The sequence below is a fragment of the Neptunomonas sp. genome (assembly GCF_016744175.1).
GTDB lineage: Bacteria > Pseudomonadota > Gammaproteobacteria > Pseudomonadales > Balneatricaceae > Neptunomonas.
Genome location: NZ_JADGEV010000001.1, coordinates 108916 through 149872, shown reverse-complemented (window position 1 = coordinate 149872; position 40957 = coordinate 108916). Strand labels below are relative to the sequence as shown.

Below are 40957 nucleotides of genomic sequence, written 5' to 3'. Positions count from 1 at the left end.
ATCTTCATACTTCTGAACGGAATGACTACCCGCCAATGTTAGTGAGCTTCGCTTTCCTGTCAAAGTATAAGACAAGCTTAAAGCTTCGTTTACAAAAACCCCCTTTGTGATGTTAATAGTAGAATTAGACAATGGGACTGGATCGATAGGATTGCCAAAAAAATCTTCTGTTTGAAATGCTCGCTGCTGGCTAAGAAGCTCTGCAGAATCAGTTAATTCCCTTGAATAGCTAGCTGTTATTAAACTTCTACGGCTACGATGGCTAAAATCAAACGTGGGCACACTTCCAAAAAATCTATCGCCGTATCCAATATTTAGTGATGTTTTACTTGTCGGTGTCCAAATAGCAGCCATGCTCCAACGGGTACCGTCATTTTCTTCTCGACTTGACTCAAAATCATTTGATTCAATTCCTATTGAACTAGTTACTCGCCAGTCCTGGTTGAATCGATAGCCCAAACTAACATCAGTTGCAAGTAATTCACTGTCTGTTTCATCACTTCCTGAATCGCTATAGTTAAAAGCCGCTCCCCAGGTTAGACGAGTAAAATCGGTACCATTTTTAAGATTCAATACAAACTTCTGTGTATTGGTATCACCAACATCACTATCGCTATTTAATTGATAGTTATAAGTATACCGACCGACAACTTCTGCCAAGCCCTTAAAACGATGTGATAGATATGGGCTTATCTGATAGTTATAAGTGTTTGTTGTATTATTTGAATTACTTAAACTGTCTACACCACTTGGTGAAAATGCATCTATTGTATTTTGTGTAATATTTGCTGACGCATCAATAAAAAACAAATCTTCAAATATTTCAGCATCTGCCTTGGCTCCCAATCTAGGATTGAAAGCATCTCCATCGCTAGACGAATTCGCCTCTAAAGAAGCATTCAGAACCACATCAGCCTTAGCACCATCACCATTTAATGAAATACTCGGTGCTATTGTCGTAATAAATTCACTTGTTGTATTACTATGAGTTAATTCCTTATTATCCGTATAGATCTCACTAACAGTTAACGATGTATCACCTTTCCAATCCGCAGAGTGAACATAAGAAGCCGTGCTATATCCACTCAGCAAAACGCAAAACAAAAATATTTTTTTGAACTTACCCTGCTTTTGGATATTCATCATTTCACATTATCTTCTTTGGTTTCATGTCTACCGCCATAGCCATAGCCATAGCCATAGCCATAACCATAACTCCCTGAAGTCTGTCTCTGAGTCTTATTCAAAACCATACCGACAATACTGTCGCTACTTAAATGCTGCAAGGCTTCGACAACCGCTTCTTGCGAGGTTTGCTCTGCTGCCACAATAAAAACAATCTGCCCCATAAAGTTAGACAACACTCTTGCTTCAGTGGTTAGCAATAATGGTGGAGAGTCGAAAACGATTACTCGATCGGAATAACGTTCTGATATCTCTAGCATTAAAGTACGCATATTGTTACTTGCTAACAATTCAGTAGAACGCTGGTGTAAATTACCAGCCGGCAAAATTCTCAGATTAGGTATATTTGTTTTTACCACCACATCTTGAAAATGCATCCCTTTATTCTCAAGCAAATCTATTAGACCCGGAGCTTTATCAGGAACCCCTAACAATCCGCCAGCAGAAGCTTTTGACACATCTGCATCAACAAAAAGAACTGACTTATCCTGCTCCATTGCAATGCTCATTGCGAGATTTATTGCAGAGAATGTCTTTCCTTCACCTGACAACGCACTTGCAACCATGACAAGATTTGCATGATCTACTTTTGAAGCCCCGCCACCTTTTAAATTCTGTAGAAGAGGCCTTTTAATTGCACGGTACTCTTCTGCGATAGTACTTCGAGGCGCGCTTGGAGTCACCATTCCTAATGCACTCAATCTTGCCAAAGGAATGTGGATTAACTGAGCAGCAACATTTTCCACAACTTTAGAAGATGGTTTTTTCGTAACTGGCTGGCTTTCAACAGGAGCGACAACCTCATTAGGAGCTGCACTCTCTACAATTTTTTTATTCTCAGGCAGGCTTTTTGGGTCTAGCTTCTTTACAGCTCGCTCAATGATACTCATACGAGAACCTCCTGAAAGTATCCATCAACACCTGCAATCAAGAAGTCCATTCCATGAAATACAGATATCCCTACATACACCACTAGCAGCCCCCCTAATAGTGAAAAGAAAACTACATTAGCTCTCAATGCTTTCCTTTTAGCTACAGGTGACTGTATTTTCATTACCGTCCCAAGTACTGGCAACCCTGTAACTTGCGCTAAGGTAGCCCTATTACTAATCACAGGACGAAATAGAGATATTAACAACGCACTACCCAGCCCGCCAGCAAGCGCTAATAACATGACCGCAGCATTCATTAGAACCTTATTTGGTTCATTCGGCCTTTGTGGGACAAAAGGAGGATCAATGACACGAAACTTAACATCGTTTGCTTGCTGACCTACATTTTCTGATATCAAAGCCGATTCACGTCTGCTCAACAAAGTTTTGTGCTGTTGAGAAATCACACCATAATCACGATCAAGTTGCTGCAGTTCACTTTCTATCAAAGGAATATTATCTACTTTTGCTTCAAGCTCATTCACACGTTTCTGATATTCTTCAACACGTGTTTTTAACTCGGCCTCAGTAGCCTCAGTTTCAGCCAGCATAGTTCTCATTTGCTGATAAACAGGGCTATCCAACAAACCGGAAAATTGATCAGGCGCAGATGATTTAACTCGAGCCTCTTCACGACGTTTTTTCGCCTTTAAAGCAACAATCATATCGTTTGTCTGAACAACATCAGGGTGCTTTCTTGTGTACCGTAACAACAAAGAGTCCAAGGAACCTTCAAGTGAAGTAATGCGTGTTTCCAAAGCCTTTATCTCAGGAGAGTTTTCTATTTGGCTTGTTAAGAAAACAGGCTCTTCCCCTTCTATTTGGCGCACAAGCTCATCACGCCGAGTGCCGAGTTCCCGCAGTTGCAACTGAGCCAATTCCAACTTACTTTTCTCAGTTTCTAACCGCTGATAATAGCCTCCCGTTTCCCCAGGCAGCACACCAACGTTTCGCTGTTTAAAATCAGCAAGGCGTTTTTCTGCATCGACAAGACGTTGCTCGTAATCAGCTATCTGCTTATCTAGAAATTCCTGAGCACCAGAACTGTCTTTTCGCTTATCACCTAGTGCACTTTCCACAAAAATGGTAATAAGTGACTGAACCACTTTTTTAGCTGTATCACGATTTTCGTGCATAAAAGAAACTGAGTACAATGATGCATTTCGCCTATCACCAGCGAGCGTAATTGACGTCAAAATCTCATCCAAGAGTTTGTCTTTATCTGCATCGTTCTTTATATAAAGATCCATGTCGGCCATACGCATAAGCTTTTCCAGATTAGGACGACTTAACAACGTCCTACTCATCAAAGCTATCCGCTGATCAACATCTGGCTGAATAGCCAACCCCCTCAACAGAGGGCGAAGTATTGTATTCGTATCAACATGAACCCTTGCTGTTGCTAAATACTTCTCAGGCGTTAAGGAAACAAAAACCCACCCACCTAAAGCAATCAACCATATAATAAGCAAACCAATCCAACGATAACGCCAGACACCCCAAATATATTCAGATAACTGATTTAAAATATCACGCATAAGTTATATAACACGCCAAGTTATTATTAGTTCTAGAACCACGCTTCAGGGATAATGATTATATCACCGGGCTTCAGCGCCAAATTAGCGGTTATATCTCCGTCTTTCAAAAGGCTATCTAGACGCAAACTATATGTATTTTGCTCGCCATCAAAACTTCTAACAAGAACAGCATCATTACCTTCAGCAAACTCAGTCAACCCGCCCACTTGAATCATCAGATCAAGTAAGGTCATGTGTTTACTATATGGAATATTTAGAGGTTTCGCTCCCTCTCCAACAACTCGAATCTGCTGACTCGGAACAGAGACAAAATCATCAACAATAACAGTGACTACAGGGTTTTTAATATACTCAGAATAAATCTCCTCGATTTCTCGAGCCAACTCAGTAGACGTTTTACCGCTTGCCTCTAAGTCTTCAACTAAACGCGTTGTGATTTTTCCGTCTGGTCTTACAGGAACGGTTGTTGATAACTCACTATTCCCCCAAACAAAAATCTCAACGTCGTCACCCGCACCAATAACATAATTATAATCTGCCTGAACAAAGCGCTCTTCTTCAGCGACAGGAGGGTATGCGCTATTACTAGCACAACCAGAAACCATTGCTATGAATGATGCAGCCAGAAGCACCTTGATTTTTTCTAACATTTTCCCTTGTAAGACAAGCATTTACAGCCCCCTAACCCTTAATAGATACGCAGCTTTTATTTCACTACGCTTCGCTGCTATTAAATTTAGCATAAACTCTTAACATTATCTCACATAATATAATCTTCTTAGACCGCCCACACACCCACATATACCTAGCAAGCAGACCTAAAAAAATCTACTTGCATGGAAGAAACAAGCATAAAAGCCATGCATCCAATTTAATCACAACACATGAAAACCCAGAGATATAAACACACAGAACATTAATGCTTTATGAAAAACACTGAAAAAAGAGAATATGCCCAAGATGCCAGAACGGCATCCTAGAGACTATCTAATAAGTAAATTTATTAGACTAAAATACAAACCTAATCCTAGATATTCTTTACCGCTCCTTCAACCCTCTAAGCAACCCGCTCTTCTAGGACAGCAACAAATGGAATAGCTTTTCTATCTAGGCGCGCAACCGAAAGCAAGTGCGGCAATGACTCAAACCCTTCTTCAACAGGTAGCAACACATCATGCAAAACCTCGTACTTGCAGCCTAATTTCAGATGAAGCTTCTGAAACAGACGCGTACGCGCACTACCCGTAACATAGAATGAATACAAATACCCTTGACTCAAAGCAACTTCTATTAGTTTTTCACACAAGTGCAATACATCAACTCTATTCCTAAACTCGGGCTTTATAGCCAGCCTAGACCACTGACAATAACTGTCTGCTGCTAACAAAAAGTCTGAGCATTCATTTCTTAATAAAAATTCCGAACTTTCCACAGGCAATTGCCCGTAATCCCCTGGTGTATAACCACTAACTCGCACACCACCTAAACATACATCTCCTTCTCGGATAATCAGAATTTGACCTGGAACATCATGGTGATCTTCACTACCGTCAAATAACGACAACCCTAATTCAGCCCTAAAACAACTTTCTCGTATTCTATAATATTGCGCTAACAAAAAAGGATCATTACTTAATTCATAGACTATAGCCATATTCTAACCATCTCATAATGTTATTGACCTACATCGATGTAATTATTATTTTTCTTTCATCCTATGAAAAAAACGTGCCAAAAATCCCAACCCTTTGTATATCAACAGTATCAACTGCACCGACAACACTAACAAACCTCAACCTACGAATAAAGCAAATATACTGTCTCTGTTTGGATACAAGAAAGCAGACCTTTCAAGCAAAACATTTAATTTTCATACAGATAGCACACATAAAAAAAGCGACAGTACATAATTTGTTAATTAATTATTATTTTTCGCAAGGCTCTTTTGAATTATATAATTTGCAACAGAAGTATTATCCATTAACGCCAGTGCTTATATTTAAGCTTCAGACTTACTAGTTAATCAATAATTGATTAACTATCACTACTCCAAAAGCTTCAACAAACTATTTATAACTTTATCCGGGCAAGACTCCATAATATTTACCCCATGGTTATATCCATAAGAAACTGCAACAACGGGGCATTCAGCCGATCTTGCAGCCGAAACATCACTCATTGAGTCCCCTACCATCAATACCTGACTTGCAGAAAGGTTATATTCTTGAATCAACGTGTTTAAAGGTAATGGATCTGGCTTTTTAGCTGGGAGAGAATCACCTCCCAATACAGAAGCGAAGTACGAATCAACCCCTAACCCGCGTAATACTGGATGAGTAAAAGCAATAGGCTTATTTGTCACAACAGCCATCGGAATTTTCATTTCTTTTAAAAGCGTAAGTGTTTCCAGCACACCCGGATAAAGGCGACTACGACTCGCAAGACAGCACTCATATTCTTTAAGGAACAATAAATATGCCTGATCAAACACCTTCTCAGGCACTTCTAGTAAAACATGTCGTAATGCACGTTCAATTAGAACCTGCGCCCCATTGCCCACCCACAGCCGCACATTAGCCTCCCCTACCTCCGAAAGACCTAAAGCTAACAAAGCACGATCAACAGCCAAAGAGAGATCAGGAACGCTATCAACTAACGTCCCATCTAAGTCAAAAATAACTAGCCGAGGAAGATGACCATTAAACAGTGTTTTTATTAACACTTCATTCCACTTACCTTGGCAAGCTCGGCACGCATTTCTGTTATTGTTTGTTCGTAGTCATTCGTATTAAAAATTGCTGAACCAGCAACAAAGGTGTCTGCGCCAGCTAATGCTATTTCTGCAATATTAGCCACACCCACACCACCATCAACCTCTAAACGAATATCTTTTCCACTTGCATCAATGCGCTGCCTAACTTCTCTCAGCTTATCAAGCGTACCCGGAATAAATGACTGCCCTCCAAAGCCAGGGTTAACCGACATAAGCAATATCATGTCCACTTTATCCATCACGTAATCTAGATAATGCAATGGAGTTGCGGGGTTAAACACTAATCCAGACTTACAACCCCCATCACGAATCATCTGCAATGAACGATCGATATGCTCTGACGCCTCAGGATGAAATGTAACGTATGTTGCTCCAGCAGCCATAAAATCAGCAATCATTCGATCTACCGGTTTCACCATCAGATGCACATCAATAGGCGCCGTAACACCATGATTTCTTAAAGCCTTGCATACCATAGGGCCTATCGTTAAGTTTGGAACATAATGATTATCCATCACGTCAAAATGAACGATATCAGCACCAGCCTTCAAAACATTATCGACCTCCTCACCTAAGCGAGCAAAATCTGCAGATAAAATCGAAGGGGCTATTTTAAAATCGGACATAGCATTTACTTTCCATCACTGTTTTAAGAAAGTTCATTGTACCCAAGCAGGAGTCTATTTACAGCGCCAGACTTGCAGGATAGTTTTTTTTCCTGATAATCAACGAATGAATACTAAAACACGCAATTTCTACAATACTTTTTTTATAATCGTACTTTTAAACTTTGCTTGCAGTCATGCATCCTGGGCAGAAGACATTACCAAAACAACTCAAGACCAACCAACAACGCCTGCCACACAATCCGAGACCCAACAAAGTAAAATCAGAATTGAACCAAACCCACAGCAATCTCTTCTCATTGACTTATCAAGAATTCAGAACAATCAAAATGCAGAGGTAATTCAACTAAATACCGACAGTGATAAATTTGATGCTTTTTATAAAGAAAGTAGCGGCGCAATAACACATGGCGGCGTAATCATATTACCTGACGACAGAACACACCCAAAATGGCCTCTTATTACCAACCCCCTCAGAGTGGGCTTAACCGATTTTGGCTGGTCAACACTTGCTATCGCCTTACCCCCACCTGTCACACCAAACCACCCCATCAGAACGCTACCTTCATTAAAGGTCATCAAAAATAAGCCCCTACAAAGCGAAGGCGAGCCAGTAGAGCCGACGGCTCTTGATGAATCCATAGCCACTCCAGCAATAGCCAAAGAGAGCAAAACCACAGACTCCCCAATCCCACAGACTTATAATAATATTATGCAGCGCGGTACTGCAGCTATCCAAGCCTTACAACAAAAAGGAATCAATCGCATTGTGCTAATAGGCACAGGAACTGGGGCAACGTGGGCAGCAGCACTAGCCGCTAAATGGCAAGACCAAGCTAACTTTAAGTTAATTATTATCAATGCAGAACAATCGAGTGATATTAGTGCACCAGCACTACTCGAATTAATACCAGAATTAACACTAACGACATTAGATATGTATAGCGCCAACCCAAAGAGCGCTTCAACAACCCAGAAACAACAACCCCGCCAGCGCATCGAGACTGCACGTAGAAACCAGCTCAATAACTACCACCAAAGCAGGCTCCCAAAAATAACGAACAAACTACCAGGTCAAGAATGGCTAGTTCGTTACACTAGAGGCCTTCTGACTACTTATGTTATTAATGCAGAAGAAAAGGTGATAAATACCCCGCCAGCACCACCTCCCTCTACCAACCAGCAACCCGGGGCCCGCAAAAAGCAGACGCCCATCTAAAATCAGCCTTTGAGTGCCGTTTTTACACGATCATATGCAGCTTGAATTTCTTGCGTTTTTTCTTTGGCAAGCTGCATCATTTCCGGCGGCAAACCTTTTGCAACCAGTTTATCTGGGTGGTGCTGACTCATTAGCCGCCTATAGGCCTTTTTAATATCAGCCTCCGCATCACTATCCTCAACACCCAAAACACCATAAGCCTCTTTTAGCAAACTCTGCTCAGAGGCTTGCTGAAAATGCTGATGCTGCTGATAACTCTGCTGCTGAAAAGCCTGCTGAGCTTGCATTCTCGACATCAAAGCAGCCATTTCCGCACCTGACATACGCAGCAAAGTGCACACTTCTTGTACGACCGCCAGTTCAGCAGGACAAATCTGACCATCAGCCATCGCCGCTTGAAGCTGCATTTCAACAAACATGATTTTCACAGACGCCTGCGCCTGTATGACACGAGACAACGGCCTTAATACGTCTGCAATATCAAATGCTGCATCTTTCCCTTCAGAAAAGTACCCCATAGCCTCACGCTTACGCTCCTCAGACAAATTCATACGTGCCATAACATCACGTGCAAACTGAATTTCATCTTCTGTAACGCGCCCATCCGCTTTTGCTACCTTTCCCATAACAGCAAATGTCGCTTTAAAAAATGCAGCTTGGGGAGACGCCCCGCCCGTCAGCGCTTTAACAACCGCCTTACTAAGCAACCCACCAATCACTCCACCAAAAACTAACCCCCAAACTCCCCCGCTCAACATTCCGACCACAGCACCGATTATTATCCCATTGCGGTACTTTAAGATTGATGTTCCAAAGTTGCGCCCTACTTCCTGCGAGTCAAATGCCATTTCATGTATTCTCTTTTATATAATTTTCTGCTTGTTCTAAGCGCTCATGAGTACCCACATCAATCCAACTCCCATCATAAACTGCCCCACTTACCTCTCTTTTTACAATTGCACTTTTAAGCAACCGCCCCAATGGGAAAGCATTTTCAACACAGCCAGCAAACAGTTTTGGTGTTAATACACTGATACCAGAAAAAGTATACTTATCCCCTTGCATATCAACCAAACCATCAGGCATACAAGAAAAATCCCCCTCCGGGTTATGCTCAGGGTTATCTACCAGTATTAAATGGGCTACATCAGGTTCTAGCCCTCTAAGTGACGAGAAATCAAAGTCCGTTAAGATATCACCGTTAACAACAACAAATGCCTCCCCTGCATTTGAAAGCTTACTCAACACCCGATAGATTCCTCCACCCGTCTCTAATGGTTCACCTTCTGAAGAATAAATAATATTAACTCCCCACTTAGCCCCATCACCCAAGGCCACCTCTATTTGCTCACCCAACCAAGCATGATTAATCACAATATCTGTAAAGCCCGCCTTTGACAGGTTCTCTATATGATACTCAATCAATGCTTTACCATTGATCAACACAAGCGGCTTAGGTGTTTTCAGGGTCAAGGGGCGCAACCTAGTACCTAAACCTGCGGCTAAGATCATCGCTTTCATAGAGGAGCTTCATCGAAGCCGTTTACTGAACTCATTGCCGGCTCAACTCTAGACTCGATTAGTGCTTTAAAAGATTTAAGCTCAGGGTACTTATGACAAACAGCAGTAATATATTTTAATGTTCTCGGTATATCCTGCAAATAGTTATGCTTACCGTCACGCATACTTAAGCGCGAAAAAATCCCAATTGCTTTTAAATGCCTTTGCATTCCCATCAAATCAAACCAACGCTCAAATACAGCCTTGGAAACATCATGAGACAGCAATCCTTTTTCAACGAGAGCCTCCCGAAAATCATTAACCCATAAATATACGTCAGCATCAGGCCAGCTAATATAGCAATCTCGCAATAAAGAAACTAAATCGTAAGTGATGGGACCTTTCACTGCATCCTGAAAATCAATAACACCCGGCGCCTCAGTAGAGGTTATCATTAAGTTACGTGAGTGAAAGTCACGATGCACACACACCAACGGCTGAACCAAAGCAGCGCCTTCAAGAAAAGAAAAAACCGATTCCATCGCTTCAAGTTCGCTAGGGTTTAAATCAACATGAAGTTGTTTTTTTATAAACCACTCAGGAAACAGTGACATCTCTCGATTCAGCAAGCCTCTGTCATAACCTAGAAGGGGATCTGTATCGCACTGCTGTATTTTAAAGAGTTCATTGATTGCACATTGATATAAGTAATGAGCATCACCCTGCAACAGGGCAGGCAGATACAGGCGATCACCAAAATCACTCAGCAACATAAACCCTTGCTCTAAATCTGCACTAATAACTTCAGGGACATTTACACCCATTGCAGACCATGACTTAGCAATATCTACAAAAGCTTTACTATTCTCATGTTCAGGTGGAGCATCCACCGCAATCCACGATCGCCCTTTTGAAATAACTCTGAAATATCGCCTAAAACTCGCGTCACCAGAAACAGGCTGCAACTCCCACCCTTCTTCAACATCCACTTCACGAGAAGCCCTTAGCCCTTCAATCCAACCCAATAAAGTAGATAACCGTTGACCCATTATGCTGATTCCTCTGGTACATCATCGTTTGAATGTTTATTATTCCAGACTTTGCCAGTTACACAAATGAATATAGAGTCAATTACTACTTATGCTGGCTGCTTATCCGCTAATGGAACCTCTGGAATGCCTTTTCTTAGACAACAGTCATACACACTCACTATTGCTATTACAGCAGCGCTACTCGTTCAATATCAACCAGCATTTGCAAAGCAAAATGGTTGGAATTGCAAGAAGTCTGAAGAAACGTGGGACTGCTCAAGCACTATTGCCGCGCCTCAAGAAAAGGCTGCTCCTATAACAGAAGCAGAGCCAACTCATAACAATAGCATCAGAACAACCGGCAGCAGCAAGCAAACTTCTCTAAATAGCCCAGCTGAGCCAAAAATAATTAATAATTACAAAAAACAACCACCGCTTGTCAAAGCAGTGCCTTCTTTGGTAAAAACCACCAACTCTATAAAGAAGACAGAAACCAAAACAACAAACGCACCTAATGAAGAAACAAGCACACAATCAGTCAACATTGATTCGCAATCACTGCCCGATTCTCCTTATGCTCATTTAGGATGGCAACCTTACTTAGACAACGAGGGAGCACCCAACCATTGTAGTGGGCGCTACATTGAGCCACCTTTGCCCGAAGATGATGGCACACCCTTTCAACTTCTACCTATTCTTGTTGATGCCGCAGAAGCAAAGTCCGAACTTGGGCAAGGCACAACACTGTCGGGAAGTGTCAAAATTGTGCAAGGATCACGCAGCCTTTACAGTAACTCGGCAACCATAAATCAAGAAACGGGTGATATTAGCTTAGTGGGAGGAGCAACATATCGGGAGCCTGGTTTACTTTTTACTGGAAAAACAGCTGAATCAAATACAAACTCGCAAAAAACAATACTGAATGACGCTGAGTATGTTTTATATGAAAACAGTGTTCGGGGCTCTGTTTCTAGAATTTCTCGCAATGAAGACGCGACTATTACGATAAAAGAAGGTGATTACACTCAGTGTCCGCCCAATACGAACACATGGAAAGTTTCAGCTAAAGAGATACATTTAAACAAAGAAGAAGGCTTTGGGTGGGCCAAACATGCCACGTTACGTGTATCTGACGTACCTGTACTCTACGTTCCGTACTTCCACTTTCCAATAGATGACAGGCGTCATTCAGGCTTTTTATATCCATCTATTGGCTACTCCGACACCGAGGGCCTAGACCTTACCATCCCTTACTATTTTAATATTGCCGCTAACATCGACGACACGTTTTCACCTAGATTTCTTGAGAAACGAGGATTCATGCTAGAAAATGAATTCCGATATATGAATTCATATTCGCTTAACTCTTTAAGCACATCATATTTACCCGATGACAATATAACGGGAAAAAACAGATGGTTACTCGGCATTCAGCACAGTGGAACACCTAATGAGCGCTGGAGAAGCAAAATAGACTATCTTAGCATCAGTGATAACAACTATTTTGATGATCTTGGCACAAGGTTAGATATCACCCAAGAAAGCCACCTAAACCAAAGCGGCGCCCTTTCTTACTATGGCAATCAGTGGCAGGCTGAGTTCCTTTTACAAAGCTACCAAACTATTGATGTTGACAACATAACGCCTTACCGCCGTTTACCTCAATTTCAAATCTCTGGTAGTCCATCACTAGGTTCAGACTGGCTATCTGCTAACTATTTACTTCAATTAACACAGTTTGATAGAGACCTGACAGGACTAACAGGCAGCGACCGCATTACAGGAAGCCGTTTACATGCAGAGCCAGAACTTAGCGCAACATTTCGCAGTCTGAGTGGATACATCAAACCTAGCATTAAACTATGGCACTCGCAGTACTCACTTAACAACCAACTAGACGGCTTAAATGACTCACCCTCAGTTACTGCCCCGGTTATAAGTATTGACTCAGGTTTATTTTTCGATCGCGACTTTACATTGCTAGGAAACACATACCAACAAACTCTTGAGCCTCGCTTATACGCACTCTATGTATCCAACCAAAACCAATCAGACATACCTGACTTTGATACAACAGCATATAGCTTTGATTACGCATCTCTTTTTCGAAGCAACCGCTTTAGTGGATACGATAGAATAGGCGATACTCAACAGCTATCTCTTGGGGTGACTAGCCGACTGATCGATAAAAAAGGGCGAGAGGCGGTAACCGCAAGCATTGGGCAAGCTATCTACTTTGATGATCGCTTCGTAGACCTTGGTAACAGCACACCTGCGGATAGCACGTCCAACTACTCAGATATTGCTACTAGCGCTACTTGGCGGCCAAACAGACGAATGAACATCAACTTCAACGCCAACTTCAATCATGAAGATCTTCAAAATACCGAGAACAATTTATCTGTTCGTTATCAAGAAGATATTAATCGCATCATCAGTTTTAGTTATCGTTTTTCTGATGATGTGCGTGAACAAAGCACAGCATCTTTTATCTGGCCGATAAGCAAAAGCTGGTCAACCCTAGGTGTTTGGCAATATGATTGGCTTACTAATGATAATATAGACACAGCTTTAGGTTTTGAATACGAAAGCTGCTGCTGGAAAACTCGTATAATTACACGCCAGTGGCTAAAAGATAATGATGAAAAAGATACTGCTTTATACCTCCAGTTTGTTCTTAAAGGACTCGGTAGTTTTGGTAGTAGCGGCAGCACCGATTTCATCGAAAAAATAACCGGATTTGAACAACGTGAAGAGATAAATGATCAATTCTAATCTTATGAAAATACGTAACTTTAGCCTTGCAGCCCTAGGCACTTTGTTTCTTAGCAGTCACCTACATGCAGCGCCTATTAAGCTAGACAGTGTTGTTGCAATTGTAAATGATGATATTGTTTTAGAGTCAGAATTCAAGCAGAGAATTCAGATAATACGTGATCAGCTGACGACCAGAAAGCAACGCATACCACCGGACAACATCCTTCTTCCTCAAGTACTCGACAGACTAGTTCTCGACAACATTCTACTTCAGTTGGCAACTAGACAAGGAATACGAGTCACTGACCGTCAACTCAACGATGCTGTGAACAATATTGCCAGCCGAAATGGCATGACACTTGACCAATTCAGAGGCGCACTGATCGCTGAAGGTCAAGATTACACTGCTGCTCGAGAGCAAATTCGTCGTGAAATGCTTATCGCCCAAGTTCAACAAAGTAACGTAAGTCGACGTATTCGCGTGTCAGATCAAGAGATCAAAAATTTCCTAAAATCTGACGCAGCAACCATTAACCAAACAGAACTTTTAATCTCTGTGATATTAGTGGGCATACCTGAACAAGCATCTTCAACGCAAATTCAGGCAGCACAAGCAAAAGCGAATTCTATCCACCAAACCTTGATGGATAAAGCAGATTTTGCCGAAACAGCTATTGCAACGTCAAGTGCGCCCAACGCCTTAAACGGTGGAGATTTAGGCTGGAGAAAGAGCAATGAACTTCCTGAAGCATTGACCTCTATTGTTGGCGATATGCAACCGGGTGACATTAGCTCTCCTATGAAAGCACCTACTGGTTTTTATATTATCCAGCTAAGAGATAAGCGTGGTGGCAAACCTCAATTGGTAAACCAAACAAAAGTGCGTCATATTTTGCTTAAACCAAGCGAAATTCGTACACCTGCTCAGACTAAGAAGCTAATCGAGCGCCTTCACAAACGCCTACAACAAGGCGAGTCTTTTGCTGAGCTTGCAAAAGAACTAAGCGACGATCCCGCTAGTGGATCTGAAGGAGGCGACCTTAGCTGGACTTCTCCAGGACAGATGGTTCCAGAATTTGATCAGGTCGTGGCACGAACATCCATCAATGAGATAAGTTCACCTTTTGAATCCCGTTTCGGGTGGCATATTCTGGAAGTACAAGACAGACGCACGCAGGACATGGGTGATAAAATTCTTGAATCTCAAGCAAAAGCTACCATCAGTAAGCGCAAGTTCACCGAAGAACTAGGCAACTGGGTTCGCGAAATTCGTTCAGCTGCTTATGTTGAGATAAAACAATAATGTCAAACTGTAAACGACTCGCGATTACCGCCGGAGAGCCGGCGGGCATTGGCCCCGATTTAATTATTCAATTGGCACAAAACGCTCATTCCAACGAGCTCATTGCCATTTGCGATCCAGAGTTACTCTACGCTCGCGCACGCCAATTAGACTTGCCCATCGTTATAGAAAAATTTAACCCACAGGATGATCCATCCCCAACGCAAGCGAGAACTATAAAAGTACTGCCTGTTCAATTGAGCAGAACAGTCACCGCAGGGGAGCTAGACAGTGAAAATGCCAAGTATGTTCTTGAGACATTAACACTGGCTGCAAATGGCTGTATGAACGGCCAATTTGATGCAATGGTGACAGCTCCTGTACATAAGGGGATTATCAACGATGCAGGCATCAATTTCTCGGGCCATACTGAATTTCTAGAAGACCTCACTGATACTAAAAAAGTTGTTATGATGCTTGCAACCGAGGGCCTGCGAGTGGCCTTAGTAACCACTCACATCCCTCTCAGCCAAGTTTCAGCCGCCATTACAGAACCGTTGCTACACGATGTAATTGAAGTACTGCAACACGATCTCGTGCATATTTTTGGTATTGAAAAACCAAGAATAATCGTTTCTGGTCTTAACCCACATGCTGGTGAAAGTGGCCATATGGGAAGAGAAGAGATAGATACCATTGAGCCAGTGCTTGAAAAGCTACGTAGTAAAGGCTACCTGCTACAAGGCCCTCTTCCTGCCGACACTTTGTTTACATCAAAATATTTAGACCAATGCGATACCGTTTTGGCGATGTACCACGATCAGGGTCTACCTGTACTTAAATACAAAGGCTTCGGCAATGCCGTCAATATTACACTTGGCATGCCTATTATTCGAACCTCTGTCGATCATGGAACCGCCTTAGACCTTGCAGGAACAGGCAAAGCAGATATTGGCAGCTTAACGTTAGCTATTCATTATGCGGGCGAGATGTCACGCAACAAGTCAAAGAGTCTTCATGAGTCATAAACAACCCGCTATGCACAAAGCTCGTAAACGCTTTGGTCAAAACTTCCTACAAGACCAAGGAATTATTAGACAAATCATCCGATCTATAGCCCCCCACCCGAGTGACCATATGGTTGAAATCGGCCCTGGGCTTGGCGCATTAACAGAAGAAATTTTAGCAGAAGCGGGAGCGCTTGATGCTATTGAGCTTGATAGAGACCTACCTCCTATTCTGCGTACTAAGTTTTTCAGATACGAAGATAAATTTCGAATTTTTGAAGCTGACGCTATGAAGTTTGACTTCAAAAGCCTATGCGAAGATGACCGACCACTAAGAATTGTTGGCAACCTTCCCTACAATATTTCAACACAGCTGATCTTTCACTTGCTAAGCCACTCAGGCCAAATTTTAGACATGCATTTCATGCTACAAAAGGAAGTTGTTGACCGGCTTGCCGCCAAAACAGGTGAAAACAATTACGGCCGTCTTGGCATTATGGCGCAGTATTATTGCGATGTTGAGCCTCTGTTTGTTGTCCCACCCGAAGCCTTCAACCCAGTACCAAAAGTAGATTCAGCGATTGTGAGGCTAACTCCCCACAAAAAGCTTCCCTTTGTTGCTAAAGACCCTGCTGTGCTAAAACAGATTGTCAAAACCTCTTTCGCTCACCGCCGTAAAACACTACGCAATAACGTAAAAGAGCTCATCAGCACAGAACAGTTAGAAGCGCTTAATATTGACCCATCGCTACGTCCAGAACGTTTATCGTTAAAGGACTTTATTACCATTGCTGATTTTTTGACGCCACAATTGAGATAACTGAGCTTTCATGGATCAATTCGACCCCAGCACACAAATAAAAATAGATATTGAGACCCGTTTTCTTCCACAGCAATCGGATCCAGAATCACACCGTTTCGTATTCTCTTACAATATAACCATCACAAATGAGTACAACCAAGCAGTGCAGCTTCTAAGCCGACGCTGGGTTGTAACAGATGGCAATGAGCATGTACAAGAGATAGAGGGCGAAGGTGTTGTAGGCGAGCAACCACTGATCCAACCTAATGCTAGCTACCAGTACACCAGCGGTACTGTCTTAGCTACAAGAGTTGGTAGTATGTTTGGCCATTACACCATGGAAACTGCTGAAGGAGAGCGTTTTGACGCGCCCATTCCAGCATTTACTCTGGCTCAGCCCAACGCTTTACACTAACCGAGTAAGAAAAGGTAACGTATGGCAACGTATGCTATCGGCGATATTCAAGGTTGCTTCGATGAACTCGAGAACCTTCTAAGCGTTATTAATTTCAATCAAAATGACACACTTTGGCTATGTGGTGATTTAGTTAATCGCGGGCCTAAATCGTTAGATACGCTGCGCTTTATCAAACAACTCGGCCCGCGAGCGATTAGTGTTCTTGGCAATCATGACCTTCATCTTTTAGCGGTTCATAATGGCGCTAAAAAGAAAAAAAAGAGTGATACGCTTGATGCCATTTTAGACGCACCTGATCGTGAAGAACTAATGCATTGGTTACAACAACAGCCTTTATTACATACTGACGAAAAACTTAACTTTACCATGGTACATGCCGGCATACCCCCTTTATGGTCGATTACCAAAGCTCAACAATTAGCTCGGGAAGTAGAAAAAATACTTAGCTGTGCCCCACAAGCCAAGATTTTTTTTAAGCATATGTATGGAAACACACCAACCACGTGGGATGACCATCTTAAAGGCTGGGATAGAATTAGAATTATCACTAACTATTTCACGCGCATGCGCTTTTGTACTCTCCAAGGAGAACTAGAGTTTGCATCTAAAGGCGGATTAGAAACACAGCCAGGTGGCTATCTCCCATGGTATAAACACCCTAAGAGGAAAACAGCCGAGCAGAGCATTGTTTTTGGCCACTGGGCTGCATTACAAGGAAAAACAGATGCAGCTAAAGTTTTTGCTTTGGATACCGGCTGCATTTGGGGTGATAAACTAACGGCATTACGGTTAGATGATTTAACGTATTTCCAAGCACCTAGCCTACAAAAGACATCGTTTACTAACAGGTAATAATATGGATCAATATACGTGCATCAACTCAGAACAAGCCATTGAGTGGCTACAACAAGGCGCTGTAGTAGCAGACATAAGAGACACTCAAAGCTTTAATCAAGGACATATTCCTGGTGCATTTAACCTATCCAACGACAACTTACATGAATTTATGATGGCTGCAGATTTTGAAACACCTCTAATCGTCTGCTGCTACCACGGAATTAGCAGCCAATCAGCGGCCCAATACCTTGTACATCAAGGATTCGAGAAAGTAAGCAGTCTTGATGGCGGATTTGAATCCTGGACGGTATCTCACCCTGATAAAATAGAAGCATAGCAAACTTCATGAAGATATACCTCGTAGGTGGTGCCGTAAGGGATCAACTCTTAAACTACCCCGTTTATGATAAAGACTGGGTCGTTGTTGGCGGATCTCCACAAGAGATGCTAGAACAAAACTATAAACCCGTTGGTAGCGACTTCCCTGTTTTCATCCACCCAACTAGCGGAGAGGAATACGCCTTAGCACGTACCGAACGAAAAAACGGCAAAGGCTATACAGGATTCCAATATCACACCAGCCCCGATGTAACTTTACATGAAGATTTATCACGCCGCGATTTAACCATTAATGCCATGGCTCAATCTAGTGATGGTCAAATATTTGACCCATACGGCGGTCAAAAAGATTTAACCTCTAAAATTTTACGTCACGTATCACCCGCTTTTAGCGAAGACCCTCTTCGCGTTTTGCGAGTTGCCCGTTTTGCAGCACGATATGCACACTTAGGCTTTACTCTTGCCTCTGAAACACTGGAGTTAATGCAGGATATTTCAGCTACTGATGAGCTGGAACATTTAACTCGCGAGCGAGTCTGGCAAGAAATGGAACGCTCTTTAGGAGAAACGTCCCCTTTAGTGTTCTTCCAAGTACTGCATGATACTCACGCACTTAAAACACTCTTTCCACGCTTTTCTGTGCTCATCGGCTCACAAACGGCAACTGCACTACAAAAATCATTTTCCAAGAACACAAAACAAGATATACGCTTTGCCACACTATCTTCATTGTGCTTTATGGACAAAACCAATACCGAAAGTGAAGTACTCAACTTTTGCCAACAACTAAAAATACCAAACTACTATAGAGATTTAGCCATTCACGTTCACAAAACAATCAAGGTTATGCACCATTGGTCAGATAGCAGTGCAGAAGAGAAATTAACTCTCATCCAGACACTTGACCTACTTAGACGCCCAGAGCGACTGGGGCCAGTAATAGAGGCATGTCAGTTACTGAGCTTGGCATTATATCAAGGGAGTTTACCAACTGGAAAACTGGAAGCCCTCTTAAATAAGCTAAAAGATATTAACCCTCAAGAACTTATTAAGAAAGGCTATAAAGGAGCCGCTTTGGGGAGTGAATTAAAGCGCATACAATTAGAAATATGTCAGGATTGAAAAGTAGAGATCTGCCGACCTTTCCATTGAAAATCAACTGCCCATAACTTCTGTTGCTTTTTATCGTACTCATCCCAAAGTGTCTGATAGGACTTATCAGCAATAGGGTGAACATCAAGCGGAGCAACTTCTGACAATGGCCACAAGACAAATGCATTCGTAAGTATTTCGTCCCTAGGCAACTGAACCTTATCAATAATACCTACTTGAGTGTCAAACGTTAGAATATCAACATCTAATGTTCTTGGAGCAAATTTAGGCCCACCACGTACCCGCCCATTATCATCTTCGATCCCTTTCAGAATCTTCAACAGAGCACCCACACTCAATTTAGTATCAAATCCAACTACCAAGTTTAAAAAAGGATTTCCGTTAAATCCTACCGCTTCGCTTTCATAAACAGAAGAAATAATAAGAGGAGAAAAGAGTCCTTCAAGTTTGTTTAGGCCAGCTTCCACATGGTGATAACGTTTGATATTACTACCAATGCTTAAATACACACGAGAGATCAAAGAGGCGCACCTCTTTCGATGATAACGCCAACACTGGCCGCTTCAGGAATTGCCGTTGGCTTGCCTAAACCAAGCTTAACCCAAGGTACATTAAATTCTTTCATGACAATTTCCGCGATCTCCTCGGCCATCGTCTCAACCAAAAGAAATTCACTAGTACTTATAAATTCAATCAAACGATCACAAACACTTTTATAGTTTAGTGTATTTTCAATATCTTCAGTGAGTGCTGCTTGTCTAATATCAGTACCCATTTCCAAATCCAATATAACCGTCTGGCGAATTTCTCTCTCCCAGTCATAAATACCAATGACCGTTTCCACCTGTAAGGACCTGATATAAACAATATCCACGCAACCACCACCTAATTATCAAATGTTCAATTCTTATTAAACTAGCGACAAGATTCTAATAGATCCATTGCCCAACGTGGCTTAGCCTCAATCACCAAGTCACTTGACTGCCCCGCAAGCAAACGCTGACATCCTGCGTAGGCAATCATAGCGCCGTTATCAGTGCAAAACTCTTGACGTGCATAAAAGAGTTGAGATTTTTCCTTTTTAACCATTTTTTCAAGGCCGTCACGTAAGCGCTGGTTAGCACTAACACCACCGGCAATGATCAGCTGCTTTAGCCCTGTCTGCTGCAAAGCACGTCGACACTTAATAGCTAAAGTATCCACAGTGGCTTCTTCAAATGCAGCGGCGATATCAGCTTTATCTGTTTCAGATAGCAGCCCATCAACTTTATGATCGCGAATGGTGTTCATCGTAAAAGTTTTCAAGCCAGAAAAACTAAAATCTAATCCTGGCCTATCAGTCATCGGGCGAGGAAAGCGTAACCTAGTACGATCGCCCTTTTCAGCAAGCTTAGCAATTAATGGCCCACCCGGATAATCTAGTCCAAGCATTTTTGCGGCTTTATCAAAAGCTTCACCTGCGGCGTCATCTAATGACTCTCCAAGCAACTGGTACTGACCGATACCTTCAACTTTAACAAGCTGCGTATGACCTCCACTCACTAAGAGTGCTACAAACGGAAAGGCGGGAGGATTATCTTCCAACATAGGAGCAAGAAGATGTCCTTCCATATGGTGCACACCGATAGCCGGCACTCCCCAACCCATCGCCATTGACCTCCCGGTAGCAGCCCCCACCATTAAAGCACCAACGAGGCCAGGACCTGCCGTATAGGCAACAGCATCTACATCTGCTGCTTTTAAATTTGCTAATCTCAGTGTTTCAGTTACCAGTGGTAAAAGCTTACGAATATGATCTCGTGACGCCAACTCAGGAACAACACCGCCGTACTCAGAGTGCATTGCTACTTGGCTATAGAGAGTATCTGCCAGCAAGCCTTTTTCATTATCATAGAGAGCCACACCGGTCTCATCACAAGAGGTTTCAATCCCCAACACTATCATCTTTACAAATCACTCAATTAAATATCTAAGAACTACAGCATTATCACTTATATATCGCACAATTACACGAATATCACTTTGACAATTAATACACTTGGCCTTAAAATTTAGCGCCTCATTTAAGAAGACTCTCTTAAATGTGTTTTTATCAATAGATTTGGGTTTAATAAACATGCCTGCAGTAAAAGTAAAAGATAACGAGCCATTTGACGTTGCACTTCGTCGTTTTAAGCGTTCTTGCGAAAAAGCTGGTGTTCTAGCTGAAGTACGTAAGCGTGAATTCTACGAAAAACCAACATCTGTTCGTAAGCGTAAAGCAGCAGCAGCTGTTAAGCGTCATGCTAAGAAAGTATCTCGTGATATTTCACGTCGCGTACGCATGTACTAAGACGCAGCAACATCTTTTCGAGATTTAACCATTATTCAACACAGGCCAGGCCATAATGCCAGTACTCAAGAAACAGATTACTGAAGCGATGAAAGCAGCAATGCGTGCAAAAGAAAAAGCACTGCTGGGAACCATTCGTTTAATTTTGGCAGAAATCAAACGCATCGAGGTAGATGAGCGTATTGAGTTGGATGATGCAAGAATCATTGCCGTATTGGACAAAATGTCCAAACAACGACGTGATTCAATCTCACAATATGACAAAGCGAACCGCACTGACCTGGCGGATATCGAGCGACAAGAACTGGAGGTGATTAAAACCTACTTGCCGCAATCGCTAACTGATGAAGAAATAAGTACCGTCCTAGACGAAGCTATCGCCGCCACTGGTGCGAGCGGAGCTCAAGATATGGGCAAACTCATGGCTGAATTAAAGCCAAAATTGCAAGGCCGTGCCGACATGGGTATGGTTTCGAAACTCGTAAAAGAGCGTCTAGCACGTTAAGATTCTCTTCAATCCCCATGATTGAGTAGAAGATGGCCGGACGTATACCGCAAAATTTCATTGATGATCTTCTTGCTCGCGTCAACATTGTTGACCTGATTGACGGTCGTGTAAAACTTAAAAAATCCGGTAAAAACTACTCCGGACTCTGTCCTTTTCATCAAGAAAAATCTCCCTCTTTTTCTGTAAGCCCTGATAAGCAATTTTATTACTGTTTTGGCTGTGGAGCAGGCGGCAACGCTATCGGATTCCTTATGGAGTATGATCGCCTTGAATTCCCCCAAGCGGTAGAAGAAGTCGCCAAACTTGTCGGCGTTGATGTACCTAGAGACGAACATCAAGAGCAACAGCGCAACGAATATAAAGCGCAATATAACATTCTTGATGAAGCCGCCATTTTTTACCAAGACCAACTTAAGTCAAACGCCCATCGCGACCAAGCCGTCACCTACCTCAAATCCAGAGGGTTAACGGGGCAGATTGCGAAAACATTTGGTGTTGGCTATGCCCCTCCCGGCTGGGATAATCTTCTTAAAAAAATAGGTTGTACTCCTACCAATTTAGAACTGCTTGAGAAAAGCGGCATGCTCATTAGGCATGAAGAAAAAGACAGTCTTTATGATCGCTTTAGAGAAAGAATCATCTTTCCTATTCGCGATATGCGCGGCCGCGTGATCGCCTTTGGCGGACGAGTACTTGGCGACGATAAACCCAAATACTTAAACTCCCCGGAAACTGATACTTTTCACAAAAGCCGTGAGCTTTATGGCCTTTATGAAGCACGTAAGCTTTCGCAAAAATTAGAGCGCATTATTATTGTTGAAGGGTATATGGATGTTATTAGCCTTTCTCAATTTGGCATAACATACGCCGTTGCCACTTTGGGCACAGCCACAACAACTCAGCATCTTGAACGCCTATTCAAAACAGTACCTGAAATCATATTTTGTTTTGACGGCGATAACGCAGGAAGAAAAGCAGCAGAACGCGCACTGGAAACAACACTGCCCGTCATAAAAGACGGTCAAGAAGCACGTTTTCTATTTCTCCCTGAAGGCGAAGACCCAGACACATTAGTACGTACTGAATCTAAAGAAGGTTTCGAAAAACATCTAGACGAGGCACTACCTCTTTCTGAATTTTTCTTTCGCTCCTTAGCGGAAGATACAGATATGACTACCATGGATGGGCAAGCAAGATTTAGCAACAAAGCATTACCACTGATACACCGCATGCAAACAAGCCTACTCCAACAAATGATGCTGGATCGCATCTGCAAGGTCACAGGCTTAAGCCTTGAGCAAATAAACAGCACTATCAACTTGACACAAAGCATACCCGAACCAGAAGCGCCTTACGCAAAAAACACGAAGCAAACAGCACCAACAGGTTCTCAAAAGCGAGCTTTCACGCACCCTAAACAACAAACTGCGAGCCTATGCAGCCATATTATCTCATTATTATTACATCACCCTGAGCTAGCAGCTAAAGTGCATGAACCCAAACAACTAGCCGATCTAAAGGAACCACATATAGAGTTACTCTGCCTTTTACTAAGCTATCTAAAACAATCGCAAACAAACTCTCTAGGCCCATTACTAATAGATTGGCGTGACGATCAAAATCTTAACACTCATCTATTGCAGTTAAGTGAAATTTCTCATCTAGATCCTGTATTAAATGGAGATCCAAACCTACTTTTTGATGAAGCATGGACAAGGCTTTTATCACGACAACAAGAGTCAGAGCTGGAAGAATTACAGAAAAAGCCTCTATCCTCTCTCACAGAATTTGAAAAAGAACGGCTGCGCTCCCTAACATCAATAAAATAAGCAGTTGTTTTTTCTAAATTCACCCCAATATCCTAAAAATAGACTAAGGTTAAACCTGTTAAACACGTATCGTGGGTTTAAGCTGGCTTTGGCAAGAGCTCAACGTTATAATGTCGCGCTCACATTTTATGTAGTTCAAAATCGCATCATCGTAGGACATCTATGACTGGCATCTCTCAGCAGCAATCTCGTCTCAAAGAACTGATAGCTCGCGGTAAAGAACAAGGCTATCTCACATATACTGAGGTGAATGATCACCTGCCTGAAGATATCGCCGATCCTGATCAGGTTGAAGATATAATCCGTATGATCAATGACATGGGTATTCCTGTGTCTGAAGTAGCACCTGACGCCGAAACTCTACTGATGAAAGAAGGTGATTCAACAGTAGATACTGATGAGGAAGCAGTAGCTGCTCTGGTTGAATCTGACGCTGGACGCACAACGGACCCTGTCCGCATGTATATGCGCGAAATGGGTACTGTTGAACTTCTAACGCGCGAAGGTGAGATTGTCATCGCTAAGCGTATAGAGGAAGGCATTCGAGAAGTAATGTCGGCTTTGGCTTTTTTCCCAGGTTCTGTAGAGATCATTCTTGAAGCTTATAATTCAGTGCTTCAAGAAGAAGGCCGCTTAAGTGATATCTTCAGTGGTTATATTGATCCTGATAGCGTCATCGCAGCTCAAGCAGCAGAAGCTGCTGCTATTCAGGAAGAGCTAGGTGAAGACGCTGAAGCAGAAGAAGACGACAGCGACGATGACGAAGAAGAAGGCGAACGCGGCCCGGACCCAGAAGAAGCCCGCATTCGTTTTACACTAATTAAAGACAACTTACTTGCCGTCTACGAAGCCATCGAAAAAAATGGCAGAGAAAGCAAAGCTTTCAGTACAGCGATGGATGAACTTGCTGTTTCTTTTTCTCCAATTAAGCTATCTCCACGTTTTTACGAAACACTCGTTGTACGTGTGAGAGATTACATTGCTCGCACACGTCAGCAAGAACGCACCATTATGCGTATCTGTGTTCAACGCTGCAAAATGCCAAGAATTTTCTTTATCAAAGAATTTCCAGGCAACGAAACAGATACAACATGGCTTGAAAAGATGATTGCATCAGGTGCAGACTATTCAAGAGCAATGAAGATCAACTTGCCGGATCTCCAGCGCGCCCAACGTAAACTGGTCCAGCTCGAAGAAGAAGCACAGATATCTTTATCAGACATAAAAGATGTTAACCGCCGCTTATCTATCGGTGAAGCGCATGCTCGACGCGCTAAAAAAGAGATGGTAGAAGCAAACTTGCGCTTAGTTATCTCAATTGCAAAAAAATATACAAATCGTGGCTTACAATTCCTCGACCTGATTCAGGAAGGCAACATCGGCCTGATGAAAGCAGTTGATAAGTTCGAATACCGCAGGGGCTATAAGTTCTCTACTTATGCTACGTGGTGGATTCGACAGGCTATAACGCGCTCTATTGCAGATCAGGCGCGAACTATTCGTATTCCAGTTCATATGATCGAAACGATCAATAAGCTGAACCGTATCTCTCGTCAAATGCTACAGGAAATGGGCCGCGAGCCGTTACCGGAAGAACTAGCAGAACGCATGGAGATGCCAGAAGATAAAATTAGAAAGGTTCTTAAAATCGCAAAAGAGCCAATATCGATGGAAACACCTATCGGTGATGATGAAGATTCCAGCCTAGGTGATTTCATCGAAGACGGTAATCACACATCCCCTGTTGATTCTGCGACTGGCGAAGGCCTTCGCGAGGCGACGCGAGAAGTTTTAGCCGGCCTTACCGCTCGCGAAGCCAAAGTACTTCGTATGCGATTTGGTATCGACATGAATACTGATCATACGCTTGAAGAAGTGGGCAAACAGTTTGATGTGACACGTGAACGTATCCGCCAGATTGAAGCTAAAGCGTTGAGAAAATTGCGTCATCCGAGTCGCTCAGATCACTTACGCAGCTTCTTGGACGAATAATTTTTTCTTTGCATATCAAGCTATTGCGCCAATGATACAGAATCTGTATTATTGGCGTCTCTTTGGGGGCCTATAGCTCAGTTGGTTAGAGCGCTCGACTCATAATCGATCGGTCGCAGGTTCGAGTCCTGCTAGGCCCACCACCCCCTTTGCAATAAAAACAATACGTTATGAGCTTTATATAGTTTCTCGTTGTTTTCAAAGCTCAATTGAAACATCTTACTTCTAGTGCAATTTAAGATCCTAGATATCTCAATAAGCCATTATAATTATCAATCCTACCTCTTTTTAATATTTCTCCTTAATCACTAAACTGCTCCTTTTTTATAACAACGAGAGACACCAAAGGCGTTGTTAACGTCACAGAAAAAACACGCGACCCTAGCCAAAATTAACAGAAATAAGTCCATTAAAGAGCGCACTTTTTTCTTGCTATCTTACGACTTAAATAAACACTCAGACTAATACCCGATGAATAGCTAACTTGACAACCCATTTTCAAAACTACACGGTACTTTCTCTCGCTCAGTCAGATAAATATGTATCGCTAACACCAACAGCAGTAGCGCATCGGCCGTTATAACCCAATAAGCACCTTCCAAACTCCCGCTAATATCCTGAACAACACCAGCCATAAGGTTACCAAACGCTCCACCTAATCCGAATGCCACCATACCTATACCGTTAATCTGCATTGTCACGGTTGAGGAGTAATATTTATGAACCCAGCCAGCAATAATCCCCCACATAGGAAAGTACATCAAACCATATCCAACTCCTGCGAACACTGCAAAATCTGCAGGATTGTAAACAAATGCAAACATACCTAAAAAGAAGCCCCCAAACACTAGTAGCAAAGCCATTCCATGACCCTTGCTGTCAGCGAGCTGTCCCGATAAGAACCCAGCAATCATCCCCACAACGCCTGCCACCATCCATGTATATCCACCCAATGCAGGAGGAAGCATTAGCTCTGCCAAATATGTATTCAACCAAGTAGAAAATGGCATCGCTGCAAAGCCAACAAGAAAGCAAATCAAACAAGCAAAGAACGCCGCCCGTTCATACATAATAGTAGTAATAAGCTGCCGCACCGATAACGCACCCGTGTTAGGCGCTGTTTTAGTGAGCGAACGCTGATTAAGGTTTTTCAACAGCAAGCACGTCAAAACAACCGTCATAGCACCCAAGCAGCCAGCTAAGACCCAGCTACTTCGCCAACCAAGCAACGGCACCACCAATAAAATAATCAATCCGTTCAGGCCGTAGCCCCAAGCAGTACCACTAGAAGCGCTTGATAAACACGTTGAGCAATATTCAGGACGTGCATACCTACTTATCAACTCAACGATAGCCCCCCAACTAATTGCGGCACTGGCCGCCATACAAGTAAGTACCAGCAGCACTAACTTAGCATCATCTAACACCGCCATAACAAAGAGCAATGCACTTGTCACCGAACCGCTTATCAATACCAACAGACCAGAATTAACCTTATGCCCAAGCACTCCGAGCAACATAGCCCCCCCAAGGTAAGATAGTTGTGTTAATGCCCCTATCGCTGCCAAATCCCAGTGACTGATAACTATGGACTCCCGCATCATAGGGACCACTGCAGCAAATAGGAATACACCGAAACCATGGCTGATAATTTGATTAATTCCAAAAGTTGTGGTCATTCGCACCAACACTCTCCCTACTTTAAGACGGCTACCCAGAAATTGTTTAACGGTGCAAACACCCTGACTAGGCATCATAATAGCTTGTCACAGTTCAATAAATTGATATATATTGAAAGTTATGATCAAAATTTATGAATTCTAAAATATGAAAGATTTACCAATTACCTTACTACGAACCTTTATGGTCGTTGCAGAGACATTAAATCTCACTGCAGCCGCAACACGATTACACAAAGCTCCCTCAACAATAAGCATGCAATTAAGTCGCTTAGAAGAACTTGTTGCAAACCCTCTTATGGAGCGCGGCCAGCACGGCGTAAGGTTAACGGCTACTGGGATGCAATTGAAATCTCATGCACAACAGCTTCTTAATCTACACGACCAAATTGTTGGATCATTTCAAAATATTGATGTCATTGGCCCAGTGCGTCTAGGGACTCACGACCAGTATGCAAGCCGAACTCTGACACCACTGCTTAAGGCATTTATCCTTAGTTATCCAGAGGCACAATTAGAAGTGTTCTGTGATCACAGACCCAACTATCTAACCGATATGCTTGAACAAGGGAAAATTGATATCGCATTAGTAGAAATGCCAGCAAATTCCGGTGGCGGAACACGCCTAAGGAGAGATAAATTAGTGTGGGTCAGAGCTAAAGAGCACCCTATTCATAACCAGCATATTTTACCACTCGCTGTATTTGATGAGGGTTGTTATCACAGAAACTATGCTATTAACACATTAGAGGCTACAGGAAGGCCGTATCGCATTGCCTTTACCAGCCAGAGTCGCTCCGGCGTACTCGCTGCTGTACGAGCAGGTATTGGCATTGCGGTTATCCCGAAGCATACCTTGGATAATGATCTACTAATAATTGAAGATGAGCTGCCTACCCTCCCAGAGACAGAGGTAACAGTATTTACAGCGGTTAAAATCAATGAAGCGACTCAGCGGCTAGTACAAACCATTAAAGAAAGTCCTTTATTTACGACATGCCAAGATCTTGAATAAAAGAGTTTAAAGAGAATGACTCTTTTGTCTCTCCACCCATAATAAATCAAAAATCCCTGCTTGAGGGTTAAATGCTAAAGGCGCACTCAACAATAGCGCTCTAATTTGTTCTTGGTCATAAGCCTCACAGGCCAGATTCAAGTCCTTTAAAAAATCTGACATCTCATTCCACGACAGCGATACTTCTTTCGCTGTACGAATTCTGGGATGTAATGTTGGCTGCTCATTTTCACCAATTAAAAGCTCTTCATAAAGCTTTTCACCAGGACGTAATCCTGTCACCCGTATCTCGATATCACCCTGTGGATTCTGTGCATCTTTAACTTCATAACCCATTAAACGAATCATTTTACGAGCGAGGTCAATTATAAAAACAGGCTCTCCCATATCGAGTACAAAGACATCCCCCCCCTTCCCCAAAGAGCCTGCTTGAATTACCAGCTGCGCAGCTTCAGGTATTGTCATAAAATAACGCTTTATTTCTTCATGCGTTAAGGTAATGGGACCTCCAGACTTTATTTGCTTCTTGAATAACGGTACTACTGAGCCTGATGACCCGAGGACATTTCCAAAACGAACCATGCAAAAACGAGTACCGGATTGTCGTTGAGCTAAACCCTGCAATACCAATTCAGCCAAGCGCTTGCTCGCCCCCATAATATTGGTTGGTCTCACGGCTTTATCGGTCGAAATTAAAACGAAAGTTTCTACACCTGTATTTACTGCTGCTTCAGCAGCACGCCATGTCCCAAAAATATTATTTCGAACACCTTCAACAACATTATATTCAACCAGCGGGACGTGTTTACAGGCGGCAGCATGATATACAGTCTCGACACCGTAGGCGCTCATTGCAGCTTCTAAACGATTTTGCCGCTGTACAGAACCCAATAAAGGCACGATCCGCACACCTAAATTTGCACTAAGAGACAGACCCGATAATTCCTGATCAATTTGATATAAAGAAAACTCAGACAACTCAAACAAAACGAGTGCTTTAGGTTGTTGATTTAATATCTGCCTACAAAGCTCGGACCCTATCGATCCACCAGCGCCAGTAACCATAACCACTTTATTTTGAACATTTGCAGCTATTAATTCAGGAAAAGGCTCAACAGAATCGCGTCCTAGCAAATCATCAATACTTACTTCTTGTAACTCACTCACCGTAGCAGTACCGCTAACGAGGTCTGCCATACCAGGAATGGTAAGAATTTCTAAAGGCAATCCCTCTAAGCCTTCAATAATTTCACGCCGGCGTTGCCGTGAAAGACTTGGCAGAGCCAACAATAATTTTTCTGCACCAAAACGCTCAACTAGCCAAGAAAGCCCCGTCGGTGAGTAAACGGTCAACCCTTGCAAGATACTTCTGTGCAGCACATGATTATCATCTACAAACGCAACCGCTCTGTATTCGTTACCATGCAGTAATGACGTGTTTAGCTGCCTACCTGAAGAGCCTGCTCCATAAATAATCACGGGAGTTTTTTGGCGTTTAGTCGTTTGGTTATATAAAGCCCTGACTAAAATACGAGCACCACCACACAATATCAGTACAAAAGCACCATAAAATACGGGTACTGAACGTGGCAGAAAAGCATGAAAGTAGTGCGCAGAAACGACCACTACAACGACAGACACACCAATACTGATTAAGATCGCACTAATAGCATGATGACTCAAATAACGTAATACTGCTCGGTATAAACCCAAACGAATAAAACAAAATAAGGTGATTGCCATTGTTATGAACAACACCCCCCAATGCTTTGCAGATGCTAGCAATTCAAAACTTTCTAACCTAAGGACATAGGCACCCCAGAAAGCTAGCGTAATGAAAACCACATCGAAAGTAAGACTAATAACACGCTTAACACTGCGTGGCTGCCTAAAAAGCCAGTCCATCACTTTTAACATCTAATTTCCCAAAAATTAACAGGGTGATATAGCGATAATAGAAAAACTGCCTATCCCTATCAAACACTATAAATAAAGCATGGAGAGCTATTGTATATTATTTTTTCGCCGACTCGACTCGATCACCTGCGCCCTTGCCTGTAATCGTTTTAAAAATGTACGTGAAATAGTTCATCAATGACATACTTAGGATCATTTGCGCATCAGTTTTTGCAAGCAACTGAGGTGTCGACATGTCTATCTCATTAATTTGTGCCAAGCCAGTAATACCAGGCCTAACATCATAAACACCCACTTCCTCACGTGCTTCAATTAATTCTTTTTGATTAAACAAATTTGGTCGCGGCCCAACAAGGCTCATGTCACCTTTTACAACATTCCACAACTGAGGCAACTCATCTAACTTGGTTTTTCGTAAAAATACACCCAAGTTCGTAATAGAAGAAGAGGATGCCAAGTGGCTCGCAACTGATACCGTTTCAATTTTCATCGTACGGAATTTTACTAATGTAAAAGCTGTTTTATTAATACCAACGCGCTCTTGAAAAAATAAAGGTGAACCTGTATCGAAATAACCCATTACATATATGATCAGTAATAATGGCGAACCTGCCAAAAGACCCAGCAACGCAAAAAAAATATCTATTATACGTAACATATTATTATGCCATCCCATAAAAACAATCACTTACCTCACGAAAGGTAGCTACCTTTCATAATAGATTCTTATACGCGAGATCAATCACTTACAGGGTAGTCGGCTACCTTAAAAACAATTTTAATGCCCTACTACAAACTGCAAAATTGTTGCTCTTACTCGTGGTATAGCAAGGAAAGCAAGCTAGATATAAATAAGCATCAACTGCACCGACAGCCCCCCCCCTTGCTCGGGAAGTACACCACTCTCTGTAAACCCAACACTATGCGCTAGTTCCCATCGACTAATACCTAGCGCATAACAAGAAATAACATCTCCTGACATTACTTCCTTGAATCTTTAATATACCAACTCATTGCAGTCGAGATGCCCTCATTTATTTTAAATGTTGGACTATACCCTAATGCTGATTCTGCTTTGCTTATTGAAGCTTGCGAGTGCCTTACATCACCCGCTCGAAAACTACGATATACCGGCTCTTTTTGCCTAATGGTAAATCCTTCTGTTTGCAGAGCCCCCTGAATCATATGAAATAATTCATTTAATGTGGTTCTATCTCCTACTGCCACATTAAGCACCCCAATCTCACTGGCCTGCTCCGCTGTAGCAGCTAAAATATTCATCTGCACAGTATTATCGATATAGCAGAAATCTCTACTCGTTTCGCCATCACCGTTTATAAAAACCTCTTCGCCAGAAATCATGGCTGCGGTCCACTTTGGTATGACTGCAGCATAAGCACCTTCTGGATCCTGCCTAGCCCCGAAAACATTAAAATAGCGTAAGCCAATGGCGCTAAAACCGTACGTACGTCCAAAAACGTCAGCATAAAGCTCATTTACATATTTAGTAACCGCATATGGCGAAAGTGGGTTGCCAATATTTTCTTCAACTTTAGGCAACGCAGGGTGATCACCATACGTCGAACTGCTTGCGGCATAAGTAAAACTTTTTACTTTTTCATCACGTGCAGCAACCAACATATTTAGAAAGCCACTGATATTCGTCTCATTGGTCGTTATCGGATCATTAATAGATCGCGGAACCGAGCCAAGCGCAGCTTGATGTAAAACATAATCAACACCAACACAAGCTGTCTGACAATCTTTAATCTGTCGAATGTCCCCTTCTATAAAGTTAAACCCTTCCCACTGGCTGGCAGACACTAAAGACTGTACCTCGTCTAAGTTTCGCTGATGCCCTGTAGCAAAGTTATCCAACCCTACGACTTTCTGATTCAACTTGAGCAAAGTTTCAAGTAAATTTGACCCAATAAAACCAGCGACGCCAGTCACTAACCACGTTTTAGGGCTTGCCAACAATTCTGTTTTAACTTGTTCGTAACGAGTCATATTTCTTCCTTAAAGGCGAAGGTCAGCAGCATCAGCTGGTAGGATATATTTAAGATCATAAAGCACATGCTCAGGCTTACCAAATGCACGAATACCTTCAGCGCCCATCTCTTTAAACTGTTTATGAGCTACCGCGACAATGACTGCATCATAAACACCCTGATCAGGTGCTGATACGGGTGTAATGTTATATTCATGCTCTGCATCTGCAGCACTGATCCATGGGTCGTAGCAATCAACACTAATACCGTAATCTGAAAGCTCGCCCACAATATCAACTACTTTTGTATTTCTCAGATCTGGGCAATCTTCTTTAAAAGTAAGGCCTAACACCAGCACACGAGCACCATCAACCTGAATTCTTTTCTTCAACATTGATTTAACTAATTGGCTGACTACATAAGCTCCCATACCATCATTTAAACGCCTACCAGCCAGAATGATTTCCGGGTGATAACCGACAGATTGCGCCTTATGAGTCAGGTAGTAAGGATCAACACCGATGCAATGACCACCCACCAAACCCGGCCGAAAAGGCAAGAAGTTCCATTTAGTTCCAGCTGCTTTCAGTACTTCTTCAGTGTCAATGTCTAGTTTATTAAAAATGACGGCTAACTCATTTATTAAACCAATATTGACATCACGTTGCGTGTTCTCAATAACCTTCGCCGCTTCAGCAACCTTAATAGAACTTGCTTTGTAAGTCCCTGCGGTAATAATTGAGCGGTATAGATTATCTACAAAATCAGCCACTTCCGGAGTTGAGCCCGAAGTAACCTTCAAAATACTGGTAACACGATGCTCTTTATCACCTGGGTTAATTCGCTCAGGACTATATCCACAATAGAAGTCCTTATTAAAAACAAGACCAGATTCGCGCTCTAGAACAGGAACGCACTCTTCTTCTGTAGCTCCCGGGTATACAGTAGATTCATAAATGACAACATCCCCTTGCTTTAGCGCCTTACCAATAACCGCACTCGCTTTTAGCAGAGGTGTAAGGTCGGGCTGCTTATGCTCGTTAATGGGAGTTGGCACCGTCACAATAAAAACATTACAGCTTTTTAACGCATCAATTTCAGCGCTATATGTTAACAATGATGCTTGCGCTAGCTCTTCATTACTGACTTCCAAAGTGCTATCAAACCCGCCCTGCAACTCTTCTAATCGAGCTTTATTAATATCAAAACCCAACGTCGCCACATGCTTGCCAAATTCGGCAGCCAACGGAAGCCCTACATAGCCTAAACCAAGAATTGCTATACGAGTATCATGAGTAGTAAAGTTCATTGAGACGCCTTTCAAAAAAGCTCGAAAACAGAGCAAAATATCATTAATTACGATTAGTGTTATTCAGGTACATTCAGAGAGTTAAAACATCTCTTATCCTGAGGTAAAGCACTTAAAATATAAACCAGCCATCCAATCGGATGACCTTCGCAAAACCACATAAAATATTTCTTTGGCATTAATCAGATAACTGGTAATTTTAGCACAGCAGTTGTAGCGGTACTACGACACCCTACGCTCTTCAATTACTATCGAATTATATTCAAACCATGTTCCCATATATTCGATCCTCATTACATCTTGCCTTACAATATATGTTTACATTTATGAGTAAATTTTCATGAAGCAGTGCCATGCTGAGCTTATCTGGTCTGAAGGAGCCCCCCTTTCTAAGTCTTTTGGTGATTTTTATTGCAGCCTGGCAGATGGTCTTGCGGAAAGCCGCTATGTGTTTATCGAAGGTAATAAACTAATAGAGCGTTACACAAACGAGCTTGCTTCTAGCTTAACCATTGCAGAAACTGGATTCGGTACTGGTTCAAACTTACTCTGCACCTTAGATGCTTTCAGCCAATTGTCTACTTATCCACTTTATGGCGTGCACTTTCTATCAACAGAACTCTATCCACTCACCTACTTTGATTTAAAAAAAGCTCTATCAGACCATCCTAAATTTCATCATTATTCAAAACAACTACTAGCGCAGTACCCACCTTATGTTCAGGGTATGCATCGCTTCATTTTTGATGGAGGCCGTTTTTACTTAACCCTATGCATAGGAGATGCTCTTACAAGCTTACGACAAGTTGATTCAGCCATTGATGCCTGGTATCTCGATGGTTTCTCTCCTGCTAAAAATCCTGCCATGTGGAGCCCCGAATTATTCTCTCAAGTTTCTAGACTAACCAAAGAAAACGGTACATTAGCGACGTATGCTGCCGCTAGTTTTGTGAGAAAAGGGCTCAGCAATGAGGGCTTCACTATGAATAAAAAGCCGGGGTATGGAAAAAAACGAGAGATGCTGTCAGGGACTTTTCTACAACGTAAAACCGCTATACCATCAGAAAAGTATCCATGGTTTACTCTCCCTGATACCAAGAAGCCAAGCACCGCCATAATTATCGGCGCAGGGCTGGCCGGATGCACGACTGCAGAAGCGCTTGCTCGTCGAGGAATTAACGTTCAATTAATAGATCGATGTAATGATATTTGCCAAGAGGCATCAGGCAATCGCCAAGGAGCGCTCTATGCAAAACTTCCCACCAAGCCAACACGTGGAGGTGAGTTGCATTTATGTGGTTTAGAATACACTCTGCGGCTGCTTAACATCTATCAATGTCTAGATAACCAAATAGCATCACAGTGCGGCGTACTTCAACTCGCCATGTCAGAAAAGGAATCAATCAAACAAAATGCTATCGTAAATAGCGGTGACTACTCTAGTGATGTTGTTTCCATCAAATCTCCCGAGCAAGCATCTCAGATAGCAAGTACTCCTATAACACACCAAGCTTTATATTTTCCGCGTGCAGGGTGGGTTCAACCCAGAGCTTTTTGCAGAAAAATTATTGAACATTCAAACATAAAGTTAACACTTTCCACGTCTATTACATCATTAGCTCAAGAGAGTGATAGTCGCTGGACAGTAATCGACCATAACGATCAGCGACACACTGCCGATATTGTCATCGTTGCATCCGCAGCACACGCTAATGAGTTCGAGCAACTTAAACACTTACCTATAAAAAAAATTAGAGGGCAGGTTTCTGTCACACAAAAACACGTCATGCAAAATGATTTAAAAACCGTAATTTGTGGCGAAGGTTACATATCTCCTCCGTTAGATGGACTGTATACATTTGGTGCTACATTTGATTTGCATGACCAATCCCCAGAGTTAAGAGAAGAGGATCACAAGAGCAATCTGTCAATGATACGTAATGCGGCAGGCTCTTTTGCAGAGAACCTTCCAGCCCTTACTCAATGGGATGGAAAAGTTGGCTATCGCTGCTCTACACCTGACTACCTGCCCATTGCAGGCCCAGCACCTGTTTATTCAGCTTATCTAGATCAATATTCTAAATTACAAGACGACAAGAACTGGGCGTTTAAAAATGCCCCAGCAGAATCACACCCAGGCCTTTATGTAAATGTAGGCCATGGCTCAAAAGGGCTAATTACAGCCCCACTCATTGCAGAGTATCTAGCATCAAGCATATGCTCTGAGCCTTTGCCTATTCCACGCGAGATCTGCCACGCTCTTCACCCAGCTCGTTTTATTATAAAATCATTGATTAAAGGAAAGAACAAGCACGTACCAACTATCAAGGAGTAGCCGTTGCAGCCGATAGTTATGCAATAAGCTAAAATAATAGTAGTAGGCAACCGCAACCTTTGGGAAATACTTATGTCGTTAATTGTAATTGACCACGGCAATCGCATTGAAACACCAGTAAAGTCAATCTTCCCGACGCACGGGGTTGAAAGCACCGCCCCCTCTAAAGGACTTCACGACAGCGCTGGCGTTGAGAAAAAAGTACACGCTGATGGCGAGAATTTTACTCAGTACCTCAACAGTGAAGGTGGCAAAAAACCTCAAGAACAAACGCAAAACACTTATAGCGCACTTAACCCCGAAAAAAAGAAGCAACAAGCAACCAAACTAAAAGCAGCTCAAGTAATGAGCCACCCTGTTCACACAATTGCGCGTGAAGTCACCTTCAAAGCAGCCTGGGCAAGAATGCAAGAGTTACATGTTAGCCACTTAATGGTAACTGATGCAGATAATGAGCCCGTTGGTATCATCTCGCATATTGATATTATCGAACACGGGAAGGAATCCCCTGTCAGTATTGCTAATTTTTATACTCGACAGTTAATTGCAGCATCACCTGAAACTGACATTTCAGTTATTTCCTCTAGTTTCATCGAATATGAAATCAATGCTATGCCCGTTTTTAATGCAAACAACCAGCTCCTTGGTATAGTTTGCCGATCAGATCTTTTACGCTTATTAATCAGCGGTTCACACATTGAAAGCTGGGCATAAACTATAAAATAAATACAAGAAACAAAAGCAATGAATTTTATCTATAAATATTCGAAGATGCCCTAGCACTTAACCTTTTAGACGCTCACTTAGCACCAAGTTAACTTCATCTGTTGCTTCATTAAATAACACTACAATTTCTTTATTTTTCAGCTTTTTCTTAACTTGCTCTACACGCAAAGCAAGAGGTGTTTCATCATAGCCATAATCTGTACCATCGCGTGTCACAAATTCTTCAATCATGCCTTCAAGAGCTTCAGCAGAGATAGACTCTATTGGCACGATCATGATGCAGCAACCCCATAAGAAACCAATAAGCTCACAAAGGCATTTTCGTCTAACACCAAGATCCCTAAAGATTCAGCTTTAGCCAGCTTACTACCCGCGCCAGGGCCCGCAACAACACAGTCCGTTTTCTTTGAAACACTTCCAGATACTTTAGCCCCTAACTGCTGTAATTTTCCTTTTGCATCGTCTCTACTCATTAACTCAAGCGTACCGGTAAGAACGTACACTTTATTAAGCAAAGGTTGATTCTCTAGATTATTTGACTCTAGCTTTGGCCAATGAACACCTGCTTCTTGTAAGGCCGTAACAACGTCAAGATTGTGCACTTGTACAAAAAAAGTTTTTATATAGTGCGCAACTACCTCACCAACATCAGGCACTGCTAATAATTGCTCCTCACTGGCCTCAACTACCGCACTAAGATCACCAAACACATTGGCTAAATTACGCGCTGTAGCCTCTCCGACTTCACGAATGCCTAACGAATAGATAAAACGAGCTAAAGTGGTGGATTTTGAATTTTCAATAGCCGCTATTAAATTATCCGCAGACTTATCGCCCATACGATCCAGCCCTGCAATGTCCTTATGCTGTAATAAGTAAATATCAGCAACGGATTTCAATAATTCCTTATCCACCAGCGCATCAATCAGTTTCTCACCAAGCCCATCAATATTCATAGCTTTACGAGATGCATAATGACGCAAAGCCTCTTTACGTTGTGCCGAACAACTCAAACCACCACTACAACGAGCAATTGCTTCACCTGCAATTTTTTCGATGTCCGAATCGCAAACAGGGCAACTCTGCGGAAAACAAACGTCCTCAGCATCAACAGGACGCTTATCAACAACCACTCTTACTACTTTAGGAATAACTTCACCCGCACGGTGAATAATAACCCAGTCTTTTACGCGCAAACCCAAGCGCGAGATTTCGTCCATATTATGTAACGTCGCATTGCTGACAGTAACTCCACCAACAAAGACAGGTTTTAAACGAGCTACCGGTGTAATAGCGCCTGTGCGCCCTACCTGAAATTCCACACTTTCAACTTGAGTCATCTCTTCTTGTGCCGGAAACTTATGTGCGATGGCCCAACGAGGGTACCTTGAAACAAATCCAAGTTGTTTTTGTAGCTGGTATTCATCTACTTTAAATACCAAACCATCAATCTCATAAGGAAGGGTATTTCTTAGCTCAGCCATACGTTGATAGTAACTAAAGCAACCTTGTGCACCCTCCACCAACTCTAAGTAGCGACTTATTTTGAAACCCCAGCGGTTTAATTGCTGCATTGAATCCACATGGGTATCCGGCATCTCACCGCCGGAGAAAACACCAATACCGTAACAGCACATTTCTAATGGGCGCGTCGCTGTTATACGAGCGTCAAGCTGACGCAAGCTCCCTGCTGCTGCATTACGAGGATTAACAAATGCTTTCTCGCCTTTAGCTAGTGCGCGCTCATTCAACGCATTGAAGCCCGCTTTAGGCATATAAATTTCGCCACGTACCTCAAGACGATTAGGGATACCTTCACCCATAAGTCTTAACGGAATAGAAGGAATCGTTCTGACGTTATGTGTAATATTCTCACCTGTTGAACCATCACCACGCGTTGCGCCTCTGATTAACTCACCATTTTCATACATCAAACTGACAGCTATACCATCTAGCTTAGGCTCACAAGCATAGGGTACTTCTAACAAACCATCTAAGCGCTCTCGCACACGCCGATCAAAATCACGCAGGTCTTCTTCAGAGAAAGCATTATCAAGTGATAGCATCGACATTTCATGCTGTACTTCTTCAAAACCGCTTATAGGCGCACTACCCACACGCTGAGTAGGAGAGTCATCTGATATATACTCTGGATGATCCTTCTCTAATGCCTGTAATTTCTGAAAAAGTCGATCATATTCAGCATCGGGAATACTGGGTTCATCCTGTATATGGTAGCGATAATTATGCTGATCAATCTCAGCGCGAAGCTGCTTAATTTCTGTTATTACGTCAACCATACCAGCATCACCCTAAAACAATGTTTTATCATCAAACATGGAATATTATTAAATTAAACGAGCGCACTAATACCTTTTGAGGCTTTGTCTGTATCCATACAAAAACCATCAAAGGAATAGTAACTAAAAACTAAGAATATATTAAGAAAGGTTACGCTTATGGAGTTTATGCATTTCGAATTCACGAATACGCTCACGATAATGCGCTTTTGTTTGTGGCCGCATAACTGAGCGGTTTTCATCTAATAGATCACCACCCAAATGGGTTGAAACTGTTTCGGCAGTCGCTAACATGCACTCAAACGCATTTTTTGCATCTTCAGGCTCGCTCATTGACATAAAGAAGCTTACACCTGGCGTTGTCATTTCAGACATATTTTCTAAATCAAAGGTCCCAGGATTAACAGCATTAGCCATACTAAACTGCACAGCCCCTTTATCAATACCCTCCTCAAATCGATGAAACAAACTCATGTCACCAAAACGCATACCACAAGCTAACACAACCTGAAGTAAGGTTTGTCCATCTAAAGGCTGTTGTTTGCCTACGACTGTTATGACAAGCACTTCTTCAGGTTCTGGAGCTTGCTCTCGAGCTTTACGATCACTTCTAGCACTTTCTAAGCGATCATTTTCAAACAAAGAGTCCTGCTCTGGCTCAACTAGATCATCTTGTTCGATCGAAATAGACTCTGGAATAACATCATTAGTTCCTTGCGGAGTATCATCAGAAACTTCATGCTGCAGAAAAGATTGATCTGAAATTGGTTCTTTTTCAGTAACAACTTGTTCTACTGAACTGATACCTTCGTATTTCTCTTGAGGCTCGCTTGCAGTTTCTAGAGAAGGCTCTTCCACATTTTCAACTGATTCTTGTGCATCCGGGTAAAAAAACATCTCCTCCTGTGCTTGAGAAGTTTCAGATTTGCTTATATTTTCAGAGGCTTGACGCATCAAGACCGTTATTGGCTGTTCAAGATCTAAATATTCAGTCGGGGCAGAACTCGAATGAGCATTACTAACGACTTCTTGTTTTCTAACAGGTGACAGGATTTCTGGTATTTCATCAAAAAGAGGATCTAGTTCTTCCTGCTGGTTGGACGTGTTAATAGACGTTTGAGATATCTGTTGATGCTTATACTCTGACGATGCGTTTGGCACTTGTTCGTAGCGAGTGTTCTCATGATGTTCTTTCGGACTTAAATCTAAGTCCTGATCAGAAGATAAATATTCCTGTTTGCTATCGACTACTTGAGCAGAATCAACTTCAGTTCCACCCGTGGCATAAGCGCTAGGTTCAACATAATCATTTAAATGCTCAAAACCTGGGTCGATGCGCTCTGAAGAATGAGACGCAACACTCGCTTCATGACCGTAAGACTGTTCACGTCCCTCTTCTGGTAAAGCACGAGCCCCGCCATTTGGCAGCTCAGGATTGTGAGCTCCTGATGCAACATCTGTCTCTACAGAATCAACGAAGCCTCTGTCTATGTCTATTTTTAGAGTGTTTCGCTGGCCCTTCATCCGACGCCATCCGTCGAAAATAATTAGGCCAATAACTAGAAGTCCCCCAATTATTAGCCACTCTCTTAAGCCGATATCCATGTTTAACCACTTGCCTCAGAAAACATTAACTCAATCATACGCTTACTATAAACCGAA

Annotated in this window: 38 protein-coding genes and 1 tRNA gene; 17 read left to right on the top strand and 22 right to left on the bottom strand. The window is 42.4% G+C overall.

Annotated features, from left to right (window positions below; translation table 11 throughout):
- The 7 genes from QZZ55_RS00710 to rpe form a co-directional block, all read right to left on the bottom strand.
- Positions 1–1146, bottom strand: a 1146-nt coding sequence (locus tag QZZ55_RS00710) for a TIGR03016 family PEP-CTERM system-associated outer membrane protein (RefSeq protein WP_293264251.1), incomplete at its 3' end; no start/stop codon positions are given.
- Positions 1143–2075: an XrtA-associated tyrosine autokinase gene (locus QZZ55_RS00705; RefSeq protein WP_293264249.1), complete on the bottom strand. Its 933-nt coding sequence runs from the start codon at positions 2073–2075 to the stop codon at positions 1143–1145. The genes QZZ55_RS00710 and QZZ55_RS00705, both read right to left, overlap by 4 nt.
- Positions 2072–3655, bottom strand: coding sequence for an XrtA system polysaccharide chain length determinant (locus tag QZZ55_RS00700; RefSeq protein WP_293264247.1), 1584 nt, complete (start codon positions 3653–3655; stop codon positions 2072–2074). Before QZZ55_RS00700 ends, QZZ55_RS00705 begins: the two co-directional genes overlap by 4 nt.
- Positions 3656–3687: 32 nt before the next feature.
- Positions 3688–4329 carry an XrtA/PEP-CTERM system exopolysaccharide export protein gene (locus QZZ55_RS00695; RefSeq protein ID WP_293264245.1) on the bottom strand — a complete coding sequence of 214 codons (642 nt, stop codon included), beginning with the start codon at positions 4327–4329 and terminating at the stop codon, positions 3688–3690.
- A 386-nt stretch (positions 4330–4715) separates the two neighbouring features.
- On the bottom strand, positions 4716–5312 hold the full coding sequence (locus QZZ55_RS00690) for a hypothetical protein (protein WP_293264243.1): 597 nt from the start codon (positions 5310–5312) through the stop codon (positions 4716–4718).
- 390 nt (positions 5313–5702) lie between these two features.
- Positions 5703–6380, bottom strand: a complete 678-nt coding sequence (locus QZZ55_RS00685) for a phosphoglycolate phosphatase (protein ID WP_293264241.1) — start codon at positions 6378–6380, stop codon at positions 5703–5705.
- Complete coding sequence (rpe, locus tag QZZ55_RS00680) at positions 6374–7057, bottom strand: ribulose-phosphate 3-epimerase (protein ID WP_293264239.1); 684 nt, start codon at positions 7055–7057, stop codon at positions 6374–6376. The genes QZZ55_RS00685 and rpe overlap by 7 nt, the downstream gene beginning before the upstream one ends.
- Before the next feature lie 106 nt (positions 7058–7163).
- On the opposite strand from rpe, the gene QZZ55_RS00675 reads away from it, so the two are divergent.
- A complete protein-coding gene (locus tag QZZ55_RS00675; protein ID WP_293264237.1) occupies positions 7164–8276 on the top strand; it encodes a DUF3530 family protein in 1113 nt (370 codons plus the stop codon).
- Positions 8277–8278: 2 nt separating this feature from the next.
- Here QZZ55_RS00675 and djlA read toward each other — a convergent pair whose 3' ends face one another.
- Genes djlA through QZZ55_RS00660 form a run of 3 tightly spaced genes read right to left on the bottom strand, consistent with a single transcriptional unit; the run spans position 8279 to position 10825 of the window.
- Positions 8279–9124 carry a co-chaperone DjlA gene (gene djlA / locus QZZ55_RS00670; RefSeq protein WP_293264235.1) on the bottom strand — a complete coding sequence of 282 codons (846 nt, stop codon included), beginning with the start codon at positions 9122–9124 and terminating at the stop codon, positions 8279–8281.
- Position 9125: 1 nt separating this feature from the next.
- Positions 9126–9797, bottom strand: a complete 672-nt coding sequence (gene murU, locus QZZ55_RS00665; protein WP_293264233.1) for an N-acetylmuramate alpha-1-phosphate uridylyltransferase MurU — start codon at positions 9795–9797, stop codon at positions 9126–9128.
- A complete protein-coding gene (locus tag QZZ55_RS00660; protein WP_293264231.1) occupies positions 9794–10825 on the bottom strand; it encodes a phosphotransferase in 1032 nt (343 codons plus the stop codon). Before QZZ55_RS00660 ends, murU begins: the two co-directional genes overlap by 4 nt.
- Before the next feature lie 66 nt (positions 10826–10891).
- On the opposite strand from QZZ55_RS00660, the gene QZZ55_RS00655 reads away from it, so the two are divergent.
- Genes QZZ55_RS00655 through QZZ55_RS00620 form a run of 8 tightly spaced genes read left to right on the top strand, consistent with a single transcriptional unit; the run spans position 10892 to position 19371 of the window.
- Positions 10892–13582, top strand: coding sequence for an LPS-assembly protein LptD (locus QZZ55_RS00655; RefSeq protein ID WP_293264229.1), 2691 nt, complete (start codon positions 10892–10894; stop codon positions 13580–13582).
- On the top strand, positions 13569–14867 hold the full coding sequence (locus tag QZZ55_RS00650) for a peptidylprolyl isomerase (protein WP_293264227.1): 1299 nt from the start codon (positions 13569–13571) through the stop codon (positions 14865–14867). Before QZZ55_RS00655 ends, QZZ55_RS00650 begins: the two co-directional genes overlap by 14 nt.
- Entirely contained in the window at positions 14867–15874 is a 1008-nt protein-coding gene (pdxA, locus tag QZZ55_RS00645) for a 4-hydroxythreonine-4-phosphate dehydrogenase PdxA (RefSeq protein WP_293264225.1), read from the top strand. Before QZZ55_RS00650 ends, pdxA begins: the two co-directional genes overlap by 1 nt.
- On the top strand, positions 15864–16673 hold the full coding sequence (gene rsmA / locus QZZ55_RS00640) for a 16S rRNA (adenine(1518)-N(6)/adenine(1519)-N(6))-dimethyltransferase RsmA (RefSeq protein ID WP_293264222.1): 810 nt from the start codon (positions 15864–15866) through the stop codon (positions 16671–16673). Before pdxA ends, rsmA begins: the two co-directional genes overlap by 11 nt.
- Before the next feature lie 10 nt (positions 16674–16683).
- Positions 16684–17070 (top strand): Co2+/Mg2+ efflux protein ApaG, encoded by a 387-nt coding sequence (gene apaG / locus QZZ55_RS00635; RefSeq protein ID WP_293264220.1) that lies wholly within the window; start codon positions 16684–16686, stop codon positions 17068–17070.
- 21 nt (positions 17071–17091) lie between these two features.
- Positions 17092–17925, top strand: coding sequence for a symmetrical bis(5'-nucleosyl)-tetraphosphatase (locus QZZ55_RS00630; RefSeq protein ID WP_293264218.1), 834 nt, complete (start codon positions 17092–17094; stop codon positions 17923–17925).
- 4 nt (positions 17926–17929) lie between these two features.
- Positions 17930–18247 carry a thiosulfate sulfurtransferase GlpE gene (gene glpE / locus QZZ55_RS00625; RefSeq protein ID WP_293264216.1) on the top strand — a complete coding sequence of 106 codons (318 nt, stop codon included), beginning with the start codon at positions 17930–17932 and terminating at the stop codon, positions 18245–18247.
- 8 nt (positions 18248–18255) lie between these two features.
- The gene (locus QZZ55_RS00620; protein WP_293264214.1) at positions 18256–19371 is read left to right on the top strand and encodes a hypothetical protein; all 1116 of its coding nucleotides are present in this window, start codon (positions 18256–18258) and stop codon (positions 19369–19371) included.
- On the opposite strand, the gene folK is transcribed toward QZZ55_RS00620, so the two are convergent.
- The 3 genes from folK to tsaD are packed head-to-tail and all read right to left on the bottom strand — an operon-like array spanning position 19362 to position 21306.
- Positions 19362–19883, bottom strand: a complete 522-nt coding sequence (gene folK, locus QZZ55_RS00615) for a 2-amino-4-hydroxy-6-hydroxymethyldihydropteridine diphosphokinase (RefSeq protein WP_366512292.1) — start codon at positions 19881–19883, stop codon at positions 19362–19364. The genes QZZ55_RS00620 and folK overlap by 10 nt on opposite strands.
- A complete protein-coding gene (gene folB / locus QZZ55_RS00610; RefSeq protein WP_293264212.1) occupies positions 19880–20236 on the bottom strand; it encodes a dihydroneopterin aldolase in 357 nt (118 codons plus the stop codon). Before folB ends, folK begins: the two co-directional genes overlap by 4 nt.
- Before the next feature lie 41 nt (positions 20237–20277).
- Positions 20278–21306: a tRNA (adenosine(37)-N6)-threonylcarbamoyltransferase complex transferase subunit TsaD gene (tsaD, locus tag QZZ55_RS00605; RefSeq protein ID WP_293264210.1), complete on the bottom strand. Its 1029-nt coding sequence runs from the start codon at positions 21304–21306 to the stop codon at positions 20278–20280.
- A 172-nt stretch (positions 21307–21478) separates the two neighbouring features.
- Here tsaD and rpsU point away from each other — a divergent pair, with 172 nt between their 5' ends.
- From rpsU to QZZ55_RS00580, 5 genes are all read left to right on the top strand, one after another.
- Complete coding sequence (gene rpsU, locus QZZ55_RS00600; protein WP_028471240.1) at positions 21479–21694, top strand: 30S ribosomal protein S21; 216 nt, start codon at positions 21479–21481, stop codon at positions 21692–21694.
- A 55-nt stretch (positions 21695–21749) separates the two neighbouring features.
- Complete coding sequence (locus QZZ55_RS00595) at positions 21750–22199, top strand: GatB/YqeY domain-containing protein (protein ID WP_293264204.1); 450 nt, start codon at positions 21750–21752, stop codon at positions 22197–22199.
- 32 nt (positions 22200–22231) lie between these two features.
- Positions 22232–24031: a DNA primase gene (gene dnaG, locus QZZ55_RS00590; protein WP_293264202.1), complete on the top strand. Its 1800-nt coding sequence runs from the start codon at positions 22232–22234 to the stop codon at positions 24029–24031.
- 123 nt (positions 24032–24154) lie between these two features.
- Positions 24155–26023: an RNA polymerase sigma factor RpoD gene (gene rpoD / locus QZZ55_RS00585; RefSeq protein ID WP_293264390.1), complete on the top strand. Its 1869-nt coding sequence runs from the start codon at positions 24155–24157 to the stop codon at positions 26021–26023.
- Positions 26024–26089: 66 nt separating this feature from the next.
- Positions 26090–26166: transfer RNA gene (locus QZZ55_RS00580), tRNA-Ile, on the top strand.
- A 336-nt stretch (positions 26167–26502) separates the two neighbouring features.
- Here QZZ55_RS00580 and QZZ55_RS00575 read toward each other — a convergent pair.
- Positions 26503–27702, bottom strand: a complete 1200-nt coding sequence (locus QZZ55_RS00575) for an MFS transporter (protein WP_293264200.1) — start codon at positions 27700–27702, stop codon at positions 26503–26505.
- A gap of 148 nt (positions 27703–27850) precedes the next feature.
- Here QZZ55_RS00575 and QZZ55_RS00570 point away from each other — a divergent pair, with 148 nt between their 5' ends.
- Positions 27851–28717 (top strand): LysR substrate-binding domain-containing protein, encoded by an 867-nt coding sequence (locus tag QZZ55_RS00570; RefSeq protein WP_293264198.1) that lies wholly within the window; start codon positions 27851–27853, stop codon positions 28715–28717.
- Positions 28718–28723: 6 nt separating this feature from the next.
- Here the strand turns inward: QZZ55_RS00570 and QZZ55_RS00565 are convergent, their stop codons facing one another.
- From QZZ55_RS00565 to tviB, 5 genes are all read right to left on the bottom strand, one after another.
- Positions 28724–30634: a nucleoside-diphosphate sugar epimerase/dehydratase gene (locus QZZ55_RS00565; RefSeq protein ID WP_293264196.1), complete on the bottom strand. Its 1911-nt coding sequence runs from the start codon at positions 30632–30634 to the stop codon at positions 28724–28726.
- Positions 30635–30731: 97 nt separating this feature from the next.
- On the bottom strand, positions 30732–31292 hold the full coding sequence (locus QZZ55_RS00560) for a sugar transferase (protein WP_293264195.1): 561 nt from the start codon (positions 31290–31292) through the stop codon (positions 30732–30734).
- A 183-nt stretch (positions 31293–31475) separates the two neighbouring features.
- Complete coding sequence (locus QZZ55_RS00555) at positions 31476–31616, bottom strand: hypothetical protein (RefSeq protein ID WP_293264194.1); 141 nt, start codon at positions 31614–31616, stop codon at positions 31476–31478.
- Entirely contained in the window at positions 31616–32644 is a 1029-nt protein-coding gene (locus QZZ55_RS00550; protein ID WP_293264193.1) for an NAD-dependent epimerase/dehydratase family protein, read from the bottom strand. Before QZZ55_RS00550 ends, QZZ55_RS00555 begins: the two co-directional genes overlap by 1 nt.
- A 9-nt stretch (positions 32645–32653) precedes the next feature.
- Positions 32654–33934: a Vi polysaccharide biosynthesis UDP-N-acetylglucosamine C-6 dehydrogenase TviB gene (gene tviB, locus QZZ55_RS00545; protein ID WP_293264191.1), complete on the bottom strand. Its 1281-nt coding sequence runs from the start codon at positions 33932–33934 to the stop codon at positions 32654–32656.
- 340 nt (positions 33935–34274) lie between these two features.
- Between tviB and mnmC the strand changes: the two genes are divergently transcribed.
- Positions 34275–36269, top strand: a complete 1995-nt coding sequence (gene mnmC / locus QZZ55_RS00540) for a bifunctional tRNA (5-methylaminomethyl-2-thiouridine)(34)-methyltransferase MnmD/FAD-dependent 5-carboxymethylaminomethyl-2-thiouridine(34) oxidoreductase MnmC (protein ID WP_293264189.1) — start codon at positions 34275–34277, stop codon at positions 36267–36269.
- A gap of 72 nt (positions 36270–36341) precedes the next feature.
- Positions 36342–36983 (top strand): CBS domain-containing protein, encoded by a 642-nt coding sequence (locus tag QZZ55_RS00535; RefSeq protein WP_293264187.1) that lies wholly within the window; start codon positions 36342–36344, stop codon positions 36981–36983.
- 69 nt (positions 36984–37052) lie between these two features.
- Here the strand turns inward: QZZ55_RS00535 and QZZ55_RS00530 are convergent, their stop codons facing one another.
- The 3 genes from QZZ55_RS00530 to zipA all read right to left on the bottom strand — a co-directional run bounded on the left by QZZ55_RS00530 (position 37053) and on the right by zipA (position 40900).
- Entirely contained in the window at positions 37053–37271 is a 219-nt protein-coding gene (locus QZZ55_RS00530) for a YheU family protein (protein ID WP_293264185.1), read from the bottom strand.
- Complete coding sequence (gene ligA / locus QZZ55_RS00525) at positions 37268–39295, bottom strand: NAD-dependent DNA ligase LigA (protein WP_293264183.1); 2028 nt, start codon at positions 39293–39295, stop codon at positions 37268–37270. Before ligA ends, QZZ55_RS00530 begins: the two co-directional genes overlap by 4 nt.
- A 141-nt stretch (positions 39296–39436) precedes the next feature.
- On the bottom strand, positions 39437–40900 hold the full coding sequence (gene zipA / locus QZZ55_RS00520; protein WP_293264181.1) for a cell division protein ZipA: 1464 nt from the start codon (positions 40898–40900) through the stop codon (positions 39437–39439).
- Positions 40901–40957: the final 57 nt, after the last annotated feature.

Excerpts from the sequence above, each read along its gene's own strand:
- ligA (WP_293264183.1), bottom strand. The coding sequence starts at position 39,295 with ATGGTTGACGTAATAACAGAAATTAAGCAGCTTCGCGCTGAGATTGAT.
- QZZ55_RS00700 (WP_293264247.1), bottom strand. The coding sequence starts at position 3,655 with ATGCGTGATATTTTAAATCAGTTATCTGAATATATTTGGGGTGTCTGG.
- QZZ55_RS00660 (WP_293264231.1), bottom strand. The coding sequence starts at position 10,825 with ATGGGTCAACGGTTATCTACTTTATTGGGTTGGATTGAAGGGCTAAGG.
- QZZ55_RS00535 (WP_293264187.1), top strand. The coding sequence starts at position 36,342 with ATGTCGTTAATTGTAATTGACCACGGCAATCGCATTGAAACACCAGTA.
- rpsU (WP_028471240.1), top strand. The coding sequence starts at position 21,479 with ATGCCTGCAGTAAAAGTAAAAGATAACGAGCCATTTGACGTTGCACTT.
- mnmC (WP_293264189.1), top strand. The coding sequence starts at position 34,275 with ATGAAGCAGTGCCATGCTGAGCTTATCTGGTCTGAAGGAGCCCCCCTT.
- zipA (WP_293264181.1), bottom strand. The coding sequence starts at position 40,900 with ATGGATATCGGCTTAAGAGAGTGGCTAATAATTGGGGGACTTCTAGTT.
- QZZ55_RS00690 (WP_293264243.1), bottom strand. The coding sequence starts at position 5,312 with ATGGCTATAGTCTATGAATTAAGTAATGATCCTTTTTTGTTAGCGCAA.
- QZZ55_RS00630 (WP_293264218.1), top strand. The coding sequence starts at position 17,092 with ATGGCAACGTATGCTATCGGCGATATTCAAGGTTGCTTCGATGAACTC.
- QZZ55_RS00565 (WP_293264196.1), bottom strand. The coding sequence starts at position 30,634 with ATGTTAAAAGTGATGGACTGGCTTTTTAGGCAGCCACGCAGTGTTAAG.
- QZZ55_RS00705 (WP_293264249.1), bottom strand. The coding sequence starts at position 2,075 with ATGAGTATCATTGAGCGAGCTGTAAAGAAGCTAGACCCAAAAAGCCTG.
- dnaG (WP_293264202.1), top strand. The coding sequence starts at position 22,232 with ATGGCCGGACGTATACCGCAAAATTTCATTGATGATCTTCTTGCTCGC.
- QZZ55_RS00650 (WP_293264227.1), top strand. The coding sequence starts at position 13,569 with ATGATCAATTCTAATCTTATGAAAATACGTAACTTTAGCCTTGCAGCC.
- QZZ55_RS00655 (WP_293264229.1), top strand. The coding sequence starts at position 10,892 with ATGAATATAGAGTCAATTACTACTTATGCTGGCTGCTTATCCGCTAAT.
- glpE (WP_293264216.1), top strand. The coding sequence starts at position 17,930 with ATGGATCAATATACGTGCATCAACTCAGAACAAGCCATTGAGTGGCTA.
- QZZ55_RS00550 (WP_293264193.1), bottom strand. The coding sequence starts at position 32,644 with ATGACTCGTTACGAACAAGTTAAAACAGAATTGTTGGCAAGCCCTAAA.
- rpe (WP_293264239.1), bottom strand. The coding sequence starts at position 7,057 with ATGTCCGATTTTAAAATAGCCCCTTCGATTTTATCTGCAGATTTTGCT.
- QZZ55_RS00530 (WP_293264185.1), bottom strand. The coding sequence starts at position 37,271 with ATGATCGTGCCAATAGAGTCTATCTCTGCTGAAGCTCTTGAAGGCATG.
- QZZ55_RS00620 (WP_293264214.1), top strand. The coding sequence starts at position 18,256 with ATGAAGATATACCTCGTAGGTGGTGCCGTAAGGGATCAACTCTTAAAC.
- QZZ55_RS00695 (WP_293264245.1), bottom strand. The coding sequence starts at position 4,329 with ATGCTTGTCTTACAAGGGAAAATGTTAGAAAAAATCAAGGTGCTTCTG.
- rsmA (WP_293264222.1), top strand. The coding sequence starts at position 15,864 with ATGAGTCATAAACAACCCGCTATGCACAAAGCTCGTAAACGCTTTGGT.
- QZZ55_RS00555 (WP_293264194.1), bottom strand. The coding sequence starts at position 31,616 with ATGTCAGGAGATGTTATTTCTTGTTATGCGCTAGGTATTAGTCGATGG.
- djlA (WP_293264235.1), bottom strand. The coding sequence starts at position 9,124 with ATGGCATTTGACTCGCAGGAAGTAGGGCGCAACTTTGGAACATCAATC.
- tsaD (WP_293264210.1), bottom strand. The coding sequence starts at position 21,306 with ATGATAGTGTTGGGGATTGAAACCTCTTGTGATGAGACCGGTGTGGCT.
- tviB (WP_293264191.1), bottom strand. The coding sequence starts at position 33,934 with ATGAACTTTACTACTCATGATACTCGTATAGCAATTCTTGGTTTAGGC.
- pdxA (WP_293264225.1), top strand. The coding sequence starts at position 14,867 with ATGTCAAACTGTAAACGACTCGCGATTACCGCCGGAGAGCCGGCGGGC.
- QZZ55_RS00560 (WP_293264195.1), bottom strand. The coding sequence starts at position 31,292 with ATGTTACGTATAATAGATATTTTTTTTGCGTTGCTGGGTCTTTTGGCA.
- QZZ55_RS00570 (WP_293264198.1), top strand. The coding sequence starts at position 27,851 with ATGAAAGATTTACCAATTACCTTACTACGAACCTTTATGGTCGTTGCA.
- murU (WP_293264233.1), bottom strand. The coding sequence starts at position 9,797 with ATGAAAGCGATGATCTTAGCCGCAGGTTTAGGTACTAGGTTGCGCCCC.
- QZZ55_RS00595 (WP_293264204.1), top strand. The coding sequence starts at position 21,750 with ATGCCAGTACTCAAGAAACAGATTACTGAAGCGATGAAAGCAGCAATG.
- QZZ55_RS00575 (WP_293264200.1), bottom strand. The coding sequence starts at position 27,702 with ATGACCACAACTTTTGGAATTAATCAAATTATCAGCCATGGTTTCGGT.
- QZZ55_RS00675 (WP_293264237.1), top strand. The coding sequence starts at position 7,164 with ATGAATACTAAAACACGCAATTTCTACAATACTTTTTTTATAATCGTA.
- apaG (WP_293264220.1), top strand. The coding sequence starts at position 16,684 with ATGGATCAATTCGACCCCAGCACACAAATAAAAATAGATATTGAGACC.